The organism is Brevundimonas sp., assembly GCF_035998205.1.
Lineage (GTDB): Bacteria > Pseudomonadota > Alphaproteobacteria > Caulobacterales > Caulobacteraceae > Brevundimonas.
Window position 1 is genome coordinate 328,147 of record NZ_DASYHT010000005.1, and the last position, 53,037, is coordinate 381,183.

General features: G+C 72.6%; 59 protein-coding genes, 1 tRNA gene and 1 pseudogene (2 of these 61 cut by a window edge). 35 read left to right on the forward strand and 26 right to left on the reverse strand.

The genetic code is table 11. From position 1 onward, the window contains the following. Positions 1–156: the 3' end of a DUF4908 domain-containing protein gene (locus tag VGN74_RS08890; protein WP_327447255.1), read on the forward strand. 570 nt of this gene lie to the left of the window's left edge; 156 of the gene's 726 nt are visible here — the last part of the coding sequence; its start codon lies beyond the left edge, outside the window; it ends in the stop codon at positions 154–156. Here VGN74_RS08890 and VGN74_RS08895 read toward each other — a convergent pair. Next, a complete protein-coding gene (locus VGN74_RS08895; RefSeq protein WP_327447257.1) occupies positions 153–1,088 on the reverse strand; it encodes an NAD(P)/FAD-dependent oxidoreductase in 936 nt (311 codons plus the stop codon). The genes VGN74_RS08890 and VGN74_RS08895 overlap by 4 nt on opposite strands. Before the next feature lie 87 nt (positions 1,089–1,175). On the opposite strand from VGN74_RS08895, the gene VGN74_RS08900 reads away from it, so the two are divergent. Further along, a complete protein-coding gene (locus tag VGN74_RS08900; RefSeq protein ID WP_327447259.1) occupies positions 1,176–1,634 on the forward strand; it encodes an Rrf2 family transcriptional regulator in 459 nt (152 codons plus the stop codon). A 26-nt stretch (positions 1,635–1,660) separates the two neighbouring features. Here the strand turns inward: VGN74_RS08900 and gloB are convergent, their stop codons facing one another. Next, positions 1,661–2,386, reverse strand: coding sequence for a hydroxyacylglutathione hydrolase (gene gloB / locus VGN74_RS08905; RefSeq protein ID WP_327447261.1), 726 nt, complete (start codon positions 2,384–2,386; stop codon positions 1,661–1,663). A gap of 46 nt (positions 2,387–2,432) precedes the next feature. On the opposite strand from gloB, the gene VGN74_RS08910 reads away from it, so the two are divergent. The 5 genes from VGN74_RS08910 (at position 2,433) to VGN74_RS08930 (ending at position 7,115) form a co-directional block, all read left to right on the forward strand. Continuing rightward, positions 2,433–3,188, forward strand: a complete 756-nt coding sequence (locus VGN74_RS08910; protein WP_327447263.1) for a class I SAM-dependent methyltransferase — start codon at positions 2,433–2,435, stop codon at positions 3,186–3,188. A gap of 11 nt (positions 3,189–3,199) precedes the next feature. Beyond that, the gene (locus VGN74_RS08915) at positions 3,200–3,709 is read left to right on the forward strand and encodes a histidine phosphatase family protein (RefSeq protein WP_327447265.1); all 510 of its coding nucleotides are present in this window, start codon (positions 3,200–3,202) and stop codon (positions 3,707–3,709) included. Beyond that, positions 3,706–4,071, forward strand: a complete 366-nt coding sequence (locus VGN74_RS08920; protein ID WP_327447267.1) for a DUF952 domain-containing protein — start codon at positions 3,706–3,708, stop codon at positions 4,069–4,071. The genes VGN74_RS08915 and VGN74_RS08920 overlap by 4 nt, the downstream gene beginning before the upstream one ends. Further along, complete coding sequence (locus VGN74_RS08925) at positions 4,068–5,117, forward strand: quinone-dependent dihydroorotate dehydrogenase (protein WP_327447269.1); 1,050 nt, start codon at positions 4,068–4,070, stop codon at positions 5,115–5,117. Before VGN74_RS08920 ends, VGN74_RS08925 begins: the two co-directional genes overlap by 4 nt. 72 nt (positions 5,118–5,189) lie before the next feature. Next, positions 5,190–7,115, forward strand: a complete 1,926-nt coding sequence (locus VGN74_RS08930) for an ATP-binding protein (RefSeq protein ID WP_414643535.1) — start codon at positions 5,190–5,192, stop codon at positions 7,113–7,115. 56 nt (positions 7,116–7,171) lie between these two features. Here the strand turns inward: VGN74_RS08930 and VGN74_RS08935 are convergent. Then, positions 7,172–7,519, reverse strand: a pseudogene (locus VGN74_RS08935) (very short patch repair endonuclease); the annotation flags it as partial. Next, on the reverse strand, positions 7,516–8,001 hold the full coding sequence (locus tag VGN74_RS08940) for a peroxiredoxin (protein ID WP_327447271.1): 486 nt from the start codon (positions 7,999–8,001) through the stop codon (positions 7,516–7,518). The pseudogene VGN74_RS08935 and the gene VGN74_RS08940, both read right to left, overlap by 4 nt. A gap of 125 nt (positions 8,002–8,126) precedes the next feature. Between VGN74_RS08940 and VGN74_RS08945 the strand changes: the two genes are divergently transcribed. Continuing rightward, the gene (locus VGN74_RS08945; RefSeq protein ID WP_327447273.1) at positions 8,127–8,699 is read left to right on the forward strand and encodes a YqgE/AlgH family protein; all 573 of its coding nucleotides are present in this window, start codon (positions 8,127–8,129) and stop codon (positions 8,697–8,699) included. A 7-nt stretch (positions 8,700–8,706) separates the two neighbouring features. Here VGN74_RS08945 and VGN74_RS08950 read toward each other — a convergent pair whose 3' ends face one another. The 11 genes from VGN74_RS08950 to coxB all read right to left on the reverse strand — a co-directional run bounded on the left by VGN74_RS08950 (position 8,707) and on the right by coxB (position 18,853). Then, positions 8,707–10,350 (reverse strand): bifunctional diguanylate cyclase/phosphodiesterase, encoded by a 1,644-nt coding sequence (locus VGN74_RS08950; RefSeq protein WP_327447275.1) that lies wholly within the window; start codon positions 10,348–10,350, stop codon positions 8,707–8,709. A gap of 25 nt (positions 10,351–10,375) precedes the next feature. Next, positions 10,376–11,005 carry a GNAT family protein gene (locus VGN74_RS08955; protein ID WP_327447277.1) on the reverse strand — a complete coding sequence of 210 codons (630 nt, stop codon included), beginning with the start codon at positions 11,003–11,005 and terminating at the stop codon, positions 10,376–10,378. An 88-nt stretch (positions 11,006–11,093) separates the two neighbouring features. Then, positions 11,094–12,311, reverse strand: a complete 1,218-nt coding sequence (locus tag VGN74_RS08960) for a pitrilysin family protein (RefSeq protein ID WP_327447279.1) — start codon at positions 12,309–12,311, stop codon at positions 11,094–11,096. A gap of 50 nt (positions 12,312–12,361) precedes the next feature. After that, positions 12,362–13,057 carry an SURF1 family protein gene (locus VGN74_RS08965; RefSeq protein WP_327447281.1) on the reverse strand — a complete coding sequence of 232 codons (696 nt, stop codon included), beginning with the start codon at positions 13,055–13,057 and terminating at the stop codon, positions 12,362–12,364. Beyond that, the gene (locus VGN74_RS08970; RefSeq protein WP_327447283.1) at positions 13,054–13,449 is read right to left on the reverse strand and encodes a DUF983 domain-containing protein; all 396 of its coding nucleotides are present in this window, start codon (positions 13,447–13,449) and stop codon (positions 13,054–13,056) included. The genes VGN74_RS08965 and VGN74_RS08970 overlap by 4 nt, the downstream gene beginning before the upstream one ends. Then, positions 13,446–14,312, reverse strand: coding sequence for a cytochrome c oxidase subunit 3 (locus VGN74_RS08975; protein ID WP_327447285.1), 867 nt, complete (start codon positions 14,310–14,312; stop codon positions 13,446–13,448). Before VGN74_RS08975 ends, VGN74_RS08970 begins: the two co-directional genes overlap by 4 nt. Positions 14,313–14,367: 55 nt before the next feature. Next, positions 14,368–14,979, reverse strand: a complete 612-nt coding sequence (locus VGN74_RS08980) for a cytochrome c oxidase assembly protein (RefSeq protein WP_327447287.1) — start codon at positions 14,977–14,979, stop codon at positions 14,368–14,370. A gap of 5 nt (positions 14,980–14,984) precedes the next feature. Beyond that, entirely contained in the window at positions 14,985–15,116 is a 132-nt protein-coding gene (locus tag VGN74_RS08985) for a hypothetical protein (RefSeq protein WP_327447290.1), read from the reverse strand. Beyond that, positions 15,107–16,087, reverse strand: a complete 981-nt coding sequence (cyoE, locus tag VGN74_RS08990) for a heme o synthase (protein ID WP_327447292.1) — start codon at positions 16,085–16,087, stop codon at positions 15,107–15,109. Before cyoE ends, VGN74_RS08985 begins: the two co-directional genes overlap by 10 nt. 115 nt (positions 16,088–16,202) lie before the next feature. Further along, the gene (ctaD, locus tag VGN74_RS08995; protein ID WP_327447294.1) at positions 16,203–17,858 is read right to left on the reverse strand and encodes a cytochrome c oxidase subunit I; all 1,656 of its coding nucleotides are present in this window, start codon (positions 17,856–17,858) and stop codon (positions 16,203–16,205) included. A 29-nt stretch (positions 17,859–17,887) separates the two neighbouring features. Beyond that, a complete protein-coding gene (gene coxB / locus VGN74_RS09000; RefSeq protein WP_327447296.1) occupies positions 17,888–18,853 on the reverse strand; it encodes a cytochrome c oxidase subunit II in 966 nt (321 codons plus the stop codon). A gap of 247 nt (positions 18,854–19,100) precedes the next feature. Here coxB and VGN74_RS09005 point away from each other — a divergent pair, with 247 nt between their 5' ends. The 10 genes from VGN74_RS09005 (at position 19,101) to VGN74_RS09050 (ending at position 29,385) form a co-directional block, all read left to right on the forward strand. Further along, positions 19,101–19,490 (forward strand): PadR family transcriptional regulator, encoded by a 390-nt coding sequence (locus tag VGN74_RS09005; RefSeq protein ID WP_327447298.1) that lies wholly within the window; start codon positions 19,101–19,103, stop codon positions 19,488–19,490. After that, the gene (locus VGN74_RS09010; RefSeq protein ID WP_327447300.1) at positions 19,487–20,065 is read left to right on the forward strand and encodes a DUF1700 domain-containing protein; all 579 of its coding nucleotides are present in this window, start codon (positions 19,487–19,489) and stop codon (positions 20,063–20,065) included. The genes VGN74_RS09005 and VGN74_RS09010 overlap by 4 nt, the downstream gene beginning before the upstream one ends. A 3-nt stretch (positions 20,066–20,068) precedes the next feature. Further along, positions 20,069–20,863 (forward strand): GIN domain-containing protein, encoded by a 795-nt coding sequence (locus VGN74_RS09015; RefSeq protein ID WP_327447302.1) that lies wholly within the window; start codon positions 20,069–20,071, stop codon positions 20,861–20,863. A gap of 37 nt (positions 20,864–20,900) precedes the next feature. Beyond that, complete coding sequence (tldD, locus tag VGN74_RS09020) at positions 20,901–22,331, forward strand: metalloprotease TldD (protein ID WP_327447304.1); 1,431 nt, start codon at positions 20,901–20,903, stop codon at positions 22,329–22,331. A 42-nt stretch (positions 22,332–22,373) separates the two neighbouring features. Further along, positions 22,374–23,279, forward strand: a complete 906-nt coding sequence (gene cysD, locus VGN74_RS09025; protein WP_327447306.1) for a sulfate adenylyltransferase subunit CysD — start codon at positions 22,374–22,376, stop codon at positions 23,277–23,279. Continuing rightward, positions 23,279–25,186 (forward strand): sulfate adenylyltransferase subunit CysN, encoded by a 1,908-nt coding sequence (cysN, locus tag VGN74_RS09030; protein ID WP_327447308.1) that lies wholly within the window; start codon positions 23,279–23,281, stop codon positions 25,184–25,186. The genes cysD and cysN overlap by 1 nt, the downstream gene beginning before the upstream one ends. Next, positions 25,176–25,916, forward strand: coding sequence for a 3'(2'),5'-bisphosphate nucleotidase CysQ (locus tag VGN74_RS09035; protein WP_327447310.1), 741 nt, complete (start codon positions 25,176–25,178; stop codon positions 25,914–25,916). The genes cysN and VGN74_RS09035 overlap by 11 nt, the downstream gene beginning before the upstream one ends. Before the next feature lie 170 nt (positions 25,917–26,086). After that, positions 26,087–26,365 (forward strand): hypothetical protein, encoded by a 279-nt coding sequence (locus VGN74_RS09040; protein WP_327447312.1) that lies wholly within the window; start codon positions 26,087–26,089, stop codon positions 26,363–26,365. Between the two features lie 78 nt (positions 26,366–26,443). Further along, positions 26,444–27,643, forward strand: coding sequence for a DegT/DnrJ/EryC1/StrS family aminotransferase (locus tag VGN74_RS09045; RefSeq protein ID WP_327447314.1), 1,200 nt, complete (start codon positions 26,444–26,446; stop codon positions 27,641–27,643). 239 nt (positions 27,644–27,882) lie between these two features. Next, the gene (locus VGN74_RS09050; protein ID WP_327447316.1) at positions 27,883–29,385 is read left to right on the forward strand and encodes a CoA-acylating methylmalonate-semialdehyde dehydrogenase; all 1,503 of its coding nucleotides are present in this window, start codon (positions 27,883–27,885) and stop codon (positions 29,383–29,385) included. 32 nt (positions 29,386–29,417) lie between these two features. On the opposite strand, the gene VGN74_RS09055 is transcribed toward VGN74_RS09050, so the two are convergent. After that, positions 29,418–29,816, reverse strand: a complete 399-nt coding sequence (locus tag VGN74_RS09055) for a BLUF domain-containing protein (RefSeq protein ID WP_327447320.1) — start codon at positions 29,814–29,816, stop codon at positions 29,418–29,420. 160 nt (positions 29,817–29,976) lie between these two features. Here VGN74_RS09055 and hslV point away from each other — a divergent pair, with 160 nt between their 5' ends. Continuing rightward, a complete protein-coding gene (gene hslV / locus VGN74_RS09060; protein WP_327447322.1) occupies positions 29,977–30,531 on the forward strand; it encodes an ATP-dependent protease subunit HslV in 555 nt (184 codons plus the stop codon). Between the two features lie 7 nt (positions 30,532–30,538). Here the strand turns inward: hslV and VGN74_RS09065 are convergent, their stop codons facing one another. Beyond that, complete coding sequence (locus tag VGN74_RS09065) at positions 30,539–30,952, reverse strand: YkvA family protein (protein ID WP_327447324.1); 414 nt, start codon at positions 30,950–30,952, stop codon at positions 30,539–30,541. A gap of 63 nt (positions 30,953–31,015) precedes the next feature. Here VGN74_RS09065 and VGN74_RS09070 point away from each other — a divergent pair, with 63 nt between their 5' ends. Continuing rightward, positions 31,016–31,798, forward strand: a complete 783-nt coding sequence (locus VGN74_RS09070) for an SDR family oxidoreductase (RefSeq protein WP_327447326.1) — start codon at positions 31,016–31,018, stop codon at positions 31,796–31,798. Between the two features lie 174 nt (positions 31,799–31,972). Continuing rightward, positions 31,973–32,047, forward strand: a tRNA-Gly gene (locus VGN74_RS09075). 66 nt (positions 32,048–32,113) lie between these two features. Here VGN74_RS09075 and VGN74_RS09080 read toward each other — a convergent pair. Further along, positions 32,114–33,193, reverse strand: coding sequence for a 2OG-Fe(II) oxygenase family protein (locus VGN74_RS09080; RefSeq protein WP_327447327.1), 1,080 nt, complete (start codon positions 33,191–33,193; stop codon positions 32,114–32,116). 124 nt (positions 33,194–33,317) lie between these two features. On the opposite strand from VGN74_RS09080, the gene VGN74_RS09085 reads away from it, so the two are divergent. The 4 genes from VGN74_RS09085 to VGN74_RS09100 are packed head-to-tail and all read left to right on the forward strand — an operon-like array spanning position 33,318 to position 36,563. Further along, positions 33,318–34,670, forward strand: a complete 1,353-nt coding sequence (locus VGN74_RS09085) for a sensor histidine kinase (protein ID WP_327447328.1) — start codon at positions 33,318–33,320, stop codon at positions 34,668–34,670. Beyond that, entirely contained in the window at positions 34,667–35,377 is a 711-nt protein-coding gene (locus VGN74_RS09090) for a response regulator transcription factor (RefSeq protein WP_327447330.1), read from the forward strand. The genes VGN74_RS09085 and VGN74_RS09090 overlap by 4 nt, the downstream gene beginning before the upstream one ends. Before the next feature lie 53 nt (positions 35,378–35,430). Beyond that, a complete protein-coding gene (locus tag VGN74_RS09095) occupies positions 35,431–36,132 on the forward strand; it encodes a TMEM175 family protein (protein ID WP_327447332.1) in 702 nt (233 codons plus the stop codon). Continuing rightward, positions 36,129–36,563, forward strand: a complete 435-nt coding sequence (locus VGN74_RS09100; RefSeq protein WP_327447334.1) for an HIT domain-containing protein — start codon at positions 36,129–36,131, stop codon at positions 36,561–36,563. The genes VGN74_RS09095 and VGN74_RS09100 overlap by 4 nt, the downstream gene beginning before the upstream one ends. On the opposite strand, the gene VGN74_RS09105 is transcribed toward VGN74_RS09100, so the two are convergent. Then, on the reverse strand, positions 36,544–37,179 hold the full coding sequence (locus VGN74_RS09105) for a hypothetical protein (protein WP_327447336.1): 636 nt from the start codon (positions 37,177–37,179) through the stop codon (positions 36,544–36,546). The genes VGN74_RS09100 and VGN74_RS09105 overlap by 20 nt on opposite strands. Before the next feature lie 177 nt (positions 37,180–37,356). On the opposite strand from VGN74_RS09105, the gene sdhC reads away from it, so the two are divergent. The 4 genes from sdhC to VGN74_RS09125 are packed head-to-tail and all read left to right on the forward strand — an operon-like array spanning position 37,357 to position 40,832. Beyond that, entirely contained in the window at positions 37,357–37,818 is a 462-nt protein-coding gene (gene sdhC / locus VGN74_RS09110) for a succinate dehydrogenase, cytochrome b556 subunit (RefSeq protein WP_327447338.1), read from the forward strand. Next, the gene (gene sdhD, locus VGN74_RS09115; protein WP_327447340.1) at positions 37,815–38,222 is read left to right on the forward strand and encodes a succinate dehydrogenase, hydrophobic membrane anchor protein; all 408 of its coding nucleotides are present in this window, start codon (positions 37,815–37,817) and stop codon (positions 38,220–38,222) included. Before sdhC ends, sdhD begins: the two co-directional genes overlap by 4 nt. Positions 38,223–38,228: 6 nt before the next feature. Further along, a complete protein-coding gene (gene sdhA / locus VGN74_RS09120; protein WP_327447342.1) occupies positions 38,229–40,016 on the forward strand; it encodes a succinate dehydrogenase flavoprotein subunit in 1,788 nt (595 codons plus the stop codon). Positions 40,017–40,028: 12 nt separating this feature from the next. After that, the gene (locus VGN74_RS09125) at positions 40,029–40,832 is read left to right on the forward strand and encodes a succinate dehydrogenase iron-sulfur subunit (RefSeq protein WP_327447344.1); all 804 of its coding nucleotides are present in this window, start codon (positions 40,029–40,031) and stop codon (positions 40,830–40,832) included. Positions 40,833–40,860: 28 nt separating this feature from the next. On the opposite strand, the gene VGN74_RS09130 is transcribed toward VGN74_RS09125, so the two are convergent. The 3 genes from VGN74_RS09130 to rdgB form a co-directional block, all read right to left on the reverse strand. Continuing rightward, positions 40,861–41,628, reverse strand: coding sequence for a dienelactone hydrolase (locus VGN74_RS09130; protein WP_327447345.1), 768 nt, complete (start codon positions 41,626–41,628; stop codon positions 40,861–40,863). Between the two features lie 295 nt (positions 41,629–41,923). After that, positions 41,924–43,108: a radical SAM family heme chaperone HemW gene (gene hemW / locus VGN74_RS09135; RefSeq protein WP_327447346.1), complete on the reverse strand. Its 1,185-nt coding sequence runs from the start codon at positions 43,106–43,108 to the stop codon at positions 41,924–41,926. Continuing rightward, positions 43,101–43,703 carry an RdgB/HAM1 family non-canonical purine NTP pyrophosphatase gene (gene rdgB, locus VGN74_RS09140; protein WP_327447348.1) on the reverse strand — a complete coding sequence of 201 codons (603 nt, stop codon included), beginning with the start codon at positions 43,701–43,703 and terminating at the stop codon, positions 43,101–43,103. The genes hemW and rdgB overlap by 8 nt, the downstream gene beginning before the upstream one ends. A gap of 545 nt (positions 43,704–44,248) precedes the next feature. Here rdgB and VGN74_RS09145 point away from each other — a divergent pair. Genes VGN74_RS09145 through VGN74_RS09155 form a run of 3 tightly spaced genes read left to right on the forward strand, consistent with a single transcriptional unit; the run spans position 44,249 to position 45,592 of the window. Further along, positions 44,249–44,779: a DUF2975 domain-containing protein gene (locus tag VGN74_RS09145; protein ID WP_414643540.1), complete on the forward strand. Its 531-nt coding sequence runs from the start codon at positions 44,249–44,251 to the stop codon at positions 44,777–44,779. Between the two features lie 4 nt (positions 44,780–44,783). Beyond that, entirely contained in the window at positions 44,784–45,038 is a 255-nt protein-coding gene (locus VGN74_RS09150; protein ID WP_327447352.1) for a helix-turn-helix transcriptional regulator, read from the forward strand. Then, a complete protein-coding gene (locus VGN74_RS09155) occupies positions 45,035–45,592 on the forward strand; it encodes a Smr/MutS family protein (RefSeq protein ID WP_327447354.1) in 558 nt (185 codons plus the stop codon). The genes VGN74_RS09150 and VGN74_RS09155 overlap by 4 nt, the downstream gene beginning before the upstream one ends. Positions 45,593–45,780: 188 nt before the next feature. Here VGN74_RS09155 and VGN74_RS09160 read toward each other — a convergent pair whose 3' ends face one another. Further along, positions 45,781–46,797: an adenosine kinase gene (locus VGN74_RS09160; protein WP_327447356.1), complete on the reverse strand. Its 1,017-nt coding sequence runs from the start codon at positions 46,795–46,797 to the stop codon at positions 45,781–45,783. An 80-nt stretch (positions 46,798–46,877) separates the two neighbouring features. Here VGN74_RS09160 and VGN74_RS09165 point away from each other — a divergent pair, with 80 nt between their 5' ends. Beyond that, positions 46,878–47,744, forward strand: coding sequence for a transporter (locus tag VGN74_RS09165; protein ID WP_327447358.1), 867 nt, complete (start codon positions 46,878–46,880; stop codon positions 47,742–47,744). A 320-nt stretch (positions 47,745–48,064) separates the two neighbouring features. Here VGN74_RS09165 and nth read toward each other — a convergent pair whose 3' ends face one another. Then, a complete protein-coding gene (gene nth / locus VGN74_RS09170) occupies positions 48,065–48,772 on the reverse strand; it encodes an endonuclease III (RefSeq protein ID WP_327447360.1) in 708 nt (235 codons plus the stop codon). Continuing rightward, a complete protein-coding gene (locus VGN74_RS09175; protein ID WP_327447362.1) occupies positions 48,769–50,061 on the reverse strand; it encodes an NAD(P)/FAD-dependent oxidoreductase in 1,293 nt (430 codons plus the stop codon). The genes nth and VGN74_RS09175 overlap by 4 nt, the downstream gene beginning before the upstream one ends. A 173-nt stretch (positions 50,062–50,234) precedes the next feature. Between VGN74_RS09175 and VGN74_RS09180 the strand changes: the two genes are divergently transcribed. Together VGN74_RS09180 and VGN74_RS09185 are read left to right on the forward strand one after the other, a co-directional pair. Continuing rightward, positions 50,235–51,002, forward strand: coding sequence for a creatininase family protein (locus tag VGN74_RS09180; protein WP_327447364.1), 768 nt, complete (start codon positions 50,235–50,237; stop codon positions 51,000–51,002). A gap of 21 nt (positions 51,003–51,023) precedes the next feature. Next, positions 51,024–51,524 carry a phasin gene (locus tag VGN74_RS09185; RefSeq protein WP_327447366.1) on the forward strand — a complete coding sequence of 167 codons (501 nt, stop codon included), beginning with the start codon at positions 51,024–51,026 and terminating at the stop codon, positions 51,522–51,524. 327 nt (positions 51,525–51,851) lie between these two features. On the opposite strand, the gene VGN74_RS09190 is transcribed toward VGN74_RS09185, so the two are convergent. Next, positions 51,852–53,037, reverse strand: partial view of an RsmB/NOP family class I SAM-dependent RNA methyltransferase gene (locus tag VGN74_RS09190; protein WP_327447368.1) — the 3' portion only. Its footprint extends 80 nt past the window's final position; 1,186 of the gene's 1,266 nt are visible here — the last part of the coding sequence; the start codon falls outside the window, past its right edge; it ends in the stop codon at positions 51,852–51,854.

Here is a 53,037-nt window from a genome sequence, read left to right on the forward strand (position 1 = left end):
GCCACCCGGCTGCGCCGCATCCTCATCGTCAATGGCGAGCGCCCGGACGTGCGGCTGGTCGCCGGCACCCTGCGCATCTCGGTGCAGCCGTCGATGGGCCCGGCCGGCCGCCCCTCCTCGGCCCTGATCCTGCAGGCGGTCGCCAGCGGCGACTAGGCGGCCGTGGCGATGGCTCCGGCCTCGTCCATCACCAGCGACCTGTGGGCGGCGACGCCCGCCATGACCCCCGCCGCGGCGGCGAGGGTGGCGTTGTACATCTGCATGGCGGCGTCGCCGGCGGCGAAGACCCCGGGGACGCTGGTCTGCTGCAGGGCGTCAACCGCGATGACGGGCCCGGTCGCCCCCTCCACGACGCTGCAGCCCAGCTGCTCCGGCAGGGCGCTCGCCATGCGCGTCCGCGGCGCGGTGAAGACCGCCCCGACCTCGACGAGGCGGCCGTCCGCGAGGCGCAGGGCCTCCAGATGCGGCGACGTGCCGAGCAGCTCGACCACCGGCACGGGGTCGATCCTGACCCCGCGCGCGGCCAGCAGCGCCGCCTCCTCGTCGGAGGGGGTGAACCGCCCCTGGCTGAAATAGGTGGTCGGCCCCCAGTCGGGCAGGATCAGGGCCTGGTGGATGGCCGCCGGGGCGTTGGCGATGACCGCCAGCGGCCGGTCGCGAACCTCGTAGCCGTGGCAGTAGGGGCAGTGCAGGACGCTGACGCCCCAGCGGGGGATCATCGACTCCAGCGGCAGCTCGTCGGCGACGCCCGTCGCGAGGATGAGCTTTCGGGCGGCGACCGCCGCGCCGCCCGCCAGCTCCAGACGCAGCAGGGGCCCGTCGCGCGCCGCCGCAAGCGCCTCGTCGTGAATGAAGTCCACGCTCGGGTAGCGCGCCAGCTGCGACAGTCCCTCGCGCATGATGCGCGCGGGCGGGACGCCGTCCTGGCCCAGAAAGCCGTGCGACGTGGCCGCGAAGCGGTTGCGGGGCTTTCCGGCGTCGATGAGCAGGAGGCGGCGGCGCGCGCGCGCCAGCTGGAGCGCGGCCGACAGGCCGGCGAAGCTGCCGCCGACAATGATGACATCGTGGGCGCCGTCGCGCGGAGACATGTAACTTTGCATGTTGCGTGATGTGGCATGGGCGGCCGCCTCACGCAACTGGCGTTGTTGCGTGACCGAAACGCTCTAGGATGCGGCATGCCCTCGGACAGCCGCCTTTCCCGCATGCTCCATGTGCTGATCCACATGGATCAGATCGGCCAGCCCGTGACCTCGGAGACGATCGCGCGGATGCTGAGCACCAACCCCGTGGTGGTGCGCCGGACCCTGGGGGGGCTGCGGGCGGCCGGCTACCTGAGTTCCGTCAAGGGCCACGGCGGCGGATGGGCCCTCGCCCGCTCGCTGGACGAGATCACGCTCAGGGACGTTCACGATGCGCTGGGGAGCCCCCGGCTGCTCGCCATCGGTCTGGCGGACGACAATCCCGACTGTCTGGTCGAGCGCGCGGTCAACGCCGCCCTCGGGGAGGTCATGGCCGAGGCGGAGGCGCGCCTGCTGCAACGCTTCGGCGAGGTCACGATCGGGGCGCTCTCGCGTCAGATCGAGCTGCCAAAGGCCTGGCTGGACGCCCATGGCAGAACGCTGGCTTCGGACTGACGCGGGCGCGCCAGGAGCGCGCGGCCTCAGCGAAACCCGTTGCGGCCCTCGCGGCGGGCGGTGAAGGTCTCGACGTCGGCGGCGGTCAGGAACGGGTTGAAGCGGCGCTCGACGGCCAGCGAGGTCGGCACCGTGGGCTCGTCCCGCGCCCGGGCGGCGAAGATCGTCTCCGCATGGGCCGCCAGCGCCGGGCTGTCGTCCAGCGTCAGGGCGAAGCGGGCGTTCGTTTCGGTATACTCATGGGCGCACCAGACGGTGGTGGCGTCGGGCAGGGCGGCGAGGCGCTGCAGGCTGGCGAACATCTGCGCCGGCGTCCCCTCGAACAGCCGGCCGCAGCCGAGGGCGAACAGCACGTCGCCGCTGAACAGGTTGGCCCCGGCGGCGTCGTGAAAGGCGATGTGGCCGAGGGTGTGGCCCGGCAGCGCCAGCACCTCGAGGTCGGTGTCGCCCAGCTGCACCCGGTCGCCCTCGCCGACGATGCGGTCAGGGGACAGGACCTTCTCCACCTCGGCCGGGCCGACGATCTCCGCCCCCCAGCGGGCCTTGAGCTCCGCCGCGCCGCCGGTGTGGTCCGGGTGCCAGTGGGTCAGCAGCACCAGATCCAGCCGGTCCCAGTCGGCGGCCTGGACCTCCAGCGAAATGCGCGCGGCGTCGGGGGCGTCGACGGCGGCGACGAGGCCGCTGGCCGGGTCGCGCAGCAGGAAGCCGTAGTTGTCGGACAGGCAGGGGAACTGGCGGATCTCGAGCGACATGCGGCCACCATACCGGCCGGCCCCCGATTGGCCTATGCTGGAGGCCATGCGGCGAAGCGTCGACGATCTGCGCGCCTTCTACGGCGAACCGGCCGGCCAGCTGGCGCGACGGCTGCTGGCCGGGCGTCTGGAGGAGGCGTGGGGCGAGGCGTCCGGCTGCGACGTGCTGGGGCTCGGCTACGCCGCGCCGTGGCTGGACCAGTTCGTCGGGGCGCGGCGGCAGATCGCGGCCATGCCGGGCGGGCAGGGCGCCGAGGCCTGGCCGGCGACCGGCCGCAACCGGGCCGTGCTGGTGGACGAGGCGCGGCTGCCGTTCGCCGCCGGGACCTTCGACCGGGTGCTGCTGGTGCATGCGCTGGAGGAGGCGGCCAACCCGGCGGCGATGCTGGTCGAGGCGGCGCGGGCGATGAGCCCGGCCGGACGGCTGATCGTGGTGGCGGCGGCGCGCGGCGGGCTGTGGGCGCGCGCGGAATCGACCCCGTTCGGCCATGGCCGGCCCTTCACCCGACGCCAGCTGGAGGCGCTGGTGCGCGAGGCCGGGCTGGAGCCGACGGCCTGGTCCCAGACCCTTTACGCCCCGCCGTGGCGGCCGCTGCTGGCCTGGGCGGACGGGCTGGAGCAGCTGGGCCGGCGCGTGGCCCCCGGCGCGGCCGGGCTGATCCTGCTGGAGGCCTCGCGCCAGGCCTACGCCCGGGTGCGGGCGCGCGGCGCGGTGCGGGTCGAGCGGCCGGAAGCCGGGCTGGCGCCGCAGCCGGTCGGCCGCACCCGCGCCGGCTTGGACCTTCCCCGCGAAGCGCCTTAAGGACCGCCGACATGCGCCGTCTGATCCTGATGCGTCACGCCAAGGCCGAGCGCCTGTCCGACAGCGGGCAGGACCACGACCGTCCCCTGTGCCCGCGCGGGGTCGCCGATGCGCAGCTGATGGCGCGCGAGCTGGCGGCGCGGGGCCTGCGCCCCGATCTGGCGCTGGTTTCCGACGCGGCGCGCACGCGTGAGACCTGGGCGGCCATGGCCACGGTCTTCGCCGAGGTTCCGGCGCGCTTTGACGCCGGGCTGTACAACGCCACCGCCGAGCGGCTGCGGTCGGCGGTCGAGGCGGTGGAGGACGAGGCCGACACCCTGCTGCTGATCGCCCATAATCCGGGCATCCAGCTGCTGGCCTACGACTATCTGGTCGAGGCGGCGGCCTCGCCGGCGGTGCTGGCGCGGGTCGAGGGCTTCCCGACCGGGACGGCGGCGGTGTTCGCCGTCGATGCGGCGGGGCGCCCGACGTACGACGGGGTCTTCACCCCCAAGAGCCTCGGCGGCGGAGCCGGCGGGTGAGCGACATCGCCTTCAAGATCCTGTCCGTCGAGGACTGGGCCGCGTGGCGCGCGCGCGGGGCCTGGGGCGGGTCGGCTGTCGATCGCGCCGACGGCTTCATCCACATGTCGACCCCGGATCAGCTGGGCGAGACGGCGCGCCGCCACTATGCCGGCCGCGACGATCTGGTGCTGGCCGAGGTGGCGCTGGCCGACCTGCCGGGGCTGGTCTGGGAGCCCTCGCGCGGCGGGGCCCTGTTCCCGCACGTCTATGGCGACCTCGACCTGGCGCATGTGCGCGCCGCCCGGGCCCTGGCGGTGACAGCGGACGGGGCGATGCAGCCGGGCGAAGCGCTGGCGGTCGGGCCGGAGACGACGGCGTGAGCGGGGTCGGCGACCTGGCCACGGCGGCCCTGCGGCGGCTCGACGCCGAGACCGCCCACGACCTGGCGCTGGCGGCGCTGCGCCACGGGCTCGTGCCGGCCGCCGGGGCCGACGATCCGCGGCTGGCGACGACGGTGGCCGGACTGGCCCTGCCCAACCCGATCGGTCTGGCCGCGGGACTGGACAAGAACGCCGCGGCCCTGCGCGGGCTGGCGCGGCTGGGCTTCGGCTTCGTCGAGTGCGGCTCGGTGACGCCGCGGCCGCAGCCGGGCAATCCGAAGCCGCGCCTGTTCCGGCTGACCGAGGATCGCGCCGTCATCAACCGCATGGGCTTCAACAACGCCGGGCTGGAGGCGTTCGCCGCCAACCTCGGGCGCCGGCCGCGCGGACTGGTGACCGGGGCCAACCTCGGGGCCAACAAGGACAGCGAGGACCGCGCCGCGGACTATGTCGCCGGGCTGCAGCGGCTGAAGGGCCTGAGCGACTACTTCACCATCAACATCTCCTCGCCCAATACGCCGGGTTTGCGGGCGCTGCAGGGGCGGGATCAACTGGACGACCTGCTGGGCCGCGCCGCCGCCGCGCGAGGCCCGGAGCCGGTCCCCCTGTTCCTGAAGATTGCCCCGGACCTGTCGCCGGACGAGATCGGCGAGATCGTCGAGGCGGCGGCGGCGCACGGGCTCGACGGGGTGATCGTGTCCAACACCACCCTCGACCGGCCGGCGAGCCTGCGTTCCCCGCACGCCGGGGAGAGCGGCGGCCTGTCGGGCCGGCCGCTGAAGGCGCGGGCGCAGGGCGCGCTGGAGGCGGCGGCGGCGGCCAACGCCGGGCGGCTGGCGCTGATCGCCGCCGGCGGGATCGAGAGCGGCCGGGACGTGCTGGACCGGCTGAAGGCCGGGGCTTCGGCGGTGCAGGTCTATTCGGCGCTCGTCTACGGCGGGCCCGGACTGGTCACGCGGCTCAAGCGGGAGCTGCTGGAGGCCCTCGCGGCGGAGGACTTCGCCGATGTCCGCGCGGCGATCGGGGCCGCGTTGACGGCCCGTTAGCACCGCAGACCCATACTGTCGGCTTCGGGCGGAGTCTCCGGACCCGCGCCCGGGTGATGGTGAAGAGGGTCCATGGCGACCACTGACACGCTTTCCGAGACCGCCTGGCCCGGCGCTGTCCGCGAGCGCCGGCGTGCGCTGCTGCAGCGCGTCGGCATGGGCGGCGCCTGCGCCCTCATCCAGGTGATGGAGGTGTCGCTGTTCTGGCCCGTCACCCGGCGCGGCGAGAACAGCCTGCCGGCGTGGCGTCTGGCGCTCGGCGGGGTGGCCATTTCGCTCAATGCGGCGACCTTCTCGGCCCTGTCGATTCCGCTGTGGATCCACGGCGGGGCGCTCGGTGGCATCTGCGCCGCCATCATCATCTGCTCGGGCGCGGTCTATGCCATCATCAACTCGCCGCGCTCGCCGCTGGTGCTGGCCTGCGCCCTGATCCCGCAGCTCGGCTACATGATGATGATCCCGCCGGCGATGATGCTGCTCGGCGCGGATGCGCCCTTCGTGCTGGCCACCAGCATCGCCCTGTGCATCTACGCCGCCTATTGTCTGCACACCTGGTCGCGCATCAAGCGGGCCAGCGCCGCCGAGGCCCAGGCGCGCCTCGAGGCCGACTGCCGCCGGCGCGAGGCCGAGCGGGCGGTGGCGGCGCGGACCGCCTTCCTCGCCGCGGTCGGCCATGACCTGCGCACGCCGCTGTCGGCCATCCTCACCGGCGCGATCGAGCTGGAGCGCACCGCCGCCACCGGCGCGGCGCGCAGTCACGCCGCCCTGATCGGCCAGGCCGGCCAGATGATGAAGGCGCTGCTGGACGACCTGCTCGACCACGCCAAGCTCGACGCCGGGCGGATGAACATCGTCGTCGAGGACTTCAACTTCCGCGCGGCCCTGGCCCAGACCCTGCGGCTCTGGCAGGGGCCGGCGGCGGCCAAGGGCCTGCGGTTGCGGATCGAGGGCGCGCGCGACGTACCGGCCTGGGTGCGCGGCGACGAGACCCGCCTGCGCCAGATCCTCAACAACCTCCTGTCCAATGCGGTCAAGTTCACCCCGGCAGGGTCCGTCACGGTGCGGATCAACGCCTGGGCCGAGGAGCCGCGGGGCCACGCCATGGTGCTGGAGGTGGTCGACACGGGTCCCGGCATGAGCCCGGGTCAGTTGGCGCGGCTGTTCGAGCCGTTCGACCAGACCGATGATGGCATCTCGGCGCGCCATGGCGGCACGGGGCTGGGCCTGGCCATCAGCCGCCACCTCGCCGAGCTGATGGGCGGTCGCCTGACCGTGCGCAGCCGCAAGGGCGAGGGCGCGACCTTCGTGCTGTCGCTGCATCTGGACGCCGGGGCGGACCCGGCGGCCGGAGCCACGCCGGCCCGGGTTGACGACAGCGGCCGGGCCGGCGTGGCGCGTCCGCTCGCGGCCCCGCCGGCGCTCAAGCTGGTCAGCGCGCCCGAGCCGCCACCCGCCTCCCTCACGGCGCCCCTGCCCGCGCCCTTGGCGGCGCCGGTGGCGGCGCCCGCCCCGGCCCCGATCCCCGAACCGGTCGCCGCGGCGACGGACGGACCGACGGAGGTCGAAGCGACGCCGCCGCTGCGGGTGCTGGTGGTCGACGACCACGACATCAATCGCCGGGCGCTGCAGCTGATCCTGCAGACCCTCGACTGCCATATCGAGATGGCGGCGGACGGGCTGGCGGCGCTGGAGGCCTGCGATCGCGCGCGGTTCGACGTCATCTTCATGGACGTGCGCATGCCGGAGCTGGACGGGCGCGAGACCACGCGCCGGATCCGCGCCGGGACCAGCCCGAACCGCAGCAGCCCCGTGGTGGCGGTGACCGCCGACACGGCGCCCGAGGATGTCGAGGCCTGTCTCGAGGCCGGGATGACCTATTTCGTGTCCAAGCCGGTGACCCCGGCGGCCCTGCTCACCGCGCTGGAGCAGGTGCTGGCCGACGCCGAGGCGCGCGCGGACGGGGATGCGGCGACGGCGCCCGACACGGCCGTGGCCTGAGGCGCCAGCCGGGCTGTCAGCAGGCCGGCGAGGTCGCCGCGCAGCTCGCACTCCCATATGACGACCGCGCGCCAGCCCAGCGCTTCAAGCGCGGCCACGGCGTCCGCGTCGCGGGCGCGGTTGCGGCGGATCTTGCCGGTCCAGTAGGCGGTGTTGCTCTTCGGGATGCGGGCGCCGCGGGGGCAGTCGTGGCCGTGCCAGAAACAGCCGTGCACAAACAGGGCGAGGCGGCGGCCCTTCATCACGATATCCGGTCGCCCGGGCAGGGCGGAGCCGTCGAGGCGGTAGCCGATGCCGAGCGCCCGCAGGGCGCGGCGCACGGCCAGCTCCGGCCCCGTGTCCCGGCCGCGCACGCGGCGCATCACCGCGCTGCGCTGCCGGGGGGAGAAGACGTCTGTGGTCAGAGCTGGGTCAGCAGGTGGTCGGCGGACGACACCTTGAACTCGCCGCCGGCCTCGATGTTGAGTTGCTCGACGACGCCGTCGCGCACCAGGGCTGAGTAGCGCTGCGAGCGCTCGCCCATGCCGAAGCCGCTGGCGTCCATCGACAGGCCCAGCTTGCGGGTGAAGTCGCCGTTGCCGTCGGCCAGCATCAGGATGTCGTCAGCCGAGACGCCTTCCTTCTGCGCCCAGGCGCCCATGACGAAGGCGTCGTTGACCGAGACGCAGGCGATGGCGTCGACGCCCTTGCCCTTCAGCTCGGCGGCCTTGTCGCGGAAGCCCGGCAGGTGGCGCGCCGAGCAGGTCGGGGTGAAGGCGCCGGGCACGGCGAACAGGGCGACGGTGCGGCCCTTGAACACCTCGTCGGCGGTGACGGGCTTCGGGCCCTCGCCGGTCGGGGTGGTGAACACGGCCGAGGGCAGGCGGTCGCCGATCTTGAGGGTCATGGGATCTCCTTGGTCTGCGGGGTCAACCCGCCCGCTGCGGCGGGGTTGCCGGGCAGATAGGGTTTTTGCGCGCGGGGGCCAAGGCGTCGCTTGCGCCGGCGGGGCGAAGCGGGGATCATTCCGCCATGAGCGCCTTCTCCTCCCTGGCCGGGCGACTGCTGGTGGCGATGCCGGGCATCGGCGATCCCCGCTTCGAGAACGCCGTCATCCTGCTGTGCGCGCACGGGCCGGACCATGGCATGGGGCTGCGCATCGACCGGCCCGCCCCCGGCGTCGATCTGGCCCAGGTGCTGCGCAAGCTGGAGCTGATCGCGGATGTCGAGGCGGCCGAGGGCCGGCCGGTGCTGGTCGGCGGCCCGGTCGAGCGCGAGCGCGGCTTCGTCCTGCACACCGACGACTGGCTGGTCGAGGACGCCAGCGTGCCCTTCGGCGAAGGGCTGGCGATCACCGGCACGCGCGAGGCGCTGGCGGCCATGGTCGATCCGGCCCGCGGGCCGCGGCGGGCGGTGCTGGCGCTCGGCTACGCCGGCTGGGGCGACGGCCAGATCGAGGAGGAACTGGCCGAGAACGTGTGGCTGGTGGCCGACGCCGACCTCGACCTGATCTTCGACGACGACCACGACGGCAAATGGGCCCGGGCGCTGGCGCGGATCGGGGTCGACGCGGCCTGGCTGTCCAGCGACGCCGGCCACGCCTGAGCGGGGCTCAGGCGGAACGGGCCTTGATCGGGGCGGCGCCGTCGGCGAGCGACTCGTTGAGATAGACCTCGGCCTCCTGGGCCGGCAGCGCCGGGGCGTAGCCGAAGCCCTGGCCGTAGTGGCAGCTGGCCTCCAGCAGCCGGCGGGCCAGGTCTGCGTTCTCGACGCCCTCGGCCACCACCTCGAGCGACAGGTCGCGGCCCAGATTGACGACCGAGCGGACGATCTTCTCGGACCCGGCGTCCTTGTCCATGGTCAGCACGAAGTAGCGGTCGATCTTCAGCGTGTCGAAGGGCAGGCGCGCCAGATAGGACAGGGACGAGAAGCCGGTGCCGAAGTCATCGAGCGCCAGCGAGGCGCCGATGGCCTTGAGGCGGCCCAGCACCTCGGCGGCGCGGTCGGTGTCGCGCATGATGTCGCCCTCGGTGACCTCGAGCTTGAGGGCGCCGGGCGGCAGCTGGGCTTCGCGGATGATCTCGGCCACATCCTCGACCAGATGGGCCCGTTCGATCTCCCCGACCGACAGGTTGACGCTGCAGAACAGCCGGCCGGCGTCCGGATGGCGCTTGAGCCACTCGGACAGCTGGCGGGCCGAGCGCCGCATCATGTGCAGGCCGAGGTCGTTCATCAGGCCCATCTCGGCCGTCAGGGTCAGGAACTCGTCCGGCGGCACCAGGCCGCGCCGCGGGTGACGCCAGCGGGCGAGGGCCTCGAAGCCGGCCACGGCCCCGGTGTGGAGGTTCACGATCGGCTGGTAGTAGGGTTCGATCTCGCCGCGCATGAAGGCGTTGCGCAGGTCGGCTTCCAGCGCCAGACGCGACAGGCTGTCGGACTCCAGCGCCCGGCCGTAGGCGGCGACGCCGCCGCGCCCGGTGCGCTTGGCCTGCTCCACGGCCAGTTCGGCGCGACGCAGCAGCTCGGCCGGATCGGGGGCGTCGGGCCCGCCCTCGGCGCGCACGGCGCCGATCGAGACGGTCGGATAGATGTCGAAGCCCGCCACCGACAGGGGCTGTTCCAGCGCCTCGCGCAGCCGGTGAAGCGCGCCGGAGCCGCCGTCGGGGATGAGCAGGGCGAACTCGTCCTCGCCGACCCGCGCCGGCACCGTGTCGCCGGAGAAGGCGGCGGACAGGCGCGAGCCCAGCGCCGACAGCACCAGATCGGCGCGGGCGTGGCCCAGCGCCTCGTTGAGGCGGCGCATGCGGTCGACGTCAGCGACAACGAGGTCGTAAACGCCGGGTTGGGTGAGGCGCTCGCTGACCCGGCCGAGGAAGCTGCGGCGGTCATAGAGGCCGGTCAGGGGGTCGCGGTCGACCGGGGCGAAGCTGGACTCCAGCGACACCACCCCGGCGGCGCGCAGCCCGTCCTCGAGCCAGACGCCGCGCCAGACCCCGGCCTCGGCCCCGCGCATGCGGATGCGCAGGCTGACCGGCGTACCCTCGGCCTGGGGCTTGAGCAGCGCCTCGGCGGCGGCGCGGTCCTGGGGCAGGGTGACGGCGATGAAGGCGGCGGCGGAGCACTCCGGCGCCAGGGGGCTGAGACCGAGGGGCCGTGAGGCGCCGCTGAACTTCAGGCGATCGCGGGCCGGGTCCCAGATCCACAGGGCGGTATCGGCGGCCGCCAGGGCCTCGATGGCGCTGGCCGCGTCCCACATCGAGGCTCTCGAACCGCCCGTCACGTCACTCCACGCCCCTTTCGGACAGACGCGTCAGGGCGTCCGCGTGCTCGTCCTCCACAAGGCCGAACAGCAGATGATCTGCCCAAGCGCCGTTAATTTTAAGATAAGCGCGGGCCCGGCCCTCCAGCCGGAAGCCGGACTTCTCCAGCACCCGGCGCGACCGGCCGTTGGAGGGCAGGCAGGCCGCCTCGACCCGGTGCAGGCGCAGCTGGCCGAAGGCGAAGCCGCACAGGGCCCGCACCGCGGCGGTGGCGAGCCCCTGCCCGGCCCAGCGCTCGCCGATCCAGTAACCGATCTGGCCGGTCTCGGCGACGCCGCGGCGGATGTTGGACAGGGTCACGGCCCCGGCCAGCGGCCCTTCACGGCTCTCGGGGCTCATGGCGAAGATGAAGAAGGGAAAGGCGTTCTGCAGCTCCAGCTCGCGGGCGTAGACGCCGAGGCGGCGGCGGAAGGCGGCGCGGGACAGATCGTCCTCGGGCCAGCTCGGCTCCCACGGCTGCAGGTAGTCGCGCGAGGCGGCGCGCAGCTCGGCCCAGGCGGCATGGTCGGCCAGTTTCGGCGGGCGCAGCAGCACGCCCGCGCCGCGCACCACGGGTCCGGCAGGCTCCGGCGTCCAGTCCAGAAGGGCCATGGGGCGCGAGCCTAGAGCCTGATCGGTTGAGATGGAATCGCTTTGCGATTCCGCCGATGCCGTGAATCAGGCTCCCGGTCCACTCGCCTCAGGCGGCGGCGAACAGGGTGGCGGCGAAGACCGGGCCGGCGGGGGCGGCGCGGCGGGGGCCGAGCACGGCGGCGGCGGCGCGTCCGGGGGCCAGCAGGCGGCGGCCGGCGGCGGCCACCTCGGCGGCGGAGGGGGCGCGCAGGCGGGCCTCGGCCGAAGCGGTAGGGACCGGCGCCCCATAGATCAGGGTCTGGGCCGCCAGCCGGCCGGCGCGGGCCGCGGGGCTCTCGTCCGCCATGTGCAGGCCGGCGGCGAGCACCGCCTTCGCCCGGGACAGCTCGGCGTCCGTCGGCCCGCGTTCGGCGAGGGCGGCGATCTCGGCGGCGCACAGCTGCGCCAGCTCTTCCGCCCGCTCGGCGGCGGCGCCGGCGTAGACGCCCAGCAGGCCGACGTCCTCATAGGTCTCGCCATAGGCGTCGATGGCGTAGGCCAGCCCGCGGCTCTCGCGGGCGCTCTGGAACAGGCGCGAGGCCATGCCGCCGCCGAGGATCTCGACGAACAGGCGCTGGGCCGGCAGGTCCGGATCGTGGGCCCCGGCGGCGGGCAGCTGCAGCACGAGATTGGCCTGCTCGATACGCCGCGACAGGGCGGCGGCCCCGCCGTCGAAGCGGGCCGGGGCGGCGGTGGCGGCGGGGCGCCGGGCGGCGTCGCCGAAGGCCGTCTCGGCCAGACGCAGCAGGCTGGCCTCGTCCACGGCGCCCGATACCGCCAGCACCATGCGGTCCGGGGAGTAGAGCTGACCGGCCCAGTCGCGCAGGCCGGCGGCGTCGACCGGGGCCAGGCTCTCGACCGTGCCGAGGATCGGCCGGCCCAGCGACTGGCCGGCGAAGGCCCGGGCCTGGGCCATCTCGAACACATGGTCGTCGGGGGTGTCGAAGGCCTCGGCGATCTCCTGGGCCACCACGTCCTTCTCGCGGGCGATCTCGGCGGCATCGAGGGTCGGCCGGCGGACAAGATCGGCCACCACCTCGACGGCGAGAGCGAGGCAGGCGGCGGGGGCGCGCACCTCGAAGCTGGTGCGCTCATAGCCGGTGGCGGCGTTGATCATGCCGCCCTCGGCCTCGATGCGCTCGACGATGTCGCGCGCGGACATGGCGCCGGCGCCCTTGAACACCAGGTGCTCGAGGAAATGCGACCAGCCGGAGCGGGCCGGGTCCTCGAAGCGCGCCCCGCCGGCGACCGCGAGGGTCAGGGCGAAGGTGCGCAGGCCGGGCATGGGGTCGGCGACGACCCGCAGGCCGTTGCTCAGGGTGTGGACGGTGGCGGTCAGGAGCGGGCCTTCAGGCGACGACGGAGGAGGGCGATGTAGAAACCGGCGAGCACCAGCGCCAGCCCGTACCAGGTCAGGGCGTAGCCGAGGTGGTTGTTGGAGAAGGCCGGGGGCGGGGCCGAGGGCTGCAGCGCGGGCCAGTCGGGACGCACGCTCGAGGTGGCGAACAGGGTCAGGGGCTGGACCGGGCCGGTGTGCCCGAGGGCCGCGGCCATGGCCGGGACGTCGCGCCCGTAGAACAGGCCGTCGGCGGGCGGCGGGGTCAGGGCCCCCGGCCGGCCGCCGTCGCGCAGCACGCCCTCGACCCGGACCGGGGCCGGCGAGGGCGGGGCCAGCGGCGGCGGCGGGGCATCCTGGGCGACGAAGCCGAGATCGACGAGGATCGGCGGGGCGCCGGGCAGGGGGCACAGGGCCTGGCGGCGCACGCCGGGGGTCCCGTCCTGGATCGAGCGCAGGCCGAGGGTCGGGGCGGCGGCGAGGCCGGGGCAGTCGACGATGACGCGGCGGAACTCGGGGGCGGGGGCGGCCAGGACCTCGGCCAGCGGCGCGGGCGGGGCGTCGGCGGCGGCCTCGGCCGCGTCGATCAGGGCCGTCTTCCAGGTCAGGCGCTGCAGCTGCCAGGTCCCGAGGCTCAGCAGCAGCGCGAGCGCGGCCAGGCTCAGAAGGGTCAGGATCCAGGGAAAGCGCTTCATCGGGCGGCCCGGTACTGCAGGGCGATCATCAGGCCGCGGCCCGGGCGCATCAGCGCCAGCGACAGCAGGGCCACGAGGGGCAGCCAGACGACCAGATGCATCCACATGGGCGGGTGATAGCGGATTTCAACGGCGAGGGCCGAGAAGCCGACGGCGAAGCCGGCGATCTGCATGATGAAGGTGGTGGGACCGTCGCCGGTCTGGATGGCGGACAGGTCGAGGCCGCAGGCGTCGCAGGCGGGCCGGACCTTGAGGAAGCCGGCGAACAGCCGCCCCTCGCCGCAGCGCGGGCAGCGGCCGGCGAGGCCGGCGCGCACCGCCGAAACGGCGACGGCGGGAGGCGATCCCTCGCCCCCCGCCGCCGGGATGGTATCGCTGGTGTCCGGGATCACCCGAAGACGACGTAGACGAAGGCGAACAGGAACAGCCACACCACGTCGACGAAGTGCCAGTACCAGGCGGCGGCCTCGAAGCCGAAGTGCTTCTCCGGCGAGAAGTGGCCGGCCAGCAGGCGGAACAGGCAGACGGTCAGGAACAGGGTGCCGACCAGCACGTGGAAGCCGTGGAAGCCCGTCGCCATGAAGAAGATCGAGCCATACAGGCCCGAGTTCATGGCTTCGTCGTTGAAGAACAGGTTCTCGTGCAGGATGTGGTTGTACTCGTAGATCTGCACGGCGGTGAAGAAGATGCCGAGGCCCACGGTGGTGATCAGGCCCCAGCGGGCGCCCTTGCGATCGCCCACCTGCAGGGCGTGGTGGGCCCAGGTCACGGTGGTGCCCGACAGCAGCAGGATGATGGTGTTGAGCAGGGGCAGCTGCCACGGGTTCAGGGTCTCGATGCCCTGCGGCGGCCAGGTCGACCAGGCCGAGGCCGTGTCCGCCCAGTTGCCGATTTCCGGGATCAGGGCCCGGGCCTCGGTGAACAGGGCCATCTCGAAGAAGATCCAGAAGAAGGCGGCGAAGAACATCACCTCCGAGGCGATGAACAGCACCATGCCGTAGCGCAGGCCCAGCGACACGACCGGGGTGTGGTCGCCGCGGCGGCTTTCCTTCACCACGTCCGACCACCAGCCGAACATGGAGTAGAGGACCCCGGCCAGGCCGGCGGCGAACACGCCCGGGCCCGACAGGCCGAACAGGCCCTTCATCCACACCACGGCCCCGACCATCATCACCGTCACCGCGATCGACGAGACGAGCGGCCAGGGCGAGGGATCGACGAGGTGGTAATCGTGCTTCGGGGCGGCGTGGGCCATCGTGCGGGGTCTCTCGACGTCTGGAACCTGATGGAACGGCCTATAGCGCCGGGCGTCAGCCCGCGCCAGAGGTCTGCAGCGCAGGCGCGACCGGGGCGCGGCTGGCAGCCGTGGCGGTGACCGAGGCGGCCGGGTCGGCGGGGTTGAAGCCCTGGGTCGGGTAGAAGGTGTAGCTCAGGGTGATCTCGCGGATGCCCTGGCCTTCCCGGTCCGTGGCCATTTCCGGGGCGACGAAATACTGCACCGGGAAGGCGCGCGTCTCGCCGGGGGCGATGACCTGGCCCTCGAAGCAGAAGCACTGCAGCTTCTGGAAATAGGGGCCGGCCTTCTCGGGCACGACGTTGTAGGCGGCGGTGGCGCCGATCGGCTGGTCCGAGGTGTTGGTGACGTCGAAATAGGCGATGCCGGTCTCGCCGATTCGCACCCGCTGCAGGGTCTGCTCGGCGCGGAAGGCCATGGGCAGGCCGCCGCGGACATTGGTGTCGAAGCGGACCAGCACCTCCTCGTCGAGGATGACGTCCGAGGGCCTGTCGGCGCGCATGGTCGTGCCGTCGAAGCCGGTGATCTGGCAGAACAGCTGGTAGAGCGGCACGGCGGCGAAGGCGGCCCCGGTCATCAGCATGACCAGACCGGCGCAGGCGATGGCGATGACGTTCTTGTTGGCCATGACGCTCAGCCCCCCACGTTGGCCTGCAGCCGCAGGACCGTGATGGTGAACATCAGCACCATGAAGACCACGAGGCCCAGGGCGATGGCGACGTTGCGGCGCTTGCGGGCCGTGAGTTCTTCGGGGGTCAGGCGCATGAGGCACACACGATCGGCGAGGCGGGCAGGGTTTCGACCAGCAGGGTGGCGAACAGGACCATCAGATACAGGATGGAATAGGCGAAGAGGTCACGCGCCGGTTTCGCCTCTGCGCGCACGTCATACAATGCGGCCTCGCGTCCCACGGCCTCGGCCTTGTCCGGGCTGTCGCCGGCGCGCGAGCGCCACAGGCGCAGGGCCAGCAGCAGGAACAGGGCGCCGCCGGCCACGGCCACGGCCAGATAGGCCAGGCCGCCGGGGCCGATCAGGCCGGGCAGGATGGCGACCGGCACGAACACCAGGCTGTAGAGCCAGATCTGCAGGCGGGTGTGGGCGGCGCCGCGGGCCACCGGCATCATCGGGATGCCGGCGCGGGCGTAGTCGCCGGCCGAGTAGAGGGCCAGGGCCCAGCTGTGCGGCGGGGTCCACAGGAAGATGATCAGGAACAGCAGCCAGGCCTGCCACGGGGCCTCGCCGGTGGCGGCGGCCCAGCCGATCACGGGCGGGAAGGCGCCGGCGGCCCCGCCGATGACGATGTTCTGCGGCGTGCGGCGCTTCAGCACCACGGTGTAGAGGCCGGCGTAATAGACGATGGTCAGGGCCAGCAGGCCGCCGGCGACCCAGTTGGTCGCCATGCCCAGCAGCATGACCGAGAACACCGACAGCAGGACGCCGAAGGCGAGGGCGTCGCCGGAGCGGACGCGGCCGGCGGCCACCGGGCGGCCGCGGGTGCGGCGCATCAGGGCGTCGGTGCGGCCCTCCAGCGCCATGTTGAGCGCGCCGGCCGCGCCAGCTCCCATGGCGATGCACAGCACGGCGAGCGCGGCGTTGAGGGGATGGATGTCCCCGCCGGCGGCGATCAGGCCCGTGGCCGCGGTGAAGACGACCAGGGACATGACCCGCGGCTTGAGCAGCTGCAGGAAGTCCTCGGGCTGGGCGAGACTCGGAGCGGGCAGGGCGGCGTCGGGCATGGCGGCAGCCGATATCACAGCTGGATGAAAAAGGGGCCGCCCTTCCGAAGAAGGGCGGCCCCCGGTCGCAGTTTCGTGTCCGTCACACGGTCCGGCCAGGCCGGACCGCGGCGGCTCAGTGGTGGTCGCCCTTGACCACCGGCAGTTCGTTGAACTGGTGGTGCGGCGGCGGCGAGCTGAGGGTCCACTCCAGCGTGGTGGCGCCTTCGCCCCAGGGGTTGGCGACGCCGGCGCGACGGCGGACGGCCGCCTCGACCAGCATGACCATGAAGATCACCACGCCCACCACGGTGATGGCGTAGCCCCAGGTCGAGACCTGGTTCCACAGGGTGTAGGCCTCCGGATAGTCGATGTACCGGCGCGGCATGCCCTGCAGGCCGAGGAAGTGCTGCGGGAAGAAGATGATGTTCACGCCGATGAACATCACCCAGAAGTGCGCGGCGCCGAGGAACTCGTTGTACTTCACGCCGAACATCTTCTCGAACCAGTAGTAGAACCCGGCGAAGATGGCGAACACGGCGCCCAGCGACAGCACGTAGTGGAAGTGGGCCACGACGTAATAGGTGTCGTGGAGGCTGTAGTCGATGCCGGCGTTGGACAGGACCACGCCGGTCACGCCACCGACGGTGAACAGGAAGATGAAGCCAATGGCCCAGAGCATGGGCGTCTTGAAGTCGATGGAGCCGCCCCACATGGTGGCGATCCAGCTGAAGATCTTCACCCCTGTCGGCACCGCGATGATCATGGTCGCGGCGACGAAGTAGGCGCGCAGATTGATCGGCATGCCCACGGTGTACATGTGGTGGGCCCAGACGATGAAGCCGATGAAGCCGATGGCGACCATGGCGTAGGCCATCGCCAGATAGCCGAACACGGGCTTCTTCGAGAAGGTCGAGACGATGTGGCTGATGATGCCGAAGCCCGGCAGGATCAGGATGTACACCTCGGGGTGACCGAAGAACCAGAACAGGTGCTGGAACATCACCGGGTCGCCGCCGCCGGCCGGGTCGAAGAACGAGGTGCCGAAGTTACGGTCGGTCAGCAGCATGGTGATGGCGCCGGCCAGGACGGGCAGCGACAGCAGCAGCAGGAAGGCGGTGATCAGCACCGACCAGGCGAACAGCGGCATCCGGTGCAGGGTCATGCCCGGAGCGCGCATGTTGAAGATGGTGGTGATGAAGTTGATCGCGCCGAGGATCGAGCTGGCGCCCGCCACGTGCAGCGACAGGATGGCCAGGTCCATGGCCGGGCCGGTGTGGCCCGAGGTCGAGAGCGGCGGATAGATGGTCCAGCCGCCGCCGAAGCCCTGACCGGGGCCGCCGTCCACGAACATCGACAGCAGCAGCAGCACCCAGGCGGCCACCAGCAGCCAGAACGAGATGTTGTTCATGCGCGGGAAGGCCATGTCCGGCGCGCCGATCATGATCGGCACGAACCAGTTGCCGAAGCCGCCGATCATGGCCGGCATGACCATGAAGAAGATCATGATCAGGGCGTGGGCCGTGACGGTGACGTTGTAGCCGTGCTTGGACGCCTCGACGAGGCCGAGGTGCTGGATGACCGAGCCCTCGCGGAAGATCTGGATGCCCGGCTCGGCCAGTTCCCAGCGGATCAGGCCGGACAGGGCCCCGCCCACGATCCCCGCCATGATGGCGAAGATCAGGTACAGGGTGCCGATGTCCTTGTGGTTGGTCGACAGGAACCAGCGGGTGAAGAAGCCGGGCTTGTGATCGTGTCCGGCGTCGTGGGCTGTGGCGGATGCGGTGGCCATGGGTGTCTTTCGGCTCTCGCGAAGGGAACTTAGCGGGCGGGGGCGGCGGCGGGAGCCGTCGCGGCAGGAGCGGCGGGGGCCGGGGCGGCAGCCGGGGCGGCGGCCGGAGCCGCGGCGCCGTCAGCTGCGGGAACCTCGGCGGCGACCGGGGTGGCGGCCTCGGCGGCGGCCGGGGCTTCGGCGCCCGGCAGCGTGCCGCCGCGCTCGGCGACCCAGGCGTTGAACTCGGCCTCGGTCACGACGCGGATCTCGATCGGCATGAAGGCGTGGTCGACGCCGCACAGCTCCGAGCACTGGCCGTAGTAGGTGCCGACGCGCTCGGCGCGGAACCAGGTCTCGTTGACCCGGCCCGGGATGGCGTCGACCTTGATGCCGAAGGCCGGCAGGGCGAAGGCGTGGATCACGTCCGAAGCGGTGACCAGCACCTGCACGGTCTTGCCGACCGGCACGACCATCGCCTCGTCGGCGGCCAGGCGGTAGGGCACGTTGCGGGCCTGGGCCTCGTCCTCCGGCAGCATGTTCGAGATGTACTCGGAGATGCCGTGGTCGGGGTACTCGTAGCCCCAGTTCCACTGGTTGCCGACGGCCTTAACCGTCACGTCCGGCTCCGGCATGTTGTCGTAGGTGAACAGCAGGCGGAACGAGAACAGGGAGATGAAGACCAGGATCAGCACCGGGACGACGGTCCAGATGACCTCGACGGCGGTGTTGTGGCTCCAGCGGGCCGGGGTCGGGTTGGAGCGCTTGTTGTAGCGCACCACCACCCAGATCAGCAGGCCCAGCACCAGCAGGCAGATGCCGGTGATGATCGGCATCAGGATGACGTTGTGGAACCACGTCGCCTCATGCTTCAGCGGCGACATGCTGGTCTGCAGGCCGATCCCCCCGGGGGTCGGTTGGCCGACCAGCGCCCAGGCCGGCGCGGCGGCGAAGGCGGTGAAACCCGCCAGGGCGGCCGAGGCGACCATCGCCTTCGCTCGCGTCCCCATGCCCATCGAAATCCTCATCAAGTCCTGTCAGCCCCAGACGGCGGGGCGGCCGCAAAAAACATGGCGGGAGTCGAAAGACCCCACGTCTGGCGGGTCCATATCGGCTTGCCCCCCGCTTGCCAAGCGACGCGGGCGCCCCGCGACGACGCACCGCCGTGCGACAGGGTTCGTGAATTCGACGTCATGTTTCGACAGGTACCTTGTGGTGCAAGATACCTTGCGGTACCGAATGGTCATCGCAAAGGAGGGCCCCGTGCCTGACGTCATTGAAATCCAGCTGAAGAAGGGCGTGCTGAATCTGTGCGTGCTGGCCTTGCTGGCCCGCGGCGACAGCTACGCCTACGAGATCGCCAGCCGCCTCGCCCAGGCCATCGATATGGGCGAGGGCACCATCTATCCGTTGATGCGGCGCCTGCAGAGCGACGGCCTGGTCGAGACCTATCTGGTCGAATCGCCCGCCGGCCCGTCGCGCAAATACTACCGGCTGACGCCGGCCGGTCAGGCCAGCCTCGACAGCCAGTCGCGCGACTGGACCCGCTTCGCCCGCGCCGTCGACGACATCCTCGCCGGCCAGGGCCGCGCGGAGTTCGCCGACGCCCCTGTCACTTCCGCCCCGGACGCGCCCGAAGGAGACGCCCGATGACCCGCTCCGACTTCATGAACCGTCTCCGCGCCGGGCTCGCCGGACTGCCGGCGGCGGCGATCAACGACCTCGCCGCCGACTATGAGGCGCACTTCGAGGACGGCGTCGCCGCCGGCCGCACCGAGGCCGAGGTGGCCGCGGCCCTGGGCGATCCCGCCCGCCTCGCCCGCGAGCTGCGTGCCGAGGCCGGGCTGAAGCGCTGGGAGACCGAGAAGAACCCCTCGGCCGCCGCCGCCGCCGTGTTTGCGGTATTGGGCCTCGGGGCCATCGACATCCTGATCTTGCTGCCGATCCTGATGACGGTGCTGGGGATCATGTTCGGGGTCTTCTTCGCCGTGGTCGGGACCTTCATCGCCGGCGGAGCCATCTTCGCCGTCGGCCCGTTCGTCGGCGCCCCCGGCGGCCCGTTCGCCGCCCTGCTGGCCGGGCTCGGCCTGATGGCCGGGGCCACCGCGGCCGGCGCCCTGCTGGCCATCGCGTCCATCTGGCTGGTGAACGGCCTCGTCTGGTTCGCCCGCCTGCACTACCGCCTGCTGAAGCCGGCCATCGAGCCGCAAGCCCAAGGGAGGGCCTGAGCCATGATCCGCACCCTGTTCCTCATCTCCGCCGGCGCGGCCGTGGTGGCCGCGGGCAGCCTCGCCGGGGCGGCGGCCCTGGGCGGCGCCGACATCGCCCGCAACGGCAATGTCTGGACCTTCACCGAAGCGGGCGGCCCCGGCGGTGTCACCATCTCCCGGCGCACGGAGGTCTCGACCACCGTGGATCCCGGCCCGCAGGTGACGCGCACCGAGGCCTTCACCGGCGGTGACCGGCTGATCCTCGACGCGGCCCTTGACGTCACCTACGTCCAGGGGGCGGCCGCCACCGTGCGGCTGGAAGGGCCCCAGGCGGCGATCGACCGCGTCCGCATCGATGGCGCGCGCATCGGCTTCGACGACGAGGAGCCGGGGTCCGTGACGGTCCGCTTCGGGCCCGGCGGCATCACCGGCTGGAGTGACCTCGACGGCGTGCGGGTGGTGGTCACGGCCCCGTCGGTGCGCAACTTCGAGATCAACGGGTCGGGCGACCTCGACGTCCAGGGCTATGACCAGCCGGAGTTCCGCCTGCGCATCGCCGGCTCGGGCGACGCCCGCGCCACCGGCCGGACCGACCGGCTGGACGTGGACATCGCCGGGTCGGGCGAGGCGGACCTCGAGGCGCTGGAGGCTGGCGACGCCACGTTCGACATCGCCGGCTCCGGCGAGATCGACGCCCGGCCGACCGGACGGGTCGAGGCGGCGGTCTCGGGCTCGGGCGATATCCGCCTGCGCCGCCAGCCGGCGAGCCTGAACTCGAACATCGCCGGCTCGGGCGAGGTCCGCGTCGACGGGTGAGGGTGACGTGGGCGGGCAGGGCGCCTAGATTTGATGCATGACCCTGCCCGCCGCCCTGCCTGACCTGCTGTCCCGCGCCGACGTCCCCGAGACCGGGGCGCTGGAGATCCTCAAGACCGCCCTGCACGGGGCCGATGACGGGGAACTGTTCCTCGAGCGGACCGAGAGCGAGGCGCTGGTGTTCGACGACGGCCGGCTCAAGTCGGCCGCCTACGATTCCGGCGAAGGCTTCGGCCTCAGGGTGGTGGCCGGCGAGACCGCCGGCTACGCCCACGCCAACGAGATCAGCCTCGCCGCCCTCGGCCGCGCCGCCGACAGCGCCGCCCTGGCCAAGGCCGGCCACGCCGGGGTGGCCGCCGAGGCCCCCCGGGCCACCAACCAGAGCCTCTATGCGCCGGTCGATCCGCTGGCCTCGCCCGGCTTCGGCGACAAGATCGCCCTGCTGCAGGAGATCGACGCCTGGGCCCGGGCCCGCGACCCGCGGGTGGTGCAGGTGTCGGCCGCCCTGGCCGGCGAGCGCCGCGAGGTGGAGATCCTGCGCGCCGACGGCCGCCGCGCCCGCGACGTACGCCCGCTGGTGCGGCTGAACGTGTCGGTCACGGTCGAGCGGGACGGCCGCCGCGAGAGCGCCGGCTCCGGCGCCGGGGGCCGCTCGGGCTTCGAGACCTGGATCACGCCGGAGCGCTGGCAGGCCCAGGTCGACGAGGCCCTGCGCCAGGCCGTGGTCAATCTCGACGCCATCGACTGCCCGGGCGGAGAAATGGACGTGGTGCTGGGGCCGGGCTGGCCGGGCGTGCTGCTGCACGAGGCCATCGGTCACGGCTTCGAGGGCGACTTCCACCGCAAGGGCTCGTCGGTGTTCAGCGGCAAGCTGGGCCAGCGCGTCGCCGCCCCGGGCGTGACCGTGGTGGACGACGGGACGGTGCCGGGCCGACGCGGCTCGCTGAACGTCGATGACGAGGGCACCCCGACCTCGCGCACCGTGCTGATCGAGGACGGCATCATGGTCGGGCTGATGCACGACCGGCTGAGCGCCCGGCAGCTGGGCAAGGCGGCCACCGGCAACGGCCGGCGCCAGTCCTACGCCCACCAGCCCATGCCGCGCATGACCAACACCTTCATGGAGGGCGGCACGGCGAAGCTGGACGACATGATCGCGGCGACGAAGCGCGGGCTCTACGCCGTCAATTTCGGCGGCGGCCAGGTCGACATCGTCTCGGGCAAGTTCGTGTTCCAGTGCACCGAGGCGTATCTGATCGAGGACGGGCGCATCACCGCCCCGGTCAAGGGCGCGACCCTGATCGGCGACGGGGCCACGGCCCTGCTCGGCATCGACATGATCGGCGACGACTTCGCCTTCGATCCGGGCATCGGCGTGTGCGGCAAGGCCGGTCAGGGCGTGCCGGTGGGCATCGGTCAGCCCAGCCTGCGCATCCGCGGCCTGACGGTGGGCGGCGCCGCGGTCTGACGTCCGCTTGAGCCGCGCCGCGGCCTCGGGCATGGACGCGGGATGAGCGCGTCCCTGACCCATCTGCAGCGGCTGGAGGCCGAGAGCCTCCACATCCTGCGCGAGGTCGTGGCCGAGGCCGAGCGGCCGGTGATGCTGTACTCGATCGGCAAGGACTCGGCCGTGATGCTGCATCTGGCGCGCAAGGCCTTCTATCCGGCCCCGCCGCCCTTCCCGCTGCTGCACATCGACACGACCTGGAAGTTCCGGGACATGTACGCCATGCGCCAGCGCATGGCCGACGAGATGGGCATGCCCCTGCTGGTGCACCGCAATCCCGAGGCGGAGGCGCGGGGCATCAACCCGTTCGACCACGGCTCGGCCCTGCACACGACGCTGTGGAAGACCGAGGGGCTGAAGCAGGCCCTGACCCTGCACGGCTTCGACGCGGCCTTCGGCGGGGCGCGCCGCGACGAGGAGAAGAGCCGGGCCAAGGAGCGCATCTTCTCGTTCCGCACCGCCGACCACCGCTGGGACCCGAAGGACCAGCGGCCGGAGCTGTGGCGGCTCTACAATACGCGCAAGCGGCCGGGGGAGAGCCTGCGCGTCTTCCCCATCTCCAACTGGACCGAGCTGGACGTCTGGCAATACATCCAGCTGGAGAATATCCCGATCGTGCCCCTGTACCTCGCGGCGCCGCGGCCGGTGGTCGAGCGCGACGGGACCCTGATCATGGTCGATGACGAGCGCTTCCCGCTGAGGCCCGGCGAGGTCCCGCAGATGCGGTCGGTGCGCTTCCGCACCCTCGGCTGCTATCCCCTGACCGGGGCGGTGGAGAGCACGGCGGCGACCCTGACCGACGTCATCCGCGAGATGCTGCTGACCACCACCTCCGAGCGCCAGGGGCGGGTCATCGATCACGACCAGGCCGCCTCGATGGAGAAGAAGAAGCAGGAGGGCTATTTCTGATGGCCCTGGCGGAAGGCAGCAACGCCGGCGTCGCGGCGGATGTGCAAGGCTGGCTGGAGGCGCACCGGCGCAAGGCCCTGCTGCGGGTGCTGACCTGCGGCAGCGTCGACGACGGCAAGTCGACCCTGATCGGCCGGCTGCTGTACGACGCCCGCGCCATCTTCGACGACCAGCTGACGACGCTGGAGGCCGACAGCCGCCGCGTCGGCACCCAGGGCGGCGAGATCGACTTCGCCCTGCTGGTCGACGGGCTGGCGGCCGAGCGCGAGCAGGGCATCACCATCGACGTCGCCTATCGCTTCTTCACCACGGCGAAGCGCAAGTTCATTCTCGCCGACTGCCCGGGCCACGAGCAGTACACCCGCAACATGGTCACGGGGGCCTCGACCGCGGATGCGGCGGTGATCCTGGTGGACGCCCGCAAGGGGGTGCTGACCCAGACGCGCCGGCACGCCTATCTGGTCAGCCTGCTCGGGGTCCGGCACCTGATCCTGGCGGTCAACAAGATGGATCTGGTTGACGGGTCGCAGGCGGTGTTCGACGCCATCGTCGCCGAGTTCGGCGCCTTCGCGCAGAAGCTGGGTCGGACGGAGGTGCACGCCGTGCCGCTGTCGGCCCTGCGCGGCGACAATGTGCTGACCGCCGGGACGCTGACGCCCTGGTACGACGGTCCGCCGCTGATGGCGCTGCTGGAGCAGCTGCCGGTCGGCGACGATCTGGCCGCGGGGCCGTTCCGCATGCCGGTGCAGTGGGTCAACCGGCCGGACCCGGAGTTCCGCGGCTTCGCCGGGCTGATCGCCGCCGGGCGGGTCGCGCCGGGCGATGCGGTCAGGGTGCTGCCGGGCGGGACCGCCAGCCGGGTGGCGCGCATCGTCACCGCCGACGGCGACCTCGACGCCGCCATGGCGGGCCAGTCGGTGACCCTGACCCTGAGCGACGAGGTCGATGTCTCGCGCGGCGCCGTACTGGCGGCGGCCGACGCGCCGCCGGAGGTCGCCGACCAGTTCGAGGCCACCCTGGTGTGGATGGACGAGGAGCCGCTGCTGCCCGGCCGGCCCTATCTGCTCAAGCTGGGGACGCGGGTGACCGGGGTGCAGGTCACCGACCTGAAGCATCGGGTCAACGTCAACACCCTGGAGCCGCAGCCGGCGACGCGGCTGGCGCTGAACGAGATCGCTGTGGCCAATCTGGCGCTCGACGCGCCGGTGGCCTTCACCCCCTATGCCGAGAGCCGCGACCTCGGCGGCTTCATCCTGATCGATCGTCTCTCCAACCGCACGGTGGGAGCGGGGATGATCCGCTTCGCCCTGCGCCGGGCGCACAACATCCACTGGCAGGCCCTGTCGGTGGACAAGGCGGCGCGCGCGGCGCTGAAGCGCCAGACGGGACGCGTCATCTGGTTCACCGGCCTGTCGGGGGCGGGCAAGTCGACCATCGCCGACCTGGTGGAGAAGCGGCTGCATGCGCTGGGCCGCCACACCTATCTGCTGGACGGGGACAATGTCCGGCACGGGCTCAACCGCGACCTCGGCTTCACCGACGAGGACCGGGTCGAGAACATCCGCCGGGTGGCCGAGGTGGCGCGGCTGATGGTCGACGCCGGGCTGATCGTCATGGTCAGCTTCATCTCGCCGTTCCGGGCCGAGCGGCGCATGGCGCGCGACCTGATGGGGCCGGGCGAGTTCGTCGAGGTGCATGTCGACACCCCGCTGGCGGTGGCCGAGCAACGCGACGTCAAGGGCCTGTACCGCAAGGCGCGGGCGGGCCAGCTGGCCAACTTCACCGGCATCGACAGCCCCTATGAGCCGCCCGAGGCGGCGGAGCTGGTGATCGACACCACGGCGGAGACCCCCGAGGCGGCGGCGGAGCGGATCGTCGCCTGGCTGGAGGCCCGCGATGGGCGCTGACGCATCTGACGCTGACGACGCCGCGCTCGCGGTCCGGCTGGCGGAGACCGCCGGGCGGCTGCTGCTGACCCTGCGCGCCGGCGGGCAGCTGGAGGGGCGGGCGCTGGGCGACGCCGGCGACGCCATCGCCCACCAGTTCCTGACCCGAGCCCTGGCGCAGCTGCGCCCCGACGATGCGGTCCTGTCCGAGGAGGGTGCGGCCGATCCGGCGCGGCTGGGCCGGGCCCGGGTGTGGATCATCGATCCGCTGGACGGCACCCGCGAATACGCCGAGGGGCGGCCGGACTGGGCCGTGCACGTCGGTCTGGCGATCGATGGCGTGGCGCGCGCCGGGGCGGTCTCCCAGCCCGACCTCGACCTGACTGTCGCCGCGCCGGGCGCGGTCTGCGCCCCCTGTCCGGGGGCGCTGCGGATCATGGTCAGCCGCTCGCGCCCGCCGGAGGCGGCGCAGCGGGCGGCGGCGGCGCTGGGGGGCGAGCTGCTGCCCATGGGCTCGGCGGGGGCCAAGACCCTGGCGGTGCTGCGCGGCGAGGCCCACGCCTATGTCCACGCCGGCGGCCAGTACGAATGGGACAGCTGCGCCCCGGTGGCGGTGGCGGCGGCGGCGGGGCTGCATGTGTCGCGGCTGGACGGGACGCCGCTGGTCTACAACCGGCAGGATCCGTGGCTGCCGGATCTGGTGGTGTGCCGGCCGGAGCTGCGCGAGGCGCTGCTGGCGGCGCTGGCCTGACATGCCGTCCTGACCCCGTGCGCGGGGCGCGATCGTCCGGACAAAGTTGCCGAGCCGACACAAAAAAGGGTAGAAATGTGGCGAACGGCGCGGGGGCGCGCTGTCGCCTCCGGATCGGCGCCGCGGCCGCGGGGCGCAATCGTGCGGCGCCGGGGAGGTTCCGCGGGCCGATGTTCATCCTCACGGGCGAGCAGATCAAGGCGGGGCGCGCGCTCTGCCGGGTCAACCAGACCGAGCTGGCGCGGCGCGCCGGGGTGAGTCTGGAGACCGTCAAACGCCTCGAGGCGATCCGCGGCGAGGTGGACGCCAATGTGCGCACGCTGAACGCCATCCTCTCGGCCTTCGAGGCCCTTGGCGTCAGTTTCGAGTGCGAGGACGGCCGCGCCGGCCTCGGGGTCTGGGCCCGTCCCGACCGGGCGCGCGAGCGCGCCGGCGGCGCGACCGCCTGATCCGGCCGGCGGCGTGGCGGGGGTCGGGCGACTCGGCTAGGCTCGAGGCCCGTCCGACCCGGAGCTGACAGGGTGTCCGTGACCGCAACCTCCACCGCCCCGTCGAGCCCGCCGCCGGTCGCGCCCTGGCCCAGCTACACCCCGGCCGAGGTCGAGGCCGTGGCCGCCGTGCTGGCCTCCAACAAGGTCAACTACTGGACCGGCGACCGCACCCGCGCGTTCGAGCGCCGCTTCGCCGACTGGGTGGGAACACGCCATGCGATCGCCCTGGCCAATGGCACGGTGGCGCTGGAGCTGGCGCTCAAGGCGGTCGGCGTCGGCCCCGGCGACGAGGTGGTGACCACGCCGCGCACCTTCATCGCCTCGGCCTCCTCGGCGGTGACGATCGGGGCGCGGCCGGTGTTCGCCGACATCGATCCGGACAGCCAGAACCTGACGGCGGAGACGATCGCCGCGGTGCTGACCCCGCGCACCCGGGCCATCGTCTGCGTCCATCTGGCCGGCCAGCCCTGTGACATGGACCCGATCCTCGCCCTCGCCCGCGAGCGTGGGATCAAGGTCATCGAGGACTGCGCCCAGGCCCATGGCGCGCGCTATCGCGGCCGCAGCGTCGGGGCGCTGGGGGACATCGCCGCCTGGTCCTTCTGTCAGGACAAGATCATGACCACCGGCGGCGAGGGCGGCATGGTCACCACCGACGATCCCGACCTGTGGGCTCACGTCTGGTCGGCCAAGGACCATGGCAAGAGCTGGGAGGGGATGTACGCGCGCGTCCACCCGCCCGGCCCGCGGCTGGTGCATGACGGCTTCGGCGGCAATGGCCGGATGATCGAGATGCAGGCGGTGATCGGTTTGATCCAGCTGGAGCTGATGCCGCAATGGACGGCCCGGCGCACGGCCATTGCGGACCGGCTGCGGGCGGCGCTGGCGGCCTGTCCGGGGGTGCGGGTCCCGCCCGTCCCGGAGGAGGTCACGCACGGCTGGTACCGGGTCTACGGCTTCGTCCGTCCCGAGCGTCTGGCGCCGGGCTGGACCCGCGACCGGCTGATCGAGACCCTCGCCGCGCGGGGCGTCCCGTGCCTGCATGGCTCGGCCCCGGAGGTCTATCTGGAACGGGCCTTCGACGGGACGGGGTGGCGGCCGGCGGAGCGCCTGCCCGTGGCGCGGGCGCTGGGCGAGACCGGCTTCGCCTTCCTCTGCCACCCGACCCTGGACGACGCTCTGGTCGAGCACGCCTGCGCCGTCTTCGCCGAGGTGGCGGCGGAGGCGTTCGTCTAGGCCCCTCCGTCTCGCCGGCTTCGCCGTCGATCCACCTCCCCATGGCATGGGGAGGAGAGGCGCTTTCCTCCCCACGCAGTGGGGAGGGGGACCGCGAAGCGGTGGAGGGGTCCGGTCGCCAGGGCGACCGGGGGGCGGTGGAGGGGCGCGTCTGCCCCCTGCGGCGGCGGCCCCGCTGGTCATGGGGCGGGCGCGCGGCTAAACCCCGCGCCAAACAACAAGACCCGGGAGCCAGGACCATGCGCGACATTCATCACTTCATCGGCGGCAAGAGCCTCGTCGGGGCCTCGGGCCGGTTCGGCGACGTCATGGATCCCAACACCGGCCAGGTTCAGGCGCGGGTGCAGCTGGCCACCACCGACGAGGTGGATCGCGCGGTGCAGGCTGCCCAGGCGGCGTTCGAGGGCTGGGCCGCGACCAATCCGCAGCGCCGGGCGCGGGTCATGTTCGAGTTCAAGCGCCTGGTCGAGGCGCGCATGGACGAGCTGGCGCATCTGCTGTCGTCGGAACACGGCAAGGTCATCGCCGACTCGAAGGGCGACCTCCAGCGCGGGCTGGAAGTGATCGAGTTCGCCTGCGGCATCCCCCACGCGCTGAAGGGCGAATACACCCAGGGCGCCGGGCCGGGCATCGACGTCTATTCCATGCGCCAGCCGCTGGGCGTGGTGGCCGGCATCACCCCGTTCAACTTCCCGGGCATGATCCCGATGTGGATGTTCGGGGTGGCCATCGCCGTCGGCAACACCTTCGTGCTGAAGCCGTCGGAGCGGGATCCGTCCGTGCCGGTGCGCCTCGCCGAGCTGATGCTGGAGGCCGGGGCCCCCGAGGGCGTGCTGAACGTGGTGCACGGCGACAAGGTCGCGGTCGACGCCCTGCTGACCCACCCGCAGGTGCACGCCGTCAGCTTCGTCGGCTCGTCCGACATCGCCCATTATGTGTACCGGCTGGGGGCCGAGCACGGGAAGCGCGTCCAGGCCATGGGCGGGGCCAAGAACCACGGTATCGTCCTGCCCGACGCCGACATGGACCAGGTGATCAAGGATCTGACCGGCGCCGCCTATGGCTCGGCCGGCGAGCGCTGCATGGCCCTGCCGGTGGTCGTGCCGGTCGGCCAGAAGACGGCCGATGCGCTGCGCGAGCGGCTGGTGGCGGAGATCCCGTCGCTCAAGCTCGGGGTCTCGACCGATCCGGACGCCCACTACGGTCCGGTGGTCACCGCGGCCCACAAGGCGCGGGTCGAGGGCTGGATCGCCAAGGGGGTCGAGGAAGGCGCCGAGCTGGTCGTCGACGGCCGCGGTTTCAGCCTGCAGGGCCACGAGCAGGGCTATTTCATCGGCCCGTCGCTGTTCGACCAGGTCAAGCCGACCATGGAGTCGTACCGCGAGGAGATCTTCGGTCCGGTGCTGCAGATCGTGCGCGCCGAGAGCTTCGAGGAGGCCCTGGCCCTGCCGTCGCAGCATCAGTACGGCAACGGGGTGGCCATCTTCACCCAGAACGGCCGCGCGGCGCGGGACTTCGCCGCCCGGGTCAATGTGGGGATGGTGGGCATCAATGTGCCGATCCCGGTGCCGGTGGCCTATCACACCTTCGGCGGCTGGAAGCGCTCGGCCTTCGGCGACATCAACCAGCACGGCATGGAAGGCGTCCGCTTCTGGACCAAGACCAAGACCGTGACCGCGCGCTGGCCCGACAGCGCGCTGGAACACGCGGACTCGTCGTTCGTCATTCCGACGATGCGTTGAGGCCGGGCCCGCCCTGCGGGGCGGGCGTCCGGTCAGGCGGCGAGTCTCAGGCGGGCCGCCGCCCGCTCCAGCAGGACCTGGGCCTCTTCGGCCGCGAGGCCGTCGAGGGCGCGCCCCGCCGCCAGCGCCGGCTCGCTGGCCACATCGACCCGCGCCATGGCCCATTGCGGAAAGGCGCGGGCGGAGATGGCCCCGAAGGCCAGCAGGCGCAGGTCGCGGTGCCGCGGGTCGCGCCGCAGCCGCTCCAGCAGACGGTCGATATCGGCGCGCGCGCCCTCGACCGCCTGCAGGAAGCATCCGTCATGACGGGCGATCACGCCGCTGAGCTGGTCGCGCCGGTTATTCCGCTCCGCCTGGCCCAGAATCTCGGCGAGCGACGCCAGCGACCGGCCGGCCTCGCCCACGGCGACGCTCACATAGAGGGCGCGCATCAACACAGCAGCGGTTCCAAAAGAAAGGAGTTGCCAGAAATCTGGAGGCGTTTAGGATGAAAGTGCACCGTAAACGTTTACCGTGGCAAAAGTGTGGCGTTACGCCAGTGGCGCGAGCGCCGGGCTTGCGGCGGTCCCTTCCCCGCGCCATCTGCCGGACATGACGACGAGCGGATTTCCCGACTGGCACGGCACCACCATCCTCGCGGTGCGCAAGGACGGCCGGACCGTCATCGCCGGCGACGGCCAGGTCTCGATGGGCCCGACGGTGGTCAAGGGCGCGGCGCGCAAGGTGCGGCGGCTGGCCGGCGGCAAGGTGATCGCCGGCTTCGCCGGGGCCACCGCCGACGCCTTCACCCTGATCGAACGGCTGGAAGCCAAGCTGGAGCAGTATCCGGACCAGCTGGCCCGGGCCTGCGTCGACCTGGCCAAGGACTGGCGCACCGATCGTTACCTGCGCCGGCTGGAAGCCATGCTGCTGGTGGCGGACCGGTCGAGCATCTTCACCGTCACCGGCGTCGGCGACGTGCTGGAGCCCGAGCATGGGGTGGCGGCGGTCGGGTCCGGCGGCAACTTCGCCCTGGCCGCGGCGCGCGCCCTGGTCGACCATACGGAGCTGGACGCCGAGTCGGTGGCGCGCAGGGCCATGGCCATCGCCGCCGACATCTGCGTCTATACCAACGGCAACCTGACGGTGGAGACCCTCGGCGACTGAGCCGGGGTCAGTCTCTCCGGACGAGGCGCGCCAGGGTGTCGCGGGCCAGCGCCCGGTGGCGCTCGCGCACATGGCCGCCGAGGGTGGCCAGCACCGCCGCGATCACCGCCGCATCGTCGCTGAAGCCGATGCCGGCGAACAGGTCCGGGATCAGGTCCGTGGGCAGGACGAAATAGGCGAGGGCCGCGAGCAGCAGCCCCTTGGCCGCCGTCGGGGTCTCCGGGTCGCGCGTGGCGTAGTACGCCCCCAGCAGCTGGTCGGCGAAGGGGATGCGCGCGGCGACGCGGGTGAACTTGGGCCAGAAGCCCTCGCGCACGCGCCGGGCGTTGACCTGCTGCACGGCGGGCAGCAGGGCCCGGGCGGGATCGATCACGTCCTCCGGGGCCTCGGGCTCCGGACGGGGTTTGGCGTTCGACGGCATGGCGGCTAAATCCGCGTCCACGGACCTCGGTTCAACACAACAGACAACATAGGGGCTCAGGACATGAAACTCGACAGCTCGATCGCGGCGGTGGTCACCGGGGGGGCTTCGGGCCTCGGCGAGGGCACGGCGCGGGCGCTGGCCGCCCGGGGCGTGAAGGTGGCCCTGTTCGACCTCAACGCCGAGCGCGGCGAGGCGGTGGCGGCCGAGATCGGCGGCGTCTTCTGCCAGGTCGACGTCACCGACGACGCCAGCGTCGCCGCCGGCTTCGACAAGGCCCGCGCGGCCCACGGTCAGGAGCGCCTGACGGTCAACTGCGCCGGCATCGCCACGGGCCAGAAGACGGTCAGCCGCTCGAAGACCGACGGCTCGGTGCGGGCTCACGACATGGCCAGCTTCGAGCGCACCGTGCGGATCAACCTGTTCGGCACCTACCGGGTGCTGAGCCAGTCGGCCCTGGGCATGGTCGAGCTGGAGCCGATGGCCGACGGCGAGCGCGGCCTGATCGTCAACACCGCCTCGGTCGCCGCCCAGGACGGCCAGATCGGCCAGGCCGCCTATTCGGCCTCCAAGGGCGGGGTCTACGCCCTGACCCTGCCGGTCGCGCGCGACCTGATGAACGACGGGGTGCGGGTCAACACCGTGCTGCCGGGCATCATGTGGACGCCGATGATGGCCGGCATGGACCAGAAGGTGCAGGACGCCCTGGCCGCGCAGATCCCCTTCCCCAAGCGCCTCGGCACGCCGGCGGACTACGCCGCCCTGGTGCTGCACCTGGCCGAGAACGTCTACATCAACGGCGAGTGCATCCGTCTGGACGGCGCGATCCGCATGGCGCCGCGGTAAGGAGTCTTTTTTGTGCGCTACCGCTCGCGACGCGGTCGCTCGCTGCTTGAGCGCATTTTTGGTGCGCTACCGCTCGGCGCGCGGCGCCTCGCTGTCTGAGCGCGAGAATCCTTCAAATACCCCCTTGCGGGGGCGGCGGGGCGTCCGCTATACGCCCCGTCCTCGACTGAGAGCGCGGGCGTAGCTCAGGGGTAGAGCATCACCTTGCCAAGGTGAGGGTCGGGCGTTCGAATCGCCTCGCCCGCTCCAGTCGAAACGCAGAAGGGCCCCGCCTCGGCGGGGCCCTTTCGCGTTTCCGGGTGCGCGCCGAGCCGCTCAGGCGGCGTTGGCTGCCGGCTCCGACATGTCGTCCGTCTTGAGATAGCGATGGTTCTCGGCCCGGATCTTCGCGTGGGCTGTGTCGTAGAAGAAAGGCAGATAGGCGTAGCGGCGGCCGCGCGTGACCGGGGTGGCCTCGTGCAGCAGGGCGCAGGAGAAAATCACCGCGCCTCCCGTCGGCGGCCGGTAGGTCTGCGGGCCGAACTCCGGGAAGCGCAGGTCGCCGCCCTCGAACTCTTCCGCATTGAGATTGATCGAGCAGGCGAACTGCCGGTGCGCGGTGGCCAGGGTCGTGTTGTCGCGATGCGCCTTGAAGTAGCCGCCGTCGCCCGCGTCGTAGCAGGCGACGATGTAGCGTTCGACGTGGGTGACCTCAAACATCAGCGCCTTCCTGATCATCGGCAGCAGGCGGTTGGACAGGCGCGAGCGGATCTCGGCCTTGAGCGCGTCGTCCTCGACGGTGGCGTCGCGCCGGCGCTTGAAGCCGTCCACCACGGGCACGGTCATGCCATCGATGTCGCGCATCACGCCGGACACATGGCCGCCGTCACGCTCGTAGACCTCGATCAGACGCCGGCAGAAGGCGGGCTCGAACACACGCGGCACGATCAGGACCGGGGCCGCCACTGGCGTTCCGGCGTGGTCGGCGGGCGGCGGCAGGCGGCGCAGCCGCTCGAACAGGGCCGGGCCCTCCTCGAGGCGGGCGCGGTCAGCGACGCGCATCATCGGATCGATCAGGGTCCAGTAGCCGAAGGTCCCGCCGTCCTCGCGCCGCAGATGGTGCCGGTCGGCGATCTCGCCGGCGACGTCATGGAAGACGCGGCGACCGGGGATGTGCTCCGGGGTGCGGGTGAACACCTCAGACTCGCGCACGACGGTGAAGGCCATCAGGCGGTGGTCGTCGAAAAGGTCAGCATGGCGATCGAGCAGCTGCTGCGCCCCGGCGTCGGCCGCGGCGTCGCCGGACAGGAACAGCAGGAGCACCCAGGTTCCCCCGAGGCTGCCGAACGAGAAGTCCGGCCGGCTCCGGGTCGGGGCCGTGAACAGGGGCGCAAGGGCGCCGGCCATCAGGGGCATCGGGGGAACCTTCGGGCTGTGGTCACCGGCCCCTCATGACCCGGCCGCGCCGCCCGGGCGACGATAAGAACCGCATAAGAAACCCGGAATTGCGCGGCGCGGCTGGCCCGGTGCAGGTAGGGCCATGCGCCCGAGCCTGCTGTCCCTGTCGTCCGGCCCTTCCCACCAGCCGCACCGCACGGCGGCCTACCTCGCCGCGCTCGGCGTCGTGGCGGCGGCGACGGCCGTGGCGGAGGTCATTTTCCGCGTCTTCGGCACCGACCGGCTGACGGTGGTGTTCCTGACCGCCGTGGTCATCGTCGGGGCCCGGTTCGGGGCCGGGCCGGCCTATCTGGCGGGGCTCGCCTCCGTCGCGATCAACAACGTCTATCTGACGGAGCCGCGGTTCCGCTTCAGCACCTTCACCCACGAGGACTACCTCGTCCTCTGTCTGTTCGCCCTGGTGGCCATGCTCAGCGGCCGGCTGACAGGGCGGCTGCATTCGGCGCTCGCCCAAAGCCGCGCCGAGAGCCGCGACCGGGCCCGGCTGCTGGAGGCGTCGCGCGCCTTCTTCGCCGCCGCCTCGGAAACGGCGCTGCTGGCGGACCTGTCGCGCCGTCTCGAGGTCGTGGCCGGGGCCCCGGTGGCCGTGGCCGCGCCCGGGCCGGCGGAGAGCGCCTTCACCGTCGAGGCCGACCGTCTGCCTGACGGGAGCCGCGAGGTCGTCGACCTGATGCTGGAGCTGGCCGGCGGGGCGCTGTCTCGCATCCGCGCCGCCGAACAGCGCCTTGAGCTGCGCACCCTGGAGCGCACCGCCGAGTTCCGCCAGGCGGTGCTGTCCTCCGTCTCACACGACCTGCGCACGCCGCTGGCGACGATCCTGACCTCGGCCTCGACCCTGAAGGCCTTCGGCGACACCCTGCCGGAGGAGACGGTGGCGCGGGCCTATGCCGACATCGAGGGCGAGGCGCTGCGCATGAACCGGTTCATCGCCGGCCTGCTGGACATGATCCGCGTCGACGGCGGCGGGCTGGAGCCGGATCTCCACGCGCTGGACGTTCTGGAGGTGCTGGATCGGTGTCTGGGGCGGCCGGACCTGCAGGCGCTGCAGGTGGTGCGCAGCTGGCCGGCGGAACCGGTGATGGTCGAGGCGGATCCTGTCCTGCTGGAGCGCGCGCTCGACAATGTGCTGGACAACGCCCTGCGCTACGCCGGCGAGGCGGGCCCGGTCGAGGTGGCGGTGACGACAGCCGACGGCGTCGCGACGGTTGCCGTGACGGACCGGGGGCCGGGGCTGCCGGCCGATGAGCTGGCCCAGATGTTCGACAAGTTCTACCGCGGCGCGGCCGGCCTGCGGCGAGGCGGCGGGGCCGGGCTCGGCCTGTCGATCACCCGTGGCTTTGTCGAGGCCATGGCCGGGCGGGTCGAGGCGGTGTCCGGAGGCGGCCGGGGCCTCTCTCTCCGTCTCATCCTCCCGGTGTCGGAGGCGGCGGCATGAGCGGCGGCGTTTCGGGACACATCCTGCTGGTCGAGGACGACGACGCCCTTCGCCGGACGCTGGCGGCGGCGCTCGGGGCGGCAGGCTATGTGGTCTCCACCGCCGGGTCGGGCAGCGAGGCCCTGCGGCTGGCCGGAGAGGAGCCGGCGGACGTGATTCTGCTCGACCTCGGCCTGCCGGACATGGATGGCAAGGAGGTGCTGCGCACCCTGCGCCGCCTGTCCGAGACGCCGGTCATCATCCTGTCGGCGCGCGGGCTGGAGGCGGAGAAGATCGCGGCGCTGGACCTCGGCGCCGACGACTATGTGGAGAAGCCGGTGGGTGTCGGGGAGCTGCTGGCGCGGCTGCGGGCGGCCCAGCGCGGGCTGGAGCGGCGCTTCAACCAGCAGACGACGTTCGTGGCCGGGCCGCTGCGGGTCAGCTTCGCCGAACGGCGCGTCTGGGTGCTGGAGGAGGAGATGCGCATGACGCCGCGGGAGTTCGAGCTGCTGCGCATCCTCGCCCGGCATGTCGGGCGGCCGGTGACGCACCGGCAGATCAAGACCGCCATCTGGGGCGGCGAGGCCGAGACCGACGCCCAGACGATCCGCGTCCTCGTGGCCCAGCTGCGGCTCAAGGTGGAGGAGAACCCCTCCTCGCCACGCCTGATCCTGACCGAGCCCGGGGTCGGCTACCGGCTGGTGGCCGAGGTGTCGGCGGCCGGTTGACCTGCACGACCCTTCCGCGGCCTAATCCGGCGGACGCACCCGGGGAGGGGACCATGGGGCCTGCAGATCGCCGTCCGCCGCCGGAGACGCAGCGGCTCGACGCCTTTGTCGACGCGGCCTTCGCCTTTGCGGTGACCCTGTTCATCATCGGCGGCAACACGCCGCCGACGGGGCTGGCGGATCTGCAGCAGGCGCTGCTGCGTGTGCCGGCCTTCGCCGCCGGCTTCGCCCTGGTGGCGGTGTTCTGGCTGGGCCACCGACGTTTCGGCCAGCTGGCGCCGGTGCGCGATGGCCTGTCGGTGTTCCTGAGCCTCGCCATCGTCTTCGTCATTCTGGTGCTGGTCTATCCGATGCGGCTGCTGACCGAGTCCGGGGCGCACTGGCTGTCGGGGCGGGTGCTGCCGGGCGGCGATCTGATCGCCACGCCGCAGGACCTGCAGGCGGTCTATGTCGTCTACGGCCTGGGGTTCGCCGGGCTGGCGGCGCTCTACACCCTGCTGTTCCATCGCGTGGGCCGACGGCCGGCGGCGGCCGGGGCGGACGCGGACGGCGCGGCGCAGGCGCGGACGGCGGCGCGCATCTGGGCGGTGATCACCCTTGCCGGGCTGCTGTCGGCGGCGACCGCGATGATCGCACCGATCGCCCGCTACCCCTATGCCCCGGGTCTGGCCTACTGGGTCATCCCGATAGGCGTCGCCCTGCTGGGCTTCGCCGGACGCCTCCGCGCGCCGGCCGCGGAGCTGCCCCCCGCATGAGCTTCGCCCCGGATCCCGCCTTCGCCGCCGGGTCGATCGCGGCGGCCGAGTGGCCGCTGTGTCATGTGCGGCTGCAGGACGATGCGCGGTTTCCGTGGCTGGTGCTGATCCCCCGGCGTCCGGGGCTGGTGGAGCTGGAGGACCTCGATCCGGCGACGCGGGCGGCGCTGATGGAGGAGGTGGTGCGGGCCGGGGCGCTGGTGCGCCGGCTGGCCCCTGAGCCGGTCGACAAGCTGAATGTGGCGGCGCTGGGCAATGTCACGGCCCAGCTGCATGTGCATGTGGTCGGGCGGCGGCGCGACGACGGCCTGTGGCCCGATCCGGTGTGGGGACGGCCCGGCGCGCGCCCGCTGGAGGCGGAGGAGCGCGCCCGGCGGCTGGCGCTGATCGGGGCGGAGGCCGGGGCGCTGGTCAGGGACGGCGCAGGCTGACGGGGATCGCCCCGTCGTCGCTGATCAGCTGGCCGCGCCAGACCTCGCCGCGCAGGGTCAGCCGCAGGGTCCCCGCGCCGGTCGCCAGCCGCACCTCGTCCGGGCCCCGCACCTCGCCGCCCAGGGCGCCGTCGTCGACGGCCGGGGGCGCGCCCGGGATCATCCAGGCGCCCTGCACCGGGGCCTCGCCGCCGGGGTCGACGATGGCCAGCAGCACACGGGTGCGCCCCTCGCGGTCAACCACACGCCAGAGGCCGTCCAGCGGTCCCATGCCGGCGTCGACCCGGCTTTCCGCCGCCCGCACGCCGGCGGCGTAGGCCAGGTCGGTGGCGGTGTCGGCCGCCTCATAATCGCCGGCGTAGGCCTCGACGGTCACGGCACGGTCCAGCGCCCGCGGACCGGCGGCCGGGACGGGCGCATCGGCCGGGGCGGCGAAGTCCGGCGGGGGCTCGAACGGCCGGATACGGGGCGGCTGGTAGAGGTCGGCGGCCGGAACCTCTGCGGCCGGCGCGGCGTCGGGGGCCGTCGTGACAGCGGCCGGCGCGTCGGCCGGGGCGGGCGCAGGGCCGGGGTCCTGCAGCAGCAGCGCGACGGCGAGGATCAGGACGGGCGACATGCCGGCAGAATGCCAAAGCCGGGGGGGCTCTGACCAGCGCCGGACGCGCCGTCATCCTCGCCGCACGCATGTGTGACCCACGGTCGCTGTTCGTTGACACTTTGCGGGCACGGTCACTAAAGCCTGTGTGCGCCGCACCGGCCCTTGAAATTCTTTCTCTTTTTGAGAACGGTTCGCATGAACAAGCCCTATTCGCCCGGCGAGGCGGCGGAGGACCAGACGGGTCGCTTCGTGGTCCAGCCGAACGGCCGTGTCCGGCCCCTGTCGCCGCACCTGCAGGTGTGGCGCTGGCACGTCACCATGCTGGCGTCGATCCTGAACCGGATGACCGGCGGCGCGCTGTACGCCGGCGCCCTGGTGGTGGCGGCCTGGCTGCTGGCCCTCGCCTTCGGTCCCGAAGCCTATGCGGGCTTCGTCGCCGTGGCGGCCTCGCCGTTCGGCCTGCTGGTCTGGATCGGGCTGAGCTTCTCGCTGTTCTATCACCTGGCGGGCGGGGTCCGGCACCTGATCTGGGACGCCGGCGCGGGCCTGACGCCCCCGGCCGCCAACCTGCTGTCGTGGCTGTCGATCGGCGGCAGCGTCGCGGCCACGGTGCTGTTCTGGGCCGCGCTGTTCCTGACCGGGAGGGTCGCGCTGTGAGCGGTCATCGCAAGGCGTTCCGCAATCATGTGAAGATCTCCGAGCGCCACGGCGCCGGGGAGTGGACGGCCGAGCGGCTGTCGTCGCTGGCGCTCGTGCCCCTGTGCCTGTGGGGCGTGTGGGCGGCGTTCCAGCTGGCCGGCGGCGGCTATGACGGGGCGCTGGCGTGGCTGGCGCAGCCGGTCAATGCGACGTTGCTGGCCCTGACGCTGCTGATCAGCTTCTGGCACATGAACATGGGCTTCAAGGTGATCGTCGAGGACTACATCCATCGGCCGTCGACCAAGGGGCTGCTGCTGGGCCTGTCGGGGCTGCTCTGCCTCGCCCTCTCGGCGGCGAGTGTGTTCTTCATCGTGCGGCTGGCGCTGGGATCCGCGCCGCTGCCGGCCGGTTTCGGAGCCTGATCGCGCATGGCGACCTACGAATTTGTCGATCACGAGTACGACGTCGTGGTGGTGGGCGCAGGCGGTTCGGGCCTGCGCGCCGCGCTCGGCGCCGCCCAGCAGGGGCTGAAGGTCGCCTGCGTCACCAAGGTGTTCCCGACCCGCAGCCACACGGTGGCGGCCCAGGGCGGCATCTCCGCCTCGCTCGGCAACATGGGCGAGGACCGCTGGCAGTGGCACATGTACGACACCGTCAAGGGGTCGGACTGGCTCGGCGACCAGGACGCCATCGAGTATCTGGTGCGCGAGGCCCCCAAGGCCGTCTACGAGCTGGAGCACTGGGGCGTGCCGTTCAGCCGGACCGAGGACGGCAAGATCTACCAGCGCGCCTTCGGCGGCATGACGAAGAACTTCGGCGAGGGCCCGGTGCAGCGCACCTGCGCCGCCGCCGACCGCACCGGCCACGCCATCCTGCACACCCTGTACGGCCAGTCGGTGCGCCGCGAGGTGAAGTTCTTCATCGAGTTCTTCGCCCTGGACCTGATCATGCAGGACGGCGCCTGCACCGGCGTCACCGCCTGGAAGCTGGATGACGGCACTCTGCACCGGTTCCGCGCCAAGCTGGTGATCCTGGCCACCGGCGGCTACGGCCGCGCCTATTTCTCGGCCACCAGCGCCCACACCTGCACCGGCGACGGCAACGCCATGGTGCTGCGCGCCGGCCTGCCGCTGCAGGACATGGAGTTCGTGCAGTTCCACCCGACCGGCATCTATGGCGCCGGCTGCCTGATCACCGAGGGCGCCCGCGGCGAGGGCGGCTATCTGACCAACTCCGAGGGCGAGCGCTTCATGGAGCGCTACGCCCCCTCGGCCAAGGACCTGGCCAGCCGCGACGTGGTCAGCCGCTCCATGACCATCGAGATCCGCGAGGGCCGCGGCGTCGGTCCGAACAAGGACCACATCTTCCTGCACCTGGATCACCTCGACCCCAAGGTGCTGCACGAGCGCCTGCCGGGCATCTCGGAGTCGGCCAAGATCTTCGCCGGCGTCGATGTCACCAAGGCGCCGATCCCGGTGCTGCCGACGGTGCACTACAACATGGGCGGCATCCCCACGAACTATCACGGCGAGGTGCTGACCAAGCGCGGCGGCGACGCCGACTCGGTGGTGCCGGGCCTGATGGCGGTGGGCGAGGCGGCCTGCGTTTCGGTGCACGGGGCCAACCGCCTCGGCTCCAACTCGCTGATCGACCTAGTGGTGTTCGGTCGCGCCGCCGGCCTGCGCGCCGGCGAGATCGTCAACAAGGCCTCGGCCGTGCCGGACGCTCCGGCGGCGGCCACCGAGGCGCACCTGGCGCGTCTGGACCGCTTCCGCAACGCCTCGGGCTCGACCCCGACCGCCGAGCTGCGCCTGAAGATGCAGCGCGCCATGCAGGAGGACGCGGCGGTGTTCCGCACCGGCGAGACCCTGACCAGCGGGGTGCGCCGCCTGAAGGAGATCCACGCCGGCGGGGCCGACATCAAGACGACCGACCGCGGCCTGATCTGGAACACCGACCTGGTCGAGACGCTCGAGTACGACAATATGATCGGCCAGGCGCTGGTCACGGTCGAGGGCGCCCTGAACCGCAAGGAAAGCCGCGGGGCCCATGCCCGCGAGGACTATCCGGACCGCGACGACGCCAACTGGATGAAGCACACCCTGACCTGGTTCGACGACGCCACGGGCGAAACCCGCATCGACGACCGGCCGGTGCACACCTACACCCTGACCGACGAGATCGAGTACATCGCGCCCAAGGCGCGGGTGTACTGAGGACGACGAGAGATGGTTCAGCTCACCCTGCCGCGCGGTTCCAAGCCCACCAAGGGCAAGGTCCACAAGGCCCCCAAGGGGGCGAAGAACGTCAAGACCTACAAGGTCTACCGCTATGACCCCGAGGTTGACGCGGCGCCGCGCTGGGACGTCTACGAGGTCTCGGCCGACGACCACGGGCCGATGCTGCTGGACGCCCTGATCCACATCAAGAACACTATCGACCCGAGCCTGACCTTCCGGCGCTCGTGCCGCGAGGGCATCTGCGGCTCGTGCTCGATGAACATCGACGGGCGCAACACCCTGGCCTGCACCAAGGGCTGGGACGAGTGCGCCAGCTCGACCATCTCGGTGGCGCCCCTGCCGCACCAGCCGGTGGTCAAGGACCTGGTGACCGACCTGTCGCTGTTCTACGCCCAGTACGACTCGATCCAGCCCTATCTGCAGTCCGATGAGCCGGACCCGGAGAAGGAGCGGCTGCAGACCCCGGAGGACCGCGAGAAGCTGGATGGCCTCTACGAGTGCATCCTGTGCGCCTGCTGCTCGACCTCGTGCCCCAGCTACTGGTGGAACCAGACCGAGTACCTCGGCCCGGCGGCGCTGCTGCAGGCCTATCGCTGGATCGCCGACAGCCGCGACGACGCCACGGACAAGCGGCTCGACGATCTCGAGGATCCGTTCAAGCTCTACCGCTGCCACACCATCATGAACTGCGCCCAGGTGTGTCCGAAGGGGCTGAACCCGGCCAAGGCCATCGCCGAGACCAAGAAGCTGATGGTCTCGCCGCGCCGCAAGAAGACCCCGGCCGCGGCCTGATCCGCGCGCTCCGGCCGGGCCGTCCGCCTCAGGCGGCGGCTGCGGGCCTGACGTTCGGGGCGAGATCCTCCAGCAGCCGGCCGAAGCGCGTCAGGGCCTCGGCCGCCAGCGCCTCGTCGTAGCGCATCGGCGGGGCGTTCATCGGCTCGTCGAAGCTGTGGGTGCCCTCGGCGATCCAAGTCTCCACCTCGACGCCGCAGCCACGCACCATGTCGAGGATGCCCTCGGCGTTGCGTACGGTGGTCAGGTGATCGCGCCGGGCGACGACGGCGAGGGTGCGCGGACAGTGCCGCCACGGCCGCCGTCGGTTCAGCGCGGCGAACCCGACATAGGGATAGGCGAGGAAGGCGCCCTTCACGCCGTCCAGCGCCGCCTCGCCCGGGTTGGCCAGCCCCAGCGTCCCGGGCCGGCGGTCGGCGCTCATGGCCTCCATGATGCCCCAGCCGCCGTGGCTCCAGCCGGCCACCAGCAGGGTCTCGGCGTCCACGTCCGGGCGGGCCGAGACGCCGGCGATGCTGGCCAGCACGTCACCGGCGCGGCGGTCGCCGTGGAAGGTCAGGCCGGTGCAGACCATGGCCATGGCCAGCTGCCGGCTCCAGCCGCGGGGGGCGTAGGAATCGACGATCACCGCCCGCCAGCCGGCCGCCCGCGCCGCCTCGGCGTAGCGCGGCAGGTGCGGGCGCAGGCCGCCGCAGCCGTGGAACAGCAGGGCGGTCGGGCGCGGCCGGTCGTCCTCCGGGCCGACGAAGGCGGCGTGGGGCGCGAGCCGGGCCCAGCGGTCTGCGAGGGTGTCCATGGGGCGAGCCTAGCCCGGTTTGGCGACAAACCCGATGGGGGTGTCGCGGGGCGGCGTCTTCGCCCCCGCGCGTCATCCTCGGGCTTGACCCGAGGATCGGGGGGGTCCGCTGCAGGCGGGTGGAGAGGGACCGCCGGCGCCCCCTGGCGTCATGCGTCGCGCGCGCCTCCACGCTCGACCCTCGGGTCAAGCCCGAGGGTGACGGAGAGGGGCGGGGGCGGCCGTCCGTTGCGCCCGGTCGCGCCCCCTCCACCGCTTCGGGGTCCCCCTTCCCCGCAGGCGGGGGAGGAGGGGGTCATGTCAGCAGGCGGGCGAGAAGGGCGTCGAGGACGGGGCGGCCGCGGGCGGTGGCGGCGAGGCGGCCGTCCGCGAGGGTCAGGAAGCCGTCGGCGATGAGGTCGGCCAGCGGCCCGGCGCCGGGCGACAGGCCCAGCCCGGCCAGCACGGGCAGGCCGACGCCCTCGACCGTGCGTAGGCCCAGCAGGACGCGCTCCTCCAGCGCCTCGCAGGGCGCGAGCGGCTCGATGGTGGCGGACGGCGCGCCGGCGGCGACCCCGGCGATGTAGTCGGCGACGCGGCGGTGGGCGACCGTGCCCCGGCGCGTCCCGTCGAGGGTCAGCCGGCCGTGGGCGCCGGGGCCGAGGCCCAGATAGTCGCCGCCGCGCCAGACATGCAGGTTGTGGCGCGAGCGGTCGGCCACGGTGCGGGCGTGGTTGGACACCTCATAGGCCTCGAACCCGGCGGCCTCGAGCACCGCTTGCGTGACCTCGTAGAGGTCGGCGGCGCGCTCGTCGTCGGGCGGGACGAGGCGGCCGCGGGCGTGGGCCCGGCCGAAGGCGGTCCCGGGCTCGACCGTCAGCTGGTAGGGCGAGATGTGGCCGGCCCCGAGGTCGACGGCGCGGGCCAGCTCGTCGCGCCAGCCGGCGGGGGTCTGGTCCGGGCGGGCGTAGATCAGGTCCAGCGACACCCGCGGGAACAGGGTCAGGGCGTCGGCCAGGGCGCGGCGCCCGGCGGCGGCGTCATGGTCGCGGCCGAGGAAGGCGAGGGCGTCGTCCTGCAGCGCCTGCAGCCCCAGCGACAGGCGCTCGATCCCGGCCTCGGCCAGGGCCGCCAGCTGCTGGCGCGAGGCCTCGTCAGGATTGGCCTCCAGCGCCGCCTCGACCGGGTCATCGGTCGGGAAGCGGGTGCGGGCGGCGGCGAGGATGCGGGCCACGGCCTGCGGCGGCATGCGCGAGGGGGTGCCGCCGCCGAAGAAGATCGCCGCCAGCGGCCGCGGGCCCAGCCGGTCGGCCTGAAGGTGCAGGTCGTCGAGGATCGCCTCGACCAGATCGGCCTGCTCGGCCTGGGCCCGGTCGCGCACGACATTGAAGTCGCAATAGGGGCAGATGCGCCGGCAGTAGGGCCAGTGGACATAGACGGCGACGCCGGCCGGGCGGTCATCGCCCCGGGCGAGGGGCCGGGCCGGAAGGGACTCAGGCAAACAGCGCCGCCTTGAGCTGTTCGAAGGCGCGGGCGCGGTGGCTCATGGCGTCCTTGGCCGCCGGGTCCATCTCGCCGAAGGTCTGGCTGTGGCCGGTCGGGACGAAGATCGGGTCGTAGCCGAAGCCGCGGTCGCCGCGCGGGGGGAAGGCCAGCTGGCCGTGCACCTCGCCCTGCACCACCACCGCCGGGCCGTCGGGCCAGGCCACCGCCAGCGCCGAGGTGAACCAGGCGGAAAAGTCGGTCGCGCCGATCTCCTCCAGCCGGGTCTCGACCTTGCGCATGGCCAGGGCGAAGTCACGATCGGGCCCGGCCCAGCGGGCGGAGAAGATGCCGGGCGCGCCGTCCAGCGCCGTCACCGACAGGCCGCTGTCGTCGGCCAGGGCGGGCAGGCCCGAGCGCTGCGCCGCGTGGCGCGCCTTGAGCAGGGCGTTGCCGGTGAAGGTGCTCTCGGTCTCGTCCGGCTCGGGCACGCCGGCCTCGGCGGCGCTCAGCACCTCGAAGCGGCCGTCGAGCAGGGCGGCGATTTCGCGCGCCTTGCCGGCGTTGTGGGTGGCGGCGACGAGGCGGGTTCCGGCGGCGAGGATCAGGGGCATGGCGGCGACCCTAGAGCGGGCCGGGCGGCGGGGAAACCGCCTTGCCGGGGCGGGCGGCTGCGGCGACGCGCCACGTGCTGCATTGCGAAAGATTCATCCCGTTAAACGATATGTAACGTGCATTGCAAGATAGGGCGGCGTATTGCTTTGGACATGGAGAAGGGCGCTGCACCCACCCACATCGGAGCCGGAAACGGCAAGGATGACCCCGCAGACAACCAGAACCGGGCGAAAATCGCCCAATCAACGGAGACCAAGATCATGCAAGCCCTCAACACCACCTACCTGATCGAGCGCGTCGGCCACGGCATCCTCAACGCCTTCCTGCTGGCCGCCATCCCGGCCGCGCTGGTCGCGACCCTGATCCAGGCGCTGTGATCCGCCGCCTTTGACGTGTCATATGAAGATCGCGAAAACAGTCGCCGCGCGCGGGCCGGCCGGACCCGCCGCGGCGACCCCGCCGATCTTCCCGGCCTGAGGCCGACCCCGTGCGCCTGCCGCGCTTTCCGTTCCGGCTGACCGTCCGCCCGCTCGACGCCCCCGCCCTGCGCACGCTGGGCCCCGGCTCGGTGTCCAGCCTGCTGAAGATCGGTCTCGACGTGGCCTATGTGCTGCTGTGGGTGATCCTGGTGATCCTGCTGCTGGCCTTTGTCGCCGCTATCTTCGTGCCCCTGACCGACCTTTCCGTGACGCTGGACAATCCCGCCGGTGGCCGCGAGATCCCGCTCGAACGCCCTCTGCTGCTGTTCGCGGTCGGCTCCTTCTGCGCCTATTTCGGCGCCTTCGCCCTGATCGTCGGTCGCCTGCGCGCCATCTTCCGCACCCTGACCGAGGGGGATCCCTTCCACCCCGAAAACACCAGCCGCCTGCGCCAGATCGGGCTGATCCTCGCGGTTGTCACCGGCGGCGTCTGGCTGTGGCAGACCTGGGCCGCGCGCCTGTCGGCCGGCGCCATGGAGCCCCAGGGGCTGGGCGAGCTGCTGACCCCGGTGTTTTCCGTGCTCGTGGTCTTCGTGCTAGCGGAAGTCTTCCGCGAGGGCGCACGCCTGCGCCGCGAAGCCGAACTGACGATCTGACGCCATGGCCATCCGCGTGAACCTCGATCGAATGCTGGTGGCGCGACGCATGTCGCTGTCGGAGCTCGCCGACCGCGTCGGCGTGACCGCCGCCAATCTGTCGATCCTCAAGAACGGCCGGGCCCGCGCCATCCGTTTCACCACCCTCGACGCCCTGTGCCGCGAGCTGGACTGTCAGCCCGGCGACCTGCTGTCCCACAGCCCGGGGCCGATGGCGCTCGACGACGGGGACGACGACGAGATCCGGGACGCCGGATGAGCCGGCCGCCGCGCGGCCCGGGACTTAGCGCCGAGGACCGCCGCCTGTGGGCCCGGGTGGCCCGCACCCTGACCCCGGCGCCGGGCCGCGCCGTCCCGCCCGTCGAGGAGGCGCCGGCCGCGGCCGCCCCTCGCAAGGGCGTCGGCAAGCCGGCTCTGCCCGCCACGGCGCCGAAGCCGTCCGTCCCGCCCGAGCTGCGGCCTGCCCCGGTCCCCCTGCCGTCGCGCGCCGCGCCGGACGTGCTGGAGCCGCGCCGCCAGCGCCGGCTGGCGCGCGAGCGCGATCCGATCGAGGGGCGCTTCGACCTGCACGGCTTCGGCCGCTTCCAGGCCGAGGACGAACTGGTCGGCTTCCTGACCCGGGCCCAGGCGCGCGGCCTGACCGCCGTGCTGGTCATCACCGGACAGGGGCGGCGCGGCGGCGGGGTGATCCGCGCCTCGGCCGCCGAATGGCTGCAGGGGCCGCGCCTGCGCGGCGTGGTCTCGGGCTTCTCCAGCGCCCACCGTCGCCACGGCGGCGAGGGGGCCCTCTATGTGACGCTGAAGAAGCGGTAGGCCGTGGCCCCATGGACCCGTTACCCCCGGGCTTGTCCCGGCGGCCCACGGCGGGTCTAAGCGTAGCCGTGAGCCGCATCCACGTTCCGCCAGCACCATGCGGCGATCGCGCCTCGCGGAACGATGGGCCCCCGGGACAAGCCCGGGGGTGACGATAACTGGAAATCCTGCCCGGCGCCTCCTCGGGGTCAGGCCAGCCTCAGGCCCCGCGCCTCGGCCAGGGCCTTGAGCGAGGTCATGGGGCGCGGGCCCCAGTGGGCGATGACCTCGGCGGCGGCCAGCGAGCCCAGCCTGCCGGCGTCCTCCAGCGACAGGCCGCGGGCCAGGCCCAGCAGCAGGCCGGCGGCGTACTGGTCGCCGGCGCCGGTGGTGTCGACCACCCTGGCCACCGGATCGGCGGCGACGACGGCGCGTTCGCTCCCGCGGATCACGACCGAGCCGTGGGCGCCGCGGGTGATCCCCGCCACCTCGACCCGCTCCGCCAGCAGGGCGGCGGCGTGGTCGAAGTCCTCGTGCTCGAACAGGGCCGCCAGCTCGGCCTCGTTGGCCAGGACGATGTCGGCGGAGCGCGCGATGAAGTCGAGCAGCTCGGCGCGCCAGCGGGCCACGACGAAGGTGTCCGACAGGGTGATGGCGACCTTGCGCCCGGCGGCGTGGGCCGCGGCGGCGGCGGCCTCGAAGGCGGCGCGGGCCGGGGCCGGGTCGAACAGATAGCCCTCGAGATAGACGATGGCCGAGGCGCCGATCAGGGCCGGGTCGATGTCCGCGACGGTCAGCTGGTTGGCGGCGCCCAGGAAGGTGCACATGGTGCGCTGGCCGTCCGGGGTGACATTGATCATGCAGCGGCCGGTGCCGAGGCCCTGATCGGCGCCCCCGACCAGCGGCGGGGTGTCGAAGGCCACGCCGGCGGCGCGGATGTCGTGGGTGAAGACCTGGCCGAGGGTGTCGTCCGCGACCTTGCCGATATAGGCGGCGCGGCCGCCCAGCGAGCCGACCCCGGCGACGGTGTTGCCGGCCGAGCCGCCCGAGGCCTCCACCCCCGCGGCCATGGCGGCGTAGAGGGCGGCGCTGCGCTCCGCATCGACCAGCTGCATCGAGCCGGGGGGCAGGCCCTGGGCCTCGAGGAAGGCGGGGTCGCAGGGGGCGAGGACGTCGACGATGGCGTTGCCGACGGCGCAGATGTCGTGGGTGGCGGGCTGGGTCATGGCGCCGACTTAGCCGTCCCGGCGTCGCAGGGCCAGCGTCGGCGGCGACAGCGGGCGACAGAGTCGCTAGAGGGCGGGGCATGACCGAGATCGCCGTCCTTACGCCCGACCCCGCCGACCTGTCCTACGCCTCGCACTGGCCCGGGGTGCTGGCGCGGCTGGAAGCGGCGCTGGAGGGGGCCGGGGTGCGGCTGGTCCCGCTGCCGTGGACGGAACAGATCGCCGATGCGTCGCGGCTGACCGGCTTCCCGCTGGTGCTGCCGGTGGTGGTGTGGGGCTATCACCGCGACCACGGCCGCTGGCTGGAGGCCTGCGCCGCCTGGACCGCCGCCGGGGCACCTTTGGCCAATCCGGCGTCGGTGCTGGCCTGGAATTCGGACAAGACCTATCTGCGCCGGCTCGGCGAGCGCGGCGTGCCAATCCCCGAGACGCTCTGGCTGGATCGTCCGTCGACGGAGGAGGTGGCCGCGGCCGCCGCCCGCTTCGGCGAGATCGTGGTCAAGCCGGTGGTCTCCGGCGGGGCCTGGCGGACGCAGCGGCTGAAGGCCGGCGAGCCCGTCGCCGACCTGCCCGACGCCCCGGCCATGGTGCAGCCCTTCCTGCCGGCGATCGAGGGCGAGGGGGAGCTGTCGCTGCTGCACTTCGGCGGGCGCTTCAGCCATGCGGTGCGCAAGACCGCGGCGCCGGGCGACTTCCGCATCCAGGTGCAGTTCGGCGGCCGCTACGATCCCGAGCCGGCGCCCCCCGCGGCTGCGCTGGAGGTCGCCGCCGCGGCCCTGGCGGCGGTCGAGGAGCCGCTGCTCTACGCCCGCGTCGACCTGGTGCGCGACCCGGCCGGCCAGTACCGGCTGATGGAGCTGGAGCTGATCGAGCCGGACTTCTACCTGTCCTGCGACCCCCGCGCCGGGGCGGGCTTCGCCGAGGCGGTGCGGGACAGGCTGGGGTAGGGGCGGCCGGGCCCCTCCACCGCCCCCCGGTCGCCCTGGCGACCGGGCCCCTCCACGGCCTTCGGCGGTCCCCCTCCCCACTGCGTGGGGAGGAAAGACGTTCTCCTCCCCATGAAATGGGGAGGTGGATCGACGCGGAGCGTCGAGACGGAGGGGCCTGTTCGGCGCGGCGCGACGTCGCTGTGCCCGCTGCGCCTTCGCTGTGCCCGCTGTGATCCCTTGATCGGGTCGGGACATCCGCCCGGCGTTGGCGCTGACACCCCTCATCCGTCATGCTCCGCATGACACCTTCTCCCGCAAGGGGAGAAGGAAGAGCGCGCCTACCCCGCCAGCTCCACGCGGGACGGGCAGAGGTCGGCGATGACGCAGGCGGCGCACTTCGGCTTGCGGGCGACACAGGTGTAGCGGCCGTGCAGGATCAGCCAGTGGTGGGCCTTGGGCAGCCAGGCGGCGGGCACGACCTGGTGCAGCTGGTCCTCGACCTTGTCCGGCGTATTGCCGGTGACGAGCTTCAGCCGGTGCGAGACGCGGAACACATGGGTGTCGACGGCGATGGCAGGCTCGATGCCCAGCTCGTTCAGCACGACGCTGGCGGTCTTGCGGCCGACGCCGGGCAGGGCCTGCAGGTCGGCGCGGTTCAGCGGCACCTCGCCGCCGTGCTTCTCGAGCACCAGTCGCGACAGGGCGATGACGTTCTTCGCCTTGTTCCGGTAGAGGCCGATCGAGCTGATGTAGGGGATCAGCCCCGCCTCGCCGAGCGCCAGCATCTTCGCCGGGGTGTCGGCGACCTTGAACAGCCTGTCCGTCGCCTTGTTGACCGAGACGTCCGTGGCCTGGGCCGACAGGGCGACGGCGACCACCAGGGTGTAGGGATCCTGGAAGGTCAGCTCGGTCTTCGGTTCGGGCATGACCCCGGCCAGCCGGGCGAAGATGGCCTCGACCCGGTCCGGATCGGGCGGAAAGCCGGGGATGCGGCGGGGGCGCTTCGCCGGGGCCTTGCGGGCCGTCTTCACGGGCGGGCGGCTCATGCGGCGATCGCCTCCAGCGCCAGACCAGCGGCGCGCTCCCCCTCCAGCCAGGCCCCGTGCGCGGTGCCGTAGAAGCGGGCGCAGGTGGCCTCGCCGGCGATGAACAGCCGGTCCTCGACCGGGGTGCGCAGGCGGGCGCGGTCGCCGGCGCGGCCGGGCCGGGCGTAGGAGAAGGCCCCGCGCGACCAGGGGTCTGCGCCCCAGGCGGAGGTCGACAGCGGCCGCAGCCGCCGGCGCATGGCCGAACCCAGCAGCGACACCAGCTCCTCCTCGGCGAAGGCGTGGGCTGCGGCGGGCCCCTCGACCTCGAGCTGGCGGGCGATGTCGCCGCCGAAATAGGCCTCGATCAGCGCGCGGCCGAAGGGGCGCAGGTGATAGCCGCCGGTGTCGGCGCTGTCGGCGCGGCCCCGGATGTGGCTCTCCGGCGGGAAGTCCTCCGCCCCGGTCACGGCCATGTGGTGCTTGAGGGCGAGGCCCAGGGGCAGGCCCTCGGCCGCCTCCAGCAGGGCCTCGGGAGCCGGGTCGAGGCGCAGGGTCCCGTCGGCGATCAGGGCGGGGGGGACGGTGACGATCACCGCCCGGGCGGTGAGGTTCCCGGCCGGGGTCTGCAGCGTCAGCCGCGCGCCGGACCGGTCGATGCGGCGGACGGGTCGGTCGAAGGCCACGGGCAGCCCGGCCCCGAGGCCCGCGATCAGGGCGCCGAGACCCTGAACGGCGCGCCAGTCCAAGCCGGTGTCGACATAGCCGGCGTAGTCGCGGGCCGAGACCTCGGCGAAGCGTACACCGTTGAGCGCCCCGGACACGGCGTCCATGCGCGCGTTCCAGTAGCAGTCGGCGTCGAACAGGTCGGCGGCCGGCCGGTCGCCCGGTTCGGCGGCAGCGGCCTCGACGCGGGCCTCGAAGGCGGCGAAGGCGGCGCGGAAGTCGGCGCGCTCGGCCCGGCTCAGGTCGACCTCCAGCATCGGCCGGTCACGGGCGGCGGCCGACCATGGCGGCGGGGTGCGGTCGAGGGCGACGCCGGCCGCCTCGGCCAGCGCGGGCAGGGGGCTCTCGTCGGCCGAATGCAGCCAGCCGGCCCCGACGTCGAGGGCATGGTCCTCGCGGCTGACCGTCAGGGTCCGGCCGCCGACCCGGTCGCGCGCCTCGAGGATCAGGAAGGAGGCCCCCGCCGCGGCCAGACGGCGGCCGGCGGCGATGCCCGCCGGGCCGGCCCCGACCACGGCGATGTCGACCTCGTGCGTCATGCGCCGCTTGAAGCGTGGCGCCGCCGCTTCCGCAAGGCTTTCCACGCCCGGGCTCAAGGCTCCAGACCGAAATCGGTCGAGTTGGACGCCGTCCAACTCGGCTCAGATTTCGGTCCGGTTTCAAGCGAGAGCCTGATCCACGGCATCGACGGAATCGCACGGCGATTCCATCTCAACCGATCAGGCTCTATGGACGCAGGACTGTCCCGGAGTTCCCCATGCTGATCCATCTGTCGTCCTGGCCCGAGATCGAGGCGCAACTGGCCGCCGATCATCCGCTCGCCCGCACCGCGGTGGTGCCGATCGGTTCGAACGAGCAGCACGGGCCGACCGGCCTGCTCGGCACCGACTGGATGTGCCCCGAGATCATCGCCCACGCGGCCGAGAGGACCGAGCCCGGTCTGACCGTGACGCCGACCTTCAACATCGGCATGGCCCAGCATCACCTGGCCTTCCCGGGGACCATCACCCTGCGGCCCTCGACCTTCATGGCGGCGATCTCGGACTGGATCTCGTCCCTGTCGCGGCACGGCTTCGAGCGGATCTATTTCCTCAACGGCCACGGCGGCAATGTCGCCTCGATCGAGGCCGCCTTCGCCGAGGTCTGGGCCGAGTGGTCGTACGCGGAGACCCCGCCGCCGATGACCCTGAAGCTGCGCAACTGGTGGGACCTGCCGGGGGTGACGGCCCTGTGCAACCGCCTGTTCCCGACCGGCCACGGCATGCATGCGACGCCGTCGGAGATCGCCGTGACCCAGGCGGCGTACCCGGGCCACATCAAGGCCGCGGCCTACAGCCCGCAGATCGCGCCGACCGGGCCGATCCGCGACGCCCTCGACTACCGCGCCCGCTTCCCGGACGGCCGCATCGGCTCGGACCCGGCCCAGGCCAGTCCGGCCAAGGGGCAGCAGATCATCGATCTCGCCGCCCCGGCCCTGATCGAGGACGTCCGCGCCTTCGCCGGCGAAGCCTTGCCGCAGGGCTGAAAGCGGCCCATCGTCCGGCCCATGACGAACGGGGACAGGCGGCGCGTGCGCCAGGCCGCCAGCAGGGCGGCGGATACGGCCGCCGCCACGGCGGTGGCGCAGGGCGAAATGATGCGGGCCGCCGGCGACGTGGTCGCGGCGCGGCTGGAGATCCTCGTCGCCGGCCTGACCGATCCGTCGAAGGCTGATCCCGCCGAGATGGCCCGGATGGGGCTGGAGAAGGTCGAGGCCGGGGCGCTCGCCGCGGCCGGCGCTTCCGGCAAGCTGGGCGAGGCCGCGGCGCGGGTCGGGGCCTCGGCCCTGACCGAGGCCGGGCTGGCCGGGCGCGCCTTCAGCGCCGCGGCCACGGCGCGCTCGCCGGTCGAGGCCGGCTGGGTGATGATGAGCTACGGCATGGGCTGGTGGGGCCGCGCGGCGGGCGAGGCCGTGCGCCTCAACGCCGCCCTGCTCGACGCCCAGGCCGAGGCGCTGAAGCCCATCCACCGCGCCGCTACGGACAATGCGAAGCGGCTGAAGCGGTAGGCGCTCCGCGGGTGCGGTGAGCGTCGCAAGTTCATCACAGAGAGCACAGCGAAGGCCACAGAGGACACAACGACGTCGCGCGCGGCGGCGCCGGACGCGCCCTTCCCGGTCGATGGCAGATAGGACTGCGCTTCGCGCGCCGCTCTTCCTGCCGTCATCCTCGGGCTTGACCCGGGAGCCGCCCCTCCATCTCGCCGGCTTCGCCGTCGATCCACCTCCCCATTGCATGGGGAGGAGAGGCGCCTTTCCTCCCCACGCAGTGGGGAGGGGGACCGCGAAGCGGTGGAGGGGTCCGGTCGCGAAGCGACCGGGGGGCGGTGGAGGGGCCTACTCCTCCCGCACGAACGCGGCGACGAAGAAGCCGTCGAGGCCGCCCTCGGCCGTCCACAGGGACGGGAGCAGGCGCAGCCAGCCCTCCTTCGTCAGGGCCTCGGCCGGGGCGCCGACGGCGGCGGGGTCGATCGGGGCGGTGCGGAAGGCGGGGGTGCGGCGCAGGAAGGCGATGGCCTGGGTCTCGCCCTCCTCGCGCTCCAGCGAGCAGACGCAATAGACCAGCCGGCCGCCGGGCTTCACGCGGGCGGCGGCGGCGTCGAGCAGCCGGTGCTGCACATCGGCCAGCTTGGCCACGTCGGCCGGTTTCGTCGCGCGCAGCACCTCGGGATTGCGGCGATAGGTGCCGGTCGCGGTGCAGGGGGCGTCCAGCAGCACGGCGTCGAAGGTGCGGGGGTCGTCCCAGTCCTCGGCAGGGACGGCGATGACCTCGGCGGCCAGGCCGGTGCGGGCGAGGTTCTCCGACAGGCGCTTCAGCCGCGGGGCCGAGCGGTCCAGCGCCGTGACGGCCGCGCCCGTGGCGGCCAGCTGCAGGGTCTTGCCGCCGGGGGCGGCGCACAGGTCCAGCGCCGTTTCCCCGGGCCGGGGCGCCAGCACGCGGGCGGGGATGGCGGCGGCGGCGTCCTGGACCCACCAGTCGCCGGCCTCGAAGCCGGGCCAGCCGGCCACGTCGCCCTTGCGGCCCACGCGCACGGTCCCGCCGGGCAGGACCGCGCCCTCCATGGCGGCGGCGAGGGCGGCGGCGTCGACGCCGGGTTTGGCCGACAGGTCGGTCGCCGGTTCGATCCGGCTGGCCTCGGCCAGACCGGCGAAGTCGGCCTCGCCATAGGCGGCCTTCCAGCGGGCGGCGATCCAGTCCGGCAGGTTGCGCTCCGGCGAGGTCTTGCCGGGACCGTCGCGGCCGACGCCGCGCAGCACGGCGTTGACCAGCGCCTTGTAGGGCCGGGTCTTCGCATCCCGCTCGGCCAGCTTCACCGCGGTGGAGACGGCGGCGAAGTCCGGGGTGTCGAGATAGAGCATCTGCGCCAGGCCGATGCGCAGCAGGGTGCGCACCGCCAGCGGCGGGGCGGTCTTGAGCCGGCGGTCGAGGATCTGGTCCAGCTCGCCGAGCCGGCGCAGGGCGACCATGGCCAGGGCCCGGGCGAAGGCGCGGTCGGCCGGGGACAGGCCGGCGACCTCGCGG

Excerpts from the sequence above, each read along its gene's own strand:
- VGN74_RS08895 (WP_327447257.1), bottom strand. The coding sequence starts at position 1,088 with ATGTCTCCGCGCGACGGCGCCCACGATGTCATCATTGTCGGCGGCAGC.
- VGN74_RS08900 (WP_327447259.1), top strand. The coding sequence starts at position 1,176 with ATGCCCTCGGACAGCCGCCTTTCCCGCATGCTCCATGTGCTGATCCAC.
- gloB (WP_327447261.1), bottom strand. The coding sequence starts at position 2,386 with ATGTCGCTCGAGATCCGCCAGTTCCCCTGCCTGTCCGACAACTACGGC.
- VGN74_RS08910 (WP_327447263.1), top strand. The coding sequence starts at position 2,433 with ATGCGGCGAAGCGTCGACGATCTGCGCGCCTTCTACGGCGAACCGGCC.
- VGN74_RS08915 (WP_327447265.1), top strand. The coding sequence starts at position 3,200 with ATGCGCCGTCTGATCCTGATGCGTCACGCCAAGGCCGAGCGCCTGTCC.
- VGN74_RS08930 (WP_414643535.1), top strand. The coding sequence starts at position 5,190 with ATGGCGACCACTGACACGCTTTCCGAGACCGCCTGGCCCGGCGCTGTC.
- VGN74_RS08940 (WP_327447271.1), bottom strand. The coding sequence starts at position 8,001 with ATGACCCTCAAGATCGGCGACCGCCTGCCCTCGGCCGTGTTCACCACC.
- VGN74_RS08945 (WP_327447273.1), top strand. The coding sequence starts at position 8,127 with ATGAGCGCCTTCTCCTCCCTGGCCGGGCGACTGCTGGTGGCGATGCCG.
- VGN74_RS08950 (WP_327447275.1), bottom strand. The coding sequence starts at position 10,350 with ATGTGGGACGCGGCCAGCGCCATCGAGGCCCTGGCGGCCGCCGATACC.
- VGN74_RS08955 (WP_327447277.1), bottom strand. The coding sequence starts at position 11,005 with ATGGCCCTTCTGGACTGGACGCCGGAGCCTGCCGGACCCGTGGTGCGC.
- VGN74_RS08960 (WP_327447279.1), bottom strand. The coding sequence starts at position 12,311 with ATGCCCGGCCTGCGCACCTTCGCCCTGACCCTCGCGGTCGCCGGCGGG.
- VGN74_RS08965 (WP_327447281.1), bottom strand. The coding sequence starts at position 13,057 with ATGAAGCGCTTTCCCTGGATCCTGACCCTTCTGAGCCTGGCCGCGCTC.
- VGN74_RS08975 (WP_327447285.1), bottom strand. The coding sequence starts at position 14,312 with ATGGCCCACGCCGCCCCGAAGCACGATTACCACCTCGTCGATCCCTCG.
- VGN74_RS08980 (WP_327447287.1), bottom strand. The coding sequence starts at position 14,979 with ATGGCCAACAAGAACGTCATCGCCATCGCCTGCGCCGGTCTGGTCATG.
- VGN74_RS08985 (WP_327447290.1), bottom strand. The coding sequence starts at position 15,116 with ATGCGCCTGACCCCCGAAGAACTCACGGCCCGCAAGCGCCGCAACGTC.
- cyoE (WP_327447292.1), bottom strand. The coding sequence starts at position 16,087 with ATGCCCGACGCCGCCCTGCCCGCTCCGAGTCTCGCCCAGCCCGAGGAC.
- ctaD (WP_327447294.1), bottom strand. The coding sequence starts at position 17,858 with ATGGCCACCGCATCCGCCACAGCCCACGACGCCGGACACGATCACAAG.
- coxB (WP_327447296.1), bottom strand. The coding sequence starts at position 18,853 with ATGGGCATGGGGACGCGAGCGAAGGCGATGGTCGCCTCGGCCGCCCTG.
- VGN74_RS09010 (WP_327447300.1), top strand. The coding sequence starts at position 19,487 with ATGACCCGCTCCGACTTCATGAACCGTCTCCGCGCCGGGCTCGCCGGA.
- VGN74_RS09015 (WP_327447302.1), top strand. The coding sequence starts at position 20,069 with ATGATCCGCACCCTGTTCCTCATCTCCGCCGGCGCGGCCGTGGTGGCC.
- tldD (WP_327447304.1), top strand. The coding sequence starts at position 20,901 with ATGACCCTGCCCGCCGCCCTGCCTGACCTGCTGTCCCGCGCCGACGTC.
- cysD (WP_327447306.1), top strand. The coding sequence starts at position 22,374 with ATGAGCGCGTCCCTGACCCATCTGCAGCGGCTGGAGGCCGAGAGCCTC.
- cysN (WP_327447308.1), top strand. The coding sequence starts at position 23,279 with ATGGCCCTGGCGGAAGGCAGCAACGCCGGCGTCGCGGCGGATGTGCAA.
- VGN74_RS09035 (WP_327447310.1), top strand. The coding sequence starts at position 25,176 with ATGGGCGCTGACGCATCTGACGCTGACGACGCCGCGCTCGCGGTCCGG.
- VGN74_RS09040 (WP_327447312.1), top strand. The coding sequence starts at position 26,087 with ATGTTCATCCTCACGGGCGAGCAGATCAAGGCGGGGCGCGCGCTCTGC.
- VGN74_RS09050 (WP_327447316.1), top strand. The coding sequence starts at position 27,883 with ATGCGCGACATTCATCACTTCATCGGCGGCAAGAGCCTCGTCGGGGCC.
- VGN74_RS09055 (WP_327447320.1), bottom strand. The coding sequence starts at position 29,816 with ATGCGCGCCCTCTATGTGAGCGTCGCCGTGGGCGAGGCCGGCCGGTCG.
- hslV (WP_327447322.1), top strand. The coding sequence starts at position 29,977 with ATGACGACGAGCGGATTTCCCGACTGGCACGGCACCACCATCCTCGCG.
- VGN74_RS09065 (WP_327447324.1), bottom strand. The coding sequence starts at position 30,952 with ATGCCGTCGAACGCCAAACCCCGTCCGGAGCCCGAGGCCCCGGAGGAC.
- VGN74_RS09070 (WP_327447326.1), top strand. The coding sequence starts at position 31,016 with ATGAAACTCGACAGCTCGATCGCGGCGGTGGTCACCGGGGGGGCTTCG.
- VGN74_RS09080 (WP_327447327.1), bottom strand. The coding sequence starts at position 33,193 with ATGCCCCTGATGGCCGGCGCCCTTGCGCCCCTGTTCACGGCCCCGACC.
- VGN74_RS09085 (WP_327447328.1), top strand. The coding sequence starts at position 33,318 with ATGCGCCCGAGCCTGCTGTCCCTGTCGTCCGGCCCTTCCCACCAGCCG.
- VGN74_RS09090 (WP_327447330.1), top strand. The coding sequence starts at position 34,667 with ATGAGCGGCGGCGTTTCGGGACACATCCTGCTGGTCGAGGACGACGAC.
- VGN74_RS09095 (WP_327447332.1), top strand. The coding sequence starts at position 35,431 with ATGGGGCCTGCAGATCGCCGTCCGCCGCCGGAGACGCAGCGGCTCGAC.
- VGN74_RS09100 (WP_327447334.1), top strand. The coding sequence starts at position 36,129 with ATGAGCTTCGCCCCGGATCCCGCCTTCGCCGCCGGGTCGATCGCGGCG.
- VGN74_RS09105 (WP_327447336.1), bottom strand. The coding sequence starts at position 37,179 with ATGTCGCCCGTCCTGATCCTCGCCGTCGCGCTGCTGCTGCAGGACCCC.
- sdhC (WP_327447338.1), top strand. The coding sequence starts at position 37,357 with ATGAACAAGCCCTATTCGCCCGGCGAGGCGGCGGAGGACCAGACGGGT.
- sdhA (WP_327447342.1), top strand. The coding sequence starts at position 38,229 with ATGGCGACCTACGAATTTGTCGATCACGAGTACGACGTCGTGGTGGTG.
- VGN74_RS09125 (WP_327447344.1), top strand. The coding sequence starts at position 40,029 with ATGGTTCAGCTCACCCTGCCGCGCGGTTCCAAGCCCACCAAGGGCAAG.
- VGN74_RS09130 (WP_327447345.1), bottom strand. The coding sequence starts at position 41,628 with ATGGACACCCTCGCAGACCGCTGGGCCCGGCTCGCGCCCCACGCCGCC.
- rdgB (WP_327447348.1), bottom strand. The coding sequence starts at position 43,703 with ATGCCCCTGATCCTCGCCGCCGGAACCCGCCTCGTCGCCGCCACCCAC.
- VGN74_RS09150 (WP_327447352.1), top strand. The coding sequence starts at position 44,784 with ATGGCCATCCGCGTGAACCTCGATCGAATGCTGGTGGCGCGACGCATG.
- VGN74_RS09155 (WP_327447354.1), top strand. The coding sequence starts at position 45,035 with ATGAGCCGGCCGCCGCGCGGCCCGGGACTTAGCGCCGAGGACCGCCGC.
- VGN74_RS09160 (WP_327447356.1), bottom strand. The coding sequence starts at position 46,797 with ATGACCCAGCCCGCCACCCACGACATCTGCGCCGTCGGCAACGCCATC.
- VGN74_RS09165 (WP_327447358.1), top strand. The coding sequence starts at position 46,878 with ATGACCGAGATCGCCGTCCTTACGCCCGACCCCGCCGACCTGTCCTAC.
- nth (WP_327447360.1), bottom strand. The coding sequence starts at position 48,772 with ATGAGCCGCCCGCCCGTGAAGACGGCCCGCAAGGCCCCGGCGAAGCGC.
- VGN74_RS09180 (WP_327447364.1), top strand. The coding sequence starts at position 50,235 with ATGCTGATCCATCTGTCGTCCTGGCCCGAGATCGAGGCGCAACTGGCC.
- VGN74_RS09185 (WP_327447366.1), top strand. The coding sequence starts at position 51,024 with ATGACGAACGGGGACAGGCGGCGCGTGCGCCAGGCCGCCAGCAGGGCG.